Annotated in this window: 55 protein-coding genes and 2 riboswitches (2 of these 57 cut by a window edge); of the genes, 43 read left to right on the forward strand and 12 right to left on the reverse strand. The window is 63.0% G+C overall.

Going from position 1 to position 55739, the window contains the following annotated elements; all coding sequences use genetic code 11:
* The 9 genes from HCN50_RS11530 to HCN50_RS11570 form a co-directional block, all read left to right on the forward strand.
* Positions 1 to 262: the 3' portion of a YebC/PmpR family DNA-binding transcriptional regulator gene (locus HCN50_RS11530; protein ID WP_171709752.1), read on the forward strand. Its footprint begins 485 nt before the window's first position; the window shows 262 of its 747 coding nt (coding positions 486-747); its start codon lies off the left edge, out of view; the stop codon is at positions 260 to 262.
* 202 nt (positions 263 to 464) lie between these two features.
* A complete protein-coding gene (gene ruvC / locus HCN50_RS11535; protein WP_171709753.1) occupies positions 465 to 992 on the forward strand; it encodes a crossover junction endodeoxyribonuclease RuvC in 528 nt (175 codons plus the stop codon).
* Entirely contained in the window at positions 989 to 1606 is a 618-nt protein-coding gene (ruvA, locus tag HCN50_RS11540) for a Holliday junction branch migration protein RuvA (RefSeq protein ID WP_171709754.1), read from the forward strand. Before ruvC ends, ruvA begins: the two co-directional genes overlap by 4 nt.
* 41 nt (positions 1607 to 1647) lie before the next feature.
* Positions 1648 to 2067, forward strand: coding sequence for a cytidine deaminase (locus tag HCN50_RS11545; protein WP_171709755.1), 420 nt, complete (start codon positions 1648 to 1650; stop codon positions 2065 to 2067).
* Positions 2064 to 3107 carry a Holliday junction branch migration DNA helicase RuvB gene (ruvB, locus tag HCN50_RS11550; protein ID WP_171709756.1) on the forward strand — a complete coding sequence of 348 codons (1044 nt, stop codon included), beginning with the start codon at positions 2064 to 2066 and terminating at the stop codon, positions 3105 to 3107. Before HCN50_RS11545 ends, ruvB begins: the two co-directional genes overlap by 4 nt.
* A gap of 194 nt (positions 3108 to 3301) precedes the next feature.
* Entirely contained in the window at positions 3302 to 4213 is a 912-nt protein-coding gene (locus HCN50_RS11555; protein WP_171709757.1) for a metallophosphoesterase, read from the forward strand.
* Positions 4214 to 4335: 122 nt separating this feature from the next.
* Entirely contained in the window at positions 4336 to 4743 is a 408-nt protein-coding gene (gene ybgC / locus HCN50_RS11560) for a tol-pal system-associated acyl-CoA thioesterase (RefSeq protein ID WP_171709992.1), read from the forward strand.
* A gap of 66 nt (positions 4744 to 4809) precedes the next feature.
* Positions 4810 to 5277, forward strand: coding sequence for a nuclear transport factor 2 family protein (locus HCN50_RS11565; protein ID WP_171709758.1), 468 nt, complete (start codon positions 4810 to 4812; stop codon positions 5275 to 5277).
* 4 nt (positions 5278 to 5281) lie between these two features.
* Positions 5282 to 5848, forward strand: a complete 567-nt coding sequence (locus HCN50_RS11570) for a TetR/AcrR family transcriptional regulator (protein ID WP_171709759.1) — start codon at positions 5282 to 5284, stop codon at positions 5846 to 5848.
* A 79-nt stretch (positions 5849 to 5927) separates the two neighbouring features.
* Here the strand turns inward: HCN50_RS11570 and HCN50_RS11575 are convergent, their stop codons facing one another.
* Positions 5928 to 6572: a glutathione binding-like protein gene (locus HCN50_RS11575; RefSeq protein WP_171709760.1), complete on the reverse strand. Its 645-nt coding sequence runs from the start codon at positions 6570 to 6572 to the stop codon at positions 5928 to 5930.
* Positions 6573 to 6680: 108 nt separating this feature from the next.
* On the opposite strand from HCN50_RS11575, the gene HCN50_RS11580 reads away from it, so the two are divergent.
* A complete protein-coding gene (locus HCN50_RS11580) occupies positions 6681 to 7328 on the forward strand; it encodes a TetR/AcrR family transcriptional regulator (protein ID WP_171709761.1) in 648 nt (215 codons plus the stop codon).
* Positions 7329 to 7448: 120 nt separating this feature from the next.
* Here the strand turns inward: HCN50_RS11580 and HCN50_RS11585 are convergent, their stop codons facing one another.
* The gene (locus tag HCN50_RS11585; protein ID WP_171709762.1) at positions 7449 to 8414 is read right to left on the reverse strand and encodes a 2-hydroxyacid dehydrogenase; all 966 of its coding nucleotides are present in this window, start codon (positions 8412 to 8414) and stop codon (positions 7449 to 7451) included.
* Between the two features lie 304 nt (positions 8415 to 8718).
* On the opposite strand from HCN50_RS11585, the gene HCN50_RS11590 reads away from it, so the two are divergent.
* The 5 genes from HCN50_RS11590 (at position 8719) to HCN50_RS11610 (ending at position 12389) form a co-directional block, all read left to right on the forward strand.
* Entirely contained in the window at positions 8719 to 9087 is a 369-nt protein-coding gene (locus tag HCN50_RS11590) for a YciI family protein (RefSeq protein WP_171709763.1), read from the forward strand.
* The gene (locus HCN50_RS11595; RefSeq protein ID WP_171709764.1) at positions 9084 to 10355 is read left to right on the forward strand and encodes an RNA polymerase sigma factor; all 1272 of its coding nucleotides are present in this window, start codon (positions 9084 to 9086) and stop codon (positions 10353 to 10355) included. Before HCN50_RS11590 ends, HCN50_RS11595 begins: the two co-directional genes overlap by 4 nt.
* A 446-nt stretch (positions 10356 to 10801) precedes the next feature.
* A complete protein-coding gene (locus HCN50_RS11600) occupies positions 10802 to 11215 on the forward strand; it encodes a DoxX family protein (protein ID WP_171709765.1) in 414 nt (137 codons plus the stop codon).
* A 38-nt stretch (positions 11216 to 11253) separates the two neighbouring features.
* Positions 11254 to 11790, forward strand: a complete 537-nt coding sequence (locus HCN50_RS11605; protein ID WP_171709766.1) for an SRPBCC family protein — start codon at positions 11254 to 11256, stop codon at positions 11788 to 11790.
* Positions 11791 to 11975: 185 nt separating this feature from the next.
* Positions 11976 to 12389, forward strand: coding sequence for a VOC family protein (locus HCN50_RS11610; RefSeq protein WP_171709767.1), 414 nt, complete (start codon positions 11976 to 11978; stop codon positions 12387 to 12389).
* 151 nt (positions 12390 to 12540) lie between these two features.
* On the opposite strand, the gene HCN50_RS11615 is transcribed toward HCN50_RS11610, so the two are convergent.
* From HCN50_RS11615 to HCN50_RS11630, 4 genes are all read right to left on the reverse strand, one after another.
* The gene (locus tag HCN50_RS11615) at positions 12541 to 12972 is read right to left on the reverse strand and encodes a hypothetical protein (protein WP_235976936.1); all 432 of its coding nucleotides are present in this window, start codon (positions 12970 to 12972) and stop codon (positions 12541 to 12543) included.
* A gap of 633 nt (positions 12973 to 13605) precedes the next feature.
* On the reverse strand, positions 13606 to 14394 hold the full coding sequence (locus tag HCN50_RS11620; RefSeq protein WP_171709769.1) for an SDR family NAD(P)-dependent oxidoreductase: 789 nt from the start codon (positions 14392 to 14394) through the stop codon (positions 13606 to 13608).
* Between the two features lie 164 nt (positions 14395 to 14558).
* Entirely contained in the window at positions 14559 to 16232 is a 1674-nt protein-coding gene (locus HCN50_RS11625) for a methyl-accepting chemotaxis protein (protein WP_376700277.1), read from the reverse strand.
* Positions 16233 to 16483: 251 nt separating this feature from the next.
* Entirely contained in the window at positions 16484 to 16981 is a 498-nt protein-coding gene (locus HCN50_RS11630) for a winged helix-turn-helix transcriptional regulator (RefSeq protein ID WP_171709771.1), read from the reverse strand.
* Positions 16982 to 17094: 113 nt separating this feature from the next.
* Between HCN50_RS11630 and HCN50_RS11635 the strand changes: the two genes are divergently transcribed.
* The 8 genes from HCN50_RS11635 to HCN50_RS11670 all read left to right on the forward strand — a co-directional run bounded on the left by HCN50_RS11635 (position 17095) and on the right by HCN50_RS11670 (position 21794).
* Positions 17095 to 17646 carry a dihydrofolate reductase family protein gene (locus HCN50_RS11635; RefSeq protein WP_171709772.1) on the forward strand — a complete coding sequence of 184 codons (552 nt, stop codon included), beginning with the start codon at positions 17095 to 17097 and terminating at the stop codon, positions 17644 to 17646.
* Between the two features lie 58 nt (positions 17647 to 17704).
* Positions 17705 to 18358, forward strand: a complete 654-nt coding sequence (locus HCN50_RS11640; RefSeq protein ID WP_171709773.1) for a glutathione S-transferase family protein — start codon at positions 17705 to 17707, stop codon at positions 18356 to 18358.
* Between the two features lie 13 nt (positions 18359 to 18371).
* Complete coding sequence (locus HCN50_RS11645) at positions 18372 to 18794, forward strand: nuclear transport factor 2 family protein (protein ID WP_311967975.1); 423 nt, start codon at positions 18372 to 18374, stop codon at positions 18792 to 18794.
* A gap of 135 nt (positions 18795 to 18929) precedes the next feature.
* On the forward strand, positions 18930 to 19346 hold the full coding sequence (locus HCN50_RS11650; protein WP_171709774.1) for a YciI family protein: 417 nt from the start codon (positions 18930 to 18932) through the stop codon (positions 19344 to 19346).
* Between the two features lie 164 nt (positions 19347 to 19510).
* Positions 19511 to 19936 (forward strand): YciI family protein, encoded by a 426-nt coding sequence (locus HCN50_RS11655; protein WP_171709993.1) that lies wholly within the window; start codon positions 19511 to 19513, stop codon positions 19934 to 19936.
* 87 nt (positions 19937 to 20023) lie between these two features.
* Positions 20024 to 20389 carry a hypothetical protein gene (locus tag HCN50_RS11660; RefSeq protein WP_171709775.1) on the forward strand — a complete coding sequence of 122 codons (366 nt, stop codon included), beginning with the start codon at positions 20024 to 20026 and terminating at the stop codon, positions 20387 to 20389.
* A gap of 97 nt (positions 20390 to 20486) precedes the next feature.
* Positions 20487 to 21200: a TetR/AcrR family transcriptional regulator gene (locus HCN50_RS11665; RefSeq protein WP_171709776.1), complete on the forward strand. Its 714-nt coding sequence runs from the start codon at positions 20487 to 20489 to the stop codon at positions 21198 to 21200.
* A gap of 108 nt (positions 21201 to 21308) precedes the next feature.
* A complete protein-coding gene (locus HCN50_RS11670) occupies positions 21309 to 21794 on the forward strand; it encodes a DUF2852 domain-containing protein (RefSeq protein ID WP_171709777.1) in 486 nt (161 codons plus the stop codon).
* A gap of 7 nt (positions 21795 to 21801) precedes the next feature.
* On the opposite strand, the gene HCN50_RS11675 is transcribed toward HCN50_RS11670, so the two are convergent.
* Complete coding sequence (locus HCN50_RS11675; protein WP_171709778.1) at positions 21802 to 22170, reverse strand: hypothetical protein; 369 nt, start codon at positions 22168 to 22170, stop codon at positions 21802 to 21804.
* A gap of 265 nt (positions 22171 to 22435) precedes the next feature.
* Here HCN50_RS11675 and HCN50_RS11680 point away from each other — a divergent pair, with 265 nt between their 5' ends.
* The 6 genes from HCN50_RS11680 to HCN50_RS11700 all read left to right on the forward strand — a co-directional run bounded on the left by HCN50_RS11680 (position 22436) and on the right by HCN50_RS11700 (position 29843).
* A complete protein-coding gene (locus tag HCN50_RS11680; RefSeq protein WP_171709779.1) occupies positions 22436 to 24091 on the forward strand; it encodes an efflux RND transporter periplasmic adaptor subunit in 1656 nt (551 codons plus the stop codon).
* Positions 24092 to 24105: 14 nt separating this feature from the next.
* Positions 24106 to 27234 (forward strand): efflux RND transporter permease subunit, encoded by a 3129-nt coding sequence (locus tag HCN50_RS11685; RefSeq protein ID WP_171709780.1) that lies wholly within the window; start codon positions 24106 to 24108, stop codon positions 27232 to 27234.
* Between the two features lie 27 nt (positions 27235 to 27261).
* On the forward strand, positions 27262 to 27636 hold the full coding sequence (locus tag HCN50_RS11690) for a hypothetical protein (protein WP_171709781.1): 375 nt from the start codon (positions 27262 to 27264) through the stop codon (positions 27634 to 27636).
* 30 nt (positions 27637 to 27666) lie between these two features.
* Positions 27667 to 27798, forward strand: coding sequence for a hypothetical protein (locus tag HCN50_RS34235; protein ID WP_283812067.1), 132 nt, complete (start codon positions 27667 to 27669; stop codon positions 27796 to 27798).
* Between the two features lie 47 nt (positions 27799 to 27845).
* Entirely contained in the window at positions 27846 to 28232 is a 387-nt protein-coding gene (locus HCN50_RS34770) for a twin-arginine translocation signal domain-containing protein (RefSeq protein ID WP_171709782.1), read from the forward strand.
* Positions 28233 to 28427: 195 nt separating this feature from the next.
* Positions 28428 to 29843: a PQQ-dependent sugar dehydrogenase gene (locus tag HCN50_RS11700; RefSeq protein ID WP_171709783.1), complete on the forward strand. Its 1416-nt coding sequence runs from the start codon at positions 28428 to 28430 to the stop codon at positions 29841 to 29843.
* A gap of 81 nt (positions 29844 to 29924) precedes the next feature.
* On the opposite strand, the gene HCN50_RS11705 is transcribed toward HCN50_RS11700, so the two are convergent.
* On the reverse strand, positions 29925 to 30818 hold the full coding sequence (locus HCN50_RS11705; protein ID WP_171709784.1) for a ferritin-like domain-containing protein: 894 nt from the start codon (positions 30816 to 30818) through the stop codon (positions 29925 to 29927).
* Between the two features lie 1252 nt (positions 30819 to 32070).
* Here HCN50_RS11705 and tolQ point away from each other — a divergent pair.
* The 7 genes from tolQ to pal all read left to right on the forward strand — a co-directional run bounded on the left by tolQ (position 32071) and on the right by pal (position 39891).
* Complete coding sequence (tolQ, locus tag HCN50_RS11710) at positions 32071 to 32784, forward strand: protein TolQ (RefSeq protein WP_171709785.1); 714 nt, start codon at positions 32071 to 32073, stop codon at positions 32782 to 32784.
* Between the two features lie 36 nt (positions 32785 to 32820).
* Positions 32821 to 33297, forward strand: a complete 477-nt coding sequence (locus HCN50_RS11715) for a biopolymer transporter ExbD (protein WP_171709786.1) — start codon at positions 32821 to 32823, stop codon at positions 33295 to 33297.
* 56 nt (positions 33298 to 33353) lie between these two features.
* A complete protein-coding gene (gene tolA, locus HCN50_RS11720; protein WP_171709787.1) occupies positions 33354 to 34286 on the forward strand; it encodes a cell envelope integrity protein TolA in 933 nt (310 codons plus the stop codon).
* Positions 34287 to 34357: 71 nt separating this feature from the next.
* On the forward strand, positions 34358 to 35689 hold the full coding sequence (gene tolB / locus HCN50_RS11725) for a Tol-Pal system beta propeller repeat protein TolB (protein WP_171709994.1): 1332 nt from the start codon (positions 34358 to 34360) through the stop codon (positions 35687 to 35689).
* A 183-nt stretch (positions 35690 to 35872) separates the two neighbouring features.
* Complete coding sequence (locus tag HCN50_RS11730) at positions 35873 to 38197, forward strand: putative bifunctional diguanylate cyclase/phosphodiesterase (RefSeq protein ID WP_171709788.1); 2325 nt, start codon at positions 35873 to 35875, stop codon at positions 38195 to 38197.
* A gap of 167 nt (positions 38198 to 38364) precedes the next feature.
* Positions 38365 to 39105 (forward strand): N-acyl amino acid synthase FeeM domain-containing protein, encoded by a 741-nt coding sequence (locus HCN50_RS11735; protein WP_171709789.1) that lies wholly within the window; start codon positions 38365 to 38367, stop codon positions 39103 to 39105.
* A gap of 294 nt (positions 39106 to 39399) precedes the next feature.
* Complete coding sequence (gene pal / locus HCN50_RS11740) at positions 39400 to 39891, forward strand: peptidoglycan-associated lipoprotein Pal (RefSeq protein ID WP_171709790.1); 492 nt, start codon at positions 39400 to 39402, stop codon at positions 39889 to 39891.
* 119 nt (positions 39892 to 40010) lie between these two features.
* Here the strand turns inward: pal and HCN50_RS11745 are convergent, their stop codons facing one another.
* Positions 40011 to 40334 (reverse strand): alpha/beta fold hydrolase, encoded by a 324-nt coding sequence (locus HCN50_RS11745; protein ID WP_376700278.1) that lies wholly within the window; start codon positions 40332 to 40334, stop codon positions 40011 to 40013.
* 50 nt (positions 40335 to 40384) lie between these two features.
* Between HCN50_RS11745 and ybgF the strand changes: the two genes are divergently transcribed.
* The 3 genes from ybgF (at position 40385) to ftsH (ending at position 44790) form a co-directional block, all read left to right on the forward strand.
* Complete coding sequence (gene ybgF / locus HCN50_RS11750) at positions 40385 to 41521, forward strand: tol-pal system protein YbgF (protein WP_171709792.1); 1137 nt, start codon at positions 40385 to 40387, stop codon at positions 41519 to 41521.
* Between the two features lie 50 nt (positions 41522 to 41571).
* The gene (tilS, locus tag HCN50_RS11755; protein WP_171709793.1) at positions 41572 to 42606 is read left to right on the forward strand and encodes a tRNA lysidine(34) synthetase TilS; all 1035 of its coding nucleotides are present in this window, start codon (positions 41572 to 41574) and stop codon (positions 42604 to 42606) included.
* Positions 42607 to 42867: 261 nt separating this feature from the next.
* Positions 42868 to 44790 (forward strand): ATP-dependent zinc metalloprotease FtsH, encoded by a 1923-nt coding sequence (gene ftsH, locus HCN50_RS11760; protein ID WP_171709794.1) that lies wholly within the window; start codon positions 42868 to 42870, stop codon positions 44788 to 44790.
* Positions 44791 to 44846: 56 nt separating this feature from the next.
* On the opposite strand, the gene HCN50_RS11765 is transcribed toward ftsH, so the two are convergent.
* Both HCN50_RS11765 and metE read right to left on the reverse strand, forming a co-directional pair.
* Positions 44847 to 45047, reverse strand: a complete 201-nt coding sequence (locus tag HCN50_RS11765) for a hypothetical protein (RefSeq protein ID WP_171709795.1) — start codon at positions 45045 to 45047, stop codon at positions 44847 to 44849.
* Positions 45048 to 45196: 149 nt separating this feature from the next.
* Complete coding sequence (gene metE / locus HCN50_RS11770) at positions 45197 to 47551, reverse strand: 5-methyltetrahydropteroyltriglutamate--homocysteine S-methyltransferase (protein ID WP_171709796.1); 2355 nt, start codon at positions 47549 to 47551, stop codon at positions 45197 to 45199.
* A gap of 108 nt (positions 47552 to 47659) precedes the next feature.
* Positions 47660 to 47873: riboswitch (cobalamin riboswitch) on the reverse strand.
* 133 nt (positions 47874 to 48006) lie between these two features.
* A riboswitch (cobalamin riboswitch) is annotated at positions 48007 to 48224 on the forward strand.
* 115 nt (positions 48225 to 48339) lie between these two features.
* On the opposite strand from metE, the gene HCN50_RS11775 reads away from it, so the two are divergent.
* The 3 genes from HCN50_RS11775 to HCN50_RS11785 all read left to right on the forward strand — a co-directional run bounded on the left by HCN50_RS11775 (position 48340) and on the right by HCN50_RS11785 (position 53886).
* Positions 48340 to 51249, forward strand: a complete 2910-nt coding sequence (locus HCN50_RS11775; RefSeq protein WP_171709797.1) for a ribonucleoside-diphosphate reductase subunit alpha — start codon at positions 48340 to 48342, stop codon at positions 51247 to 51249.
* A 26-nt stretch (positions 51250 to 51275) separates the two neighbouring features.
* Positions 51276 to 52406: a ribonucleotide-diphosphate reductase subunit beta gene (locus HCN50_RS11780; RefSeq protein ID WP_171709798.1), complete on the forward strand. Its 1131-nt coding sequence runs from the start codon at positions 51276 to 51278 to the stop codon at positions 52404 to 52406.
* 256 nt (positions 52407 to 52662) lie between these two features.
* Positions 52663 to 53886 carry a glycosyltransferase family 87 protein gene (locus tag HCN50_RS11785; protein ID WP_171709799.1) on the forward strand — a complete coding sequence of 408 codons (1224 nt, stop codon included), beginning with the start codon at positions 52663 to 52665 and terminating at the stop codon, positions 53884 to 53886.
* A gap of 56 nt (positions 53887 to 53942) precedes the next feature.
* On the opposite strand, the gene HCN50_RS11790 is transcribed toward HCN50_RS11785, so the two are convergent.
* Positions 53943 to 54779 (reverse strand): sialate O-acetylesterase, encoded by an 837-nt coding sequence (locus HCN50_RS11790; protein WP_171709800.1) that lies wholly within the window; start codon positions 54777 to 54779, stop codon positions 53943 to 53945.
* A 323-nt stretch (positions 54780 to 55102) separates the two neighbouring features.
* Here HCN50_RS11790 and HCN50_RS11795 point away from each other — a divergent pair, with 323 nt between their 5' ends.
* Positions 55103 to 55739 carry the 5' portion of a TetR/AcrR family transcriptional regulator gene (locus HCN50_RS11795; protein ID WP_171709801.1) on the forward strand. 38 nt of this gene lie beyond the right edge of the window, so 637 of the gene's 675 nt are visible here — the first part of the coding sequence; it begins with the start codon at positions 55103 to 55105; its stop codon lies off the right edge, out of view.

Genomic DNA, 55739 nt, shown 5'->3' on the forward strand with positions numbered 1-55739 from the left:
CGTCGTATCCAGCGAAAACGGTCATGAGATCTACGCCTCGCAGGACACCTTCCGCGAGGTTGCGAAAGCGCTGGAAGCCAAGTTCGGCGAAGCCCGCAAGGCGGCGCTGACCTGGAAGCCGCAGAACACGGTCGCGGTCGATGACGAGACCGGCGAGAAGCTGCTCAAGCTGATGGATCTCCTGAACGAGCACGACGACGTCCAGAACGTTTACGCCAATTTCGAGATATCCGACGCGCTGATGGCGAAGATGGGCGGATAGGCGTTCTCGTGTCCCGGACGCGGTGTAGCGCGCAAGCGCTGCGCCGCAGAGCCGGGACCCATGTGGCCAGATACCGTGCCGATGGATGGCCCCGGCTCGGCGTCGCGTCATTTCGTGCCGCGCCGCGTCCGGGACACGTATCTCCGGGGATTGCCGTTCTCTTTATGTTTCGTTCATCCGGCTCTGGCGTTATCACTACGGCATGACATCCCCACCGATTCGCCATCCCGTCCGGATCATCGGCATCGACCCTGGCCTGCGCCGCACCGGCTGGGGCGTGATCGAGACCGAAGGCAACCGCCTTGTCTTCATCGGCTGCGGCTCGGTGGAGCCGCCGGGCGATGTGCCGTTGGCCAGCCGGCTGCTCGCTATCCACGAAGGGCTTGCCGCCGTGCTCGGCGATTTCCGCCCCGCAGAGGCCGCGGTCGAGCAGACGTTTGTGAACAAGGACGGCGTCGCCACCCTGAAGCTCGGCCAGGCCCGCGGCGTTGCCATGCTGGCGCCCGCGATGTTCGGTATTTCGGTTGCTGAATATGCGCCCAATCAGGTGAAGAAGACGGTGGTCGGCGCCGGCCACGCCGACAAGAACCAGGTTTCGGTGATGCTGAAGATCTTGCTGCCGAAAGCCGAGCCGAAATCCGCCGATGCGGCGGATGCACTGGCGATCGCCATCACGCACGCCCATCACCGCCAGGGCGTGGCGCTACGGATGAAGGTGGCGAGCTTATGATCGGTAAACTCAAAGGCCTGATCGATTCCTACGGCGAGGATTTTATCATCCTCGATGTCGGCGGCGTCGGCTATCAGGTGCATTGCTCGTCGCGCACGCTGCAGGCGCTGCCGTCGCCCGGCGAGGCCGCGGTGCTGTCGATCGAGACCTATGTGCGCGAGGACCAGATCAAGCTGTTCGGCTTTCGCACCGATACCGAGCGCGAATGGTTTCGCTTACTGCAGACCGTGCAGGGCGTCGGTGCGAAAGTGGCGCTGGCGGTGCTCGGCACCTTGCCGCCGGCCGAGCTCGCCAATGCGATTGCGCTGCGCGACAAGGCTGCGGTGTCGCGCACGCCCGGCGTCGGCCCGAAAGTCGCCGAGCGCATCGTCTCCGAACTGAAGGACAAGGCGCCGGCCTTCGCCAATGTCGATCCTGCCGTGGTGCACCTCGCCGGTGCGGTCGACGATCAACGCGCGCCGCGTCCGGTCACCGACGCCATCTCCGCGCTGGTCAACCTCGGCTACGGCCAGCCGCAGGCGGCGGCCGCGATTGCATCCGCCTCGCGTAGCGCGGGCGAGAATGCCGAGACGGCCCAGTTGATCCGGCTGGGCCTGAAGGAACTGGCGAAATAGACTATGTTCGCCGCTGACCAACGAAGGAATCCGTTTCCGCCATGTTGAGCGAAAAAGACAAAGAACTGATCGCCGCCGCGATTGACGCGATCAGGCCGCGTTATCGCAACAAATGGCAGGAGGTCGGCGCTGCCATGCGTACCCGCGACGGCCGCATCGTCACGGGCGTGAATATCGATGCCTATATCGGCCGGATCGCCGTCTGCGCGGAGGCGATCGCCATTGGGCGCGCCATCACCGAAACCGGCGATCGCGGCATCGAGACCATCGTCGCCGTGCGTCATCCCAAGCCGGACGAGCCCGGCAATATCGCCGTGGTATCCCCCTGCGGCATCTGTCGCGAACTGATCCACGATTACGATGCGAAGGCGCGGGTCATCGTTCCCGACAATGGCCGCGAGCCGCAGGTCGTCACCATCGGCGAGCTTTTGCCCAACAAGTACCGTAGGGGTAACGGGTGAACACGCCCTCCCGCATCGTTACCCCCGAGCGCCGCAGCGACGATGTCGGCGACACCGCGCTGCGTCCGCAACTGCTGTCCGAATTCGTCGGGCAGGCGCAGGCGCGCAAGAATCTCACGATCTTCATCGAGGCCGCGCGCAAGCGGGGCGAGGCGCTGGATCACGTGCTGTTCGTCGGCCCGCCCGGCCTCGGCAAGACCACGCTGGCGCAGATCGTCGCGCGCGAGCTCGGGGTCGGCTTTCGCGCCACCTCCGGTCCCGTGATTGCTAAGGCCGGCGATCTCGCCGCGCTGCTGACCAACCTCGAAGAGCGCGACGTTCTGTTCATCGATGAAATCCATCGCCTCAGCCCGGCGGTCGAGGAAGTGCTGTATCCCGCGATGGAGGATTTTCAGCTTGACCTCATCATCGGCGAGGGACCGGCGGCGCGCTCGGTCAAGATCGATCTGGCAAAGTTCACTCTCGTCGGCGCCACGACGCGCGCAGGGCTCCTGACCAATCCGCTGCGCGACCGTTTCGGCATTCCGATCCGCCTGAACTTTTACACCGAGGAAGAGCTTGAGAAGATCGTCGCCCGCGGCGCCCGCGTGCTCAACATCGGCATGACGCCGGATGGCGCCAACGAGATCGCCCGTCGCGCCCGCGGCACGCCGCGGATCGCCGGCCGCCTGCTGCGCCGCGTACGCGACTTTGCTTCCGCAGCCGACGCCAGCTCGGTCGATCGCGGCATCGCCGACCACGCGCTGAGCGCGCTGGAAGTCGACGCCGCCGGTTTGGACGCCATGGACCGGCGCTACCTCACGACGATCGCGCTGAACTATGGCGGCGGCCCGGTCGGCGTCGAAACCATGGCCGCGGCGCTGTCGGAGCCGCGCGACGCCATCGAGGACATCATCGAGCCCTATCTGATCCAGTGCGGCTATTTGCAACGCACCCCGCGCGGCCGTCTGCTCACCTCGCACGCCTTCCGCCATCTCGGCCTCGCCGAACCCACGCGCGACCCCGCGCAGTTCGGCCTGTTCGGCAACGGCGACGACTAGCGGCCTCGAACCTGATTACTGTAACGGTGCACTAAGGGCGAAACAGCCGGCGTTGAGCAAGGCACGGCGGAATGCGCTGATGGGGCAGAATCGGTGGCAAGAAGTTGCTGGAGCCCTGCTGACGTTCTGCACAAACCCACCGCAATTCGGGCTCAATCCGCCACCATGTTTGCGACGCATCACGATTGGATCACATGTTAACACGCCGTCATTTTTTGAAGTCCATGGGTGGCCTGGGCGCGCTTGGCGTCTCGACCACCGCTTACGGATTCAGTGCGCCGGTCGTCCGCCTTCACGTCGCGCGGTATGACCTTTCACCCCCGCAATGGCCAGCCGGTCTCAAGCTCAGGATCGCCGCCATCGCCGATCTCCACGCCTGCGATCCCTGGATGTCGCTCGATCACATCCAGGAAATCGTCGAGCGCACCAATGCGCTCAAGCCCGACATCGTTGTCATGCTCGGCGACTACGTGACCGGGCATCGCAAGGTGACGCGCATCATTCCGGACGCCGAATGGGCCGCCGTGCTGGCCGGCCTGAAGGCGCCGCTCGGCGTGCATGCCGTGCTTGGCAATCACGACTGGTGGGAAGACAAGGCCGTGCAGCGGGAAGGGCAGGGGCTGCCGAGCGCGGGCCGCGCGCTTGAGGCTGTCGGCATTCCCGTTTACGAGAATGACGCGAAGAAGCTCTACAAGAACGGCCATTCGTTCTGGCTGGCCGGCCTCGGCGACCAGCTCGCTTATATGCCGGCGCGCCGCTTCCGACAGCTCAGGCGGATCGGCGTCGACGATCTCGGCGCGACGCTGGCGAAGGTGACCGACGATGCGCCGGTCATTCTGATGGCGCATGAGCCTGACATCGCGCGCCGCGTACCCTCGCGCATCGCGCTGCAGCTCTCCGGCCATACCCATGGCGGCCAGGTGCGGATGCTGGGCTGGTCGCCGATCTCGCCGTCCGGCCAGCAACTCGCCTACGGCCATGTCAAGATGAACTGCGACGTCGTCGTCTCCGGCGGCCTTGGCTGCAGCATCATGCCGTTCCGCCTCGGCGTGCCGCCGGAAATCGTGCTGGTGACGCTTGGGGCAGGGCGGCCGGCGGTGGCGTAGCGTTCGTCGCAGCGCTTGCGCGCCGCGCTGATTTTGCGCAAAAGCGGGCTTTCCAGCGCGATCAGGAACCGCAAGTGGCATTACCCAATCTCGACGGCGAGATCCGCGACGGCCGGCATCACATGCAAGTCCGGGTCTATTACGAGGACACCGATTTTTCCGGCATCGTCTATCACGCCAACTATCTGCGCTTCATGGAGCGTGGACGCACCAACCATCTGCGACTGATGGGCGCCTCGCAGCATGCGCTGTTCGAACAGGCGCAGGAGGAGACGCCGGGCTTTGCCTTCGTGGTGCGCTCGATGCAGCTCGACTTCCTGCGCCCCGCACGCATGGACGACGTGCTCGATGTCGTGACGTGGCCTATCGCCGTGAAGGGCGCCTCGATTACGCTGGCGCAGGAGGTGCGGCGGGGCGATGAGGTGCTGGTCAAGGCCGAGGTCCGCGTCGCCTTCATCTGCGGCGGCAGGGCCCAGCCGATCCCGAAATCGCTGCGACGATTGATGAAGGCCGATCTGGCGCCGGACTAAATCTTCCGATTGACTCTCTGTACCGATCGGTACAATCTCCGGGCGTCACCACCTCGGAGAAATGTCATGTCGCGTCCGCCGCTACCGCCGTTCACCCGCGAAACCGCCGCCCAAAAGGCGCGCATGGCCGAAGATGCCTGGAATTCGCGCGATCCGGTGCGGGTATCGCTCGCCTATACCGAGGACAGCCGCTGGCGTAACCGTTCCGAGTTCTTTCAGGGCCGCGCGGCGATCGTTGAATTCCTCACCCGCAAATGGGCGAAGGAGCACGATTACCGACTGATCAAGGATCTCTGGGCGTTCGACCAGAATCGGATCGCGGTGCGCTTTCAGTATGAATGGCACGACGATGCCGGGCAGTGGCATCGCTCCTACGGCAACGAGCAGTGGGAATTCGACGCGCACGGGTTGATGCGCCGGCGCGAGGCCAGCATCAACGATATCGCCATCAAGGAGAGCGAGCGCCGTTTTCTCTGGCCGGCGCCAGGACCGCGCCCGGTCGATGTTGCAGGCCTCGGTGACAACCCGCTGTGATCAGATGCTGAAGAGGGGCGTCGAGCGCAAGGAAATAGTGCGGGCACTCGGCGAGGTGTTTCGCGCGCATGGCTATGAGGGCGCCTCGCTGACGCTGATCACGGAAGCGACCGGGCTCGGCAAGGGCAGCCTTTACCATCTGTTTCCCGGCGGCAAGGAGCAGATGGCCAGCGAAGTGCTCGCGGAAATCGACGCCTGGTTCGAGCTCAACATTTATTCGCCCTTGCGCGAGGCGTCCGATTCCGCGCGCGCGATCGCGGCGATGATCGCGGGCGTCGATGAGTATTTCCATTCCGGCGATCGCATCTGCCTGGTCGGCCTGGTTGCGCTCGGAGCGTCGCGCGACACGTTTGCGGCGAGCGTCGACGGGTATTTTGCGCGCTGGCAGGTGGCGTTGGCCGCCGTGTTGCGGCGATCGGGATTGAGCAAGGGCCAGGCCCAGCGGCGCGCCGAAGATGCGCTGCTCACCATTCAGGGCGCGCTGGTGCTGGCACGGGCGCGGAGCGATGCCGGGATTTTTCGCCGGGCAATGAGCGATCTGACGAAGCGGCTGCTAGCGCCCGCGGAGTGAGTGCCAGTTTACGCGGTCTGGGTCCCGGCTCTGCGGTGCAGCGTTGTGCGCTGCACCGCGTCCGGGACACGAAGGCGCCTTACGCCGCGGCCTTGTGGCGGGCGAGTTCGGCCTTATACAGTTCATACTCCTCGGCGACCGCCTTCGCGATGCTCGGGCGGGCGCGCAGGCGTTCGTAATAGGCCTTCACGACCGGCCATTTCGCCAGCTCGACCGGCGGCGTCGCCATCGTCCAGTTGATGATGGTGACGAGATAGGCGTCCGCTACGCTGAAGTGATCGAGCAGGAATTCGCGGCCTTTCAGGTAGTTCTCGAGATAGTCTAGTCGCGACAGATTCTTGGTCAGCGCGTAGGTCTTCGCGTCCTGCGGCGCCGTCTTGTCGAGCAGCGGCACGAACAGCGCCTTGTGCAGCTCGGTGCCGATGAAGCAGAGCCATTGATGCAGGCGGCTGCGCTCCTCAGCCGAGTTGGCCGACATGCCGGCCTTCGGAAAACGGTCGGCGACATATTGCAGGATCGCCGCATTCTCGGTCAGCACCGTGCCGTCGTCGGTGCGCAGCGTCGGTACCAACCCGAGCGGGTTGACGTTGCGAAAATCCGAGCCGTCGTTCTGCACGACTTTGCTCTTGGGATCGACCTCGAGATAATTGGCCTCGGCGCCGGCTTCATACAGTGCGATCCGGGTCGCCAGCGAGCAGGCGAGCGGCGAAAAATACAGGTCCATGGTTTGCCTCCTTGGCGGTTGATCGACCGGCGCTGCGCGCAAGGCTGGCGCGGTTGATTTTTATACCGTCTCGCATAATATAAATCCGGTCAAGGAATTTTTTGCGAAATGGTACAAAAAAGTAAAAGGCCGCCGGTCACCAAGATCGACGCTCCGGTGCCGCCCAAGCGCCGCGGCCGCCCGCGCGCCTATGAGCCGGACGTAGCGCTCGGCAAGGCGCTTGAGCTGTTTCGCAAGGACGGATTTGCGGCGACGTCGCTCGACGATCTCTCCGCCGCCACCGGCATGAACCGGCCGAGCCTCTATGGCGCGTTCGGCGACAAGCGCGAACTCTTCATCAAGAGCTACCGGCGCTATCGCGACGATGCGCGGGCCGCGATGGCGGACGTTTTCAGGAACGAACTGCCGATCCGAAAGCGCCTCGAGCGCATCTATGCGGTGGCACTCGACATTTACCTCGAATCCGGTCCGCGCGGCTGCTTCACGGTGATGACCGCAGCCTCGGAAGCGGTGCACGATCCGGATATCCGCGCCATGGTGCTGGAAGGTTTTGGCGAACTCGACAAGGCTTTCGCCGCCTGCTTCCGGCTCGCAAAGCAGAAGGGCGAGCTATCCGGGAGCGCGGATCCAACCGTGCTGGCGCAATTGGCCTCCGCCACCATCCACACCATCGCCATCCGCTCCCGCGCCCAGGTGCCGCGCAAGGAGTTGGAGGCGATTGTGAACGGTGCGATCGATGTGATGCTGCGGGCCTAGCCCTGCGCGATCTGCCGCACCTGCCGCCGTCATTGCGAGGAGCGACAGCGACGAAGCAATCCATCCATCCGCGCGTGCAGAAAGATGGATTGCTTCGCTTCGCTCGCAACGACGGTGAAACTAGTATCCCCGCTTCCGGTCCACCACATTGTCCAGCGCGCCGCCGGCCTCGAACCGCGCAATCTGCTCGGCGACATATTTCGATATCTCGTCGGGATCGGTATCGGCGGCATTGTGCGGCGTCAGCACTACCTTTGGATGGGTCCAGAACCGGCTGTCGACGGGTAGCGGCTCGGTGGCATAGACATCGAGTGAGGCGCCACCGAGCGTGCCATCGTCGAGGCATTGCAGAATATCGGCCTCGTTCTGCAGGCCTCCGCGCCCGGCGTTGATCAGGATGGGTGCGCCGAGCGGGCTATTTCGGTCAAGTTTCTCGAAAAGACGCCGATTCAGAATCTGTTGCGTGTTCAGCGTAAGCGGAAGGAGGCAGACCAGAATGTTGACGCGAGCCAAAAAAACATCGAGTTGCAACTTGCCGTGAAAGCATGTGACGCCCTCGATCTGCTTGGGGCTGTTGCTCCAGCCCGCGACACGAAAGCCGAGCCGCCTGAGTGCGTCAGCCGCATCAGCACCGAGCGTGCCAAGCCCCATGATACCGACCGTAACAGCGTTCGCCGCCCATTGCGGTTTCGGCGCCCAGCGCTTTTCGCGCTGCGACTGCCGCAAATAAGGCTCCTGCCGGTGGTGCATCAAGACATGCAGCACGACGTATTCCGTCATTCGCCCCGTGAGGTCGCCGACCGCGACGCGCACCAGCGGCACGTCGGGCAACGAGCGATCGGCCATCAGCGCGTCGACACCGGCGCCGAGATTGAAGATCACACGCAAATTAGGGAAGGCGGCGAGCTCGCCCGGATGCGGCTTCCACACCGCCGCGTAATGCACCTCCGCCGGATCGAATGACGCATCCGGCAACAGCAGCACGGGGCGCCCCTCGCAAACCCCGTCGAACCGGTCCTTCCAGCGCTGCGGCGACCAGTTTTCGGTCCCGCCATGCACCAGCAGCGCGAGCGCCCCCTTTGTCATTGCCAGTTCCTTTCGCGTCGCCAACCCGGCGTGACCCGCCTCACAGCGCGGCCCGATCCGTTTCTCTAGCCTTCGGGCCAGCCAGGGTCGAGGCCGTCAGATGAAAACGCTCAGATGCATCATTCTCATTCTCGGTGTGTGCAGCCTTTGTTCCAAGGCGGCGATTCACGCCTACCGGCACTTCAATCCGCCACCGCCTCCGATCATCGGTCCCTGACAAGGGAACATCCAAAATTTCTTCGACGCACCTGTCGGCAGCGGGCATAATCGTTCGTCATCATGACAACGGAGATGCCAAGCTGCCATGCTCTACGCCATTCTTTGCTATCACGACGAGGATCTCGTCGGCTCCTGGACCAAGGAGCAGGACGCCGCGGTCATGAAGAAACTGGCCGTCGTGCAGGATAAATTGACCAAGCAGGGCCGGCTTGGTCCGGTCGCCCGGCTGTTGCCGACGACGGCGGCGACCACGCTGCGCAAGGACGATCCGCCACTGGTGCTCGACGGTCCCTTTGCCGAAACCAAGGAGCAGTTGCTCGGCTTCTACGTCATCGACTGCAAGAACCTCGACGAAGCGCTCGAGGTCGCGCGCGAGCTTGGCGCAGCCAATCCCGGCGGCGCCTATGAGATCCGCCCCGTCGGACACTTCACGCCGGGGAGTGCACAGCCATGACCGATACCGCCTGGATCGATGCCGCGCTGACCTCGGCTCGCCCCCAGGCGGTCGGCGCGCTGTTGCGCTATTTCCGCAATCTCGATACCGCCGAGGAGGCGTTTCAGAACGCCTGCCTTCGGGCGCTGAAGAGCTGGCCGCAGAACGGCCCGCCGCGCGATCCGGCCGCGTGGCTGATCATGGTTGGGCGCAATGTCGCGATCGACGACATCCGGCGCAGCAAGAAGCAGGAGGCGTTGCCCGAGGACGAGGCGATCTCCGATCTCGAGGACGCCGAGGAGGAGGTTGCCGAGCGGCTCGACGGCTCGCACTACCGCGATGACATTTTGCGGCTGTTGTTCATCTGCTGCCATCCGGACCTGCCGGCGACGCAGCAGATCGCGTTGGCGCTGCGCATCGTCTCGGGGCTTTCCGTCAAGCAGATCGCGCGCGCCTTCCTGGTCTCGGAAGCTGCAATGGAGCAGCGCATCACCCGGGCGAAGGCGCGGGTAGCCGACGCCAACGTGCCGTTCGAAACCCCGGGCGCAGTGGAGCGCTCCGAACGCCTCGCCTCCGTCGCCGCCATGATCTACCTGATCTTCAACGAGGGCTATTCGGCGTCCGGCGACACCGCCGAGATCCGTGCGCCGCTGTGCGAGGAGGCCATCCGCCTGGCGCGGCTATTGCTGCGGCTGTTCCAGAGCGAGCCCGAGATCATGGGGCTGACCGCGCTGTTGCTGCTGCAGCACGCACGGGCCGATGCGCGGTTCGATGCCGATGGCGCCGTGATCCTGCTCGACGACCAGGACCGCTCGAAATGGAACAAGGCGCTGATCGCCGAGGGGCTGGCGCTGATCGACAAGGCAATGCGCCATCGCCGCAGCGGGCCCTACCAGGTGCAGGCCGCGATCGCCGCCCTGCATGCCCGCGCCGAGAAGCCTGAAGATACCGACTGGACCCAGATCGACCTGCTCTATGGCGCGCTCGAGATCATGCAGCCGTCGCCGGTAGTGACGCTGAATCGGGCGGTTGCCGTCTCCAAGGTGAAGGGACCGCAGGCCGCGCTCGACATGATCGAGCCGTTGGCGGCGCGGCTGTCGAACTATTTCCATTTCTTCGGCGTGCGCGGCGCGTTCCTGATGCAGCTCGGCCGCAACGACGAAGCCCGCACCGCCTTCGACCGCGCCATCGCGCTCGCCAACACCTCGGCCGAAGCCGCCCATATCCGCATGCACCTCGACCGCCTACAGCGCGACAGCCAGCCCCGCGGCAAGAAAGCGGGGAAGTAGGTGCTTCTTATCCTCACCTGGAGGGCTCTCCAGGGGAGGTAAGCGAGCGTCGGCGAAGTGATCCACGACCAGACCGGCCTCGGCGAGCGCGAAAGCCGGCGGCGATCTACGAGCGCTACAAGACACAGTTGTAGGAAAAATCTGTCGCGGCAGCGATCACCCTCCCCTGGAGGGGAAGGGTTGACGCTCATGAAATGAGCGGCGGGGTGCGGTGGGTCCCTCCACACCCGGCAGTGTCCGAATGGAGAGATCACCCCACCCCGTCTCATGTTTCGCAGCGCTCAACATGAGCCGACCCTCCCCCTCCAGGGGAGGGTGACACACCGAGCAATGATCCGTCAGGGCATGCCGGCGTCGTTGTCGAAAAATTTCACTCTCCCTGTCGGTTTTACGCACCTTCGTTCGTCTTGAATCCGAACAGCCACTCAAGACAACGGGGATCCATCATGACTGTCATCGCCGAGACTCTTCCGGCCTCAACGCACGCGCGTTGGGTCGGCCGCATCCTCTCCGGTCTCGTCATCGTTTTCCTGATGTTCGACGGCGCCATCAAGCTGGTGCCGTGGCCGATCGTCACCGAAACCATGGACCGGATGGGCTATGGCTCAAGCGATGCGCTGATGCGCGGCCTTGGCGCCATCAGCATCGTCTGCACCGTGCTCTACGCGATCCCGCCGACCTCGATTCTCGGCGCCATCCTGCTCACCGGCTATCTCGGCGGCGCAATCGCCTCGCATGTCCGGATCGGCAGCCCCTTGTTCACGCACACGCTGTTCGGGCTTTATCTCGGCCTGATGCTGTGGGGCGGGCTGTGGCTGCGCGACAGGAATCTGCAAGGCTTGATCCCGTTTCGCCGCTGATGTGCTTCAACGGTCGTTTCACGAATAGGAAGACAATCATGTTCGAAGTCATTGTCATCATCGCTGTGATCTTGGCAATTGCGGTCGCCGCAGTCCTCGTCCTCGCCGCGACCAAGCCGAACACGTTGCGGGTGCAGCGCGAGGTCAGCATCAAGGCGCCGGCGGAAGCGATCTTTCCGCTGATATCAGACTTTCACCAGTGGCTGTCCTGGTCGCCCTACGAGGAGAAGGACCCGGCGATGAAACGCACCTACGGCGGTGCGGAGCGCGGCAAGGGCGCTACCTATGCCTGGGACGGCGACAAGAATGTCGGTTCCGGCCGTATGGAAATTGTCGAGGCGGCATCGCCCTCGCGGGTCGTCATCAAGCTTGATTTCTTCAAGCCGTTCGAAGGCCATAACACCGCCGAATTCACAATGCTGCCGCAGGGAGATGGCACCCATGTCACATGGCTGATGCATGGTCCGGCGAACTTCCTGTCCAGGCTGATCCAGGTGTTCATCAATCTGGACAACATGATCGGCCGGGACTTCGAAGCTGGTCTCGCCAAGCTGAAGAAGCTCACCGAGAAATGAACGCGACTATCGTGTCCCGGACGCGGTGCAGCGTGCAACGCTGCTCGGCAGAGCCCGGACCCACTATGAACCCCGGAACAGCAGCGCATCACCATAGCGCGTCGAAGACGCGCGTGAACGCGCTTTCGGTGCTGCGCTGCATTCGGGAACGCTACCGGCACTAAGTGATAACCAAGGAGCCAACGATGCAGGTCAATCCCTATCTGTTCTACAACGGCAATTGCGAGGAAGCGCTGAACTATTATCAGAAGGCATTGGGCGCCCAAATCGAGGCGAAGATGCCCTATGGCGACGGGCCCGCCGACATGCCGGTTCCGGCAGACTGGAAGACAAAGATCATGCACGCCCGCATCACCATCGACGGTGAGGTGCTGATGGCCTCGGACGCCACGCCGGGCGATTACAAAGCACCGCAGGGTATTTACGTCGCACTCGCCGTCGACGATCCCGCGGAGGCCGAACGTCGGTTCAAGGCGCTTGCCGAGGGCGGCACGGTGCGGATGCCGTTCGGCCAGACCTTCTTCTCCAACGGCTTTGGCATATGCGTCGACAAGTTCGGCATTCCCTGGATGGTGAACAGTCCGAAGGAAGGGATGTAGTTCGAGGTCTGGTAGGATGGGCCAATCAAAGCCACCGGGAAGCGCGAACGCGCGCCCGATAACAGGCTCCGCGTGCCCACCATTCGCGCGCCAAGGAAGATGGTGGGCACGGCGCAAGTGCGCTTTGCCCACTACATGCTACTGCAAGATCTCATCTGCACCTTGGATAGATCGCGGCGAGTTCGCGTCCGCGCAGCAGCAACAGCCGCGACGTCAGGCCGCCGTGGCGGCTGATCCAGTCCCGCACCGGCGCGGGGTAGGCCGCCTGCACCGCGCGCGAGGCTTCCGGCTCGGCATAGATCCGGCCACGGCCGTCGATCGAGCGCGCGGCGTGAAATCCCAGCACCGCGCGGCGCGTCACGCAGATCCGCTCCTCCGGAATCGTCATCAACAGCAGCGTGCAGGCGGACAGGCAGGGCCCGTCGATCACCACCCGCTCGCCGGACTGGCGTACCTGGTCGAACAGTTCGAGAAACGATCCGACCTGTCCGCCCGGGCTTGCAAGAATGCGGATTTCCGCCCGCACGGGAACGATTGCCGCGACCAGCGCGGCGGTGGCAACGACCAGCTTGATGACCGCCATTCGCATGTGCGGCTCCTCCGTCAGCACTGCCCTCACGGCCAGTTACGCTGAGATATGTGGCAAGGTTTCGTCAAGCGCCCGCGCCGGGCACGCCGGCCCGGTAACGCCGGCCCTAGTGAACGATGACGTGAGGATGCTGGCCGCTCAATGCGGCACATCGCACGTCGCCACGCGGTTGATATCGGCCAGGCAGTTTCGCAGCTCCGAGCGGCCGCGCCCGCTCATCGCCCGCTTGCGGGGAAAGGTTGAGGGTGGGGTCTCTCGGCGATCTCATTTGCGGAGAGAGGCCCTCATCTCCCAAACCTCACCCCGTGAAGAACGGGGAGAGCGAATGCAACTTAACGGCGTCCCGCACTTATCAAGACAGAATGATTTTGGAGTGGTCCCCGGAACGGACAACATGGCAGTTCGTTGATGGCGAATGGATCACTTATTTCTCAGCACGATCTGCGCCGGCATTTTATTGCTCGTGACCGCATTCGCGTTGGCAACACCGAGCATGAGAACCGATGTTCCACCGGAGAAGACCGTGTTGCTCCGTATTGCGGCGCGATAGCTACCCCGAGCCAGCCAGCAATGAGGCCGCCAGTTAGGCTGCAGTTCTGATCCGCACGCCAAGCAGCATAGCGCTTTTTAGCTGTTCCGCCGCTGGCCCCGCAGCGTCGGCAGCCCGATGCCGGCGGCATCAAAACCGCCGTCGACGGCGAGGATCTGGCCAGTGATGTAGCTTGCGCGATCACTGCACAGGAAGAAGATCGCTTCCGCCAGTTCCTCTTCGAGGCCGTAGCGGTTGAGCGGGATGGCGTCGTGGTAGTCGGCGCGGATTTCCGGCGTATGTACTTGCTTCGCCATTGCGGTCTCGACTGGGCCGGGCGCCACGGCGTTGACGCGAATGCCGAGCGAAGCCAGTTCGACCGCGAGCTGCTTTGTGAGATGCGCCAGCCCAGCTTTGCTGGTGCCGTAGGCCGAGCGCAATGTGGAAGCCCGCACCGCCGAGATCGACGTGATGTTGACGATCGCGCCGCCGCCATGCTCGCGCATCAAGGGCGCCGCTGCCTTGGTGCAGAGGAACGGCCCGGTGAGGTTGACCGCCAATATGCGGCTCCAGTCTTCATTGGCCGTATCCAGCAGCGGCGCGAACACCGCGATGCCGGCATTGTTGACCAGCGCGTCGAGCCGGCCGAAATGCCGGCTCATCGTCGTCATCGCGGTTGCCACGGCACCGGCATCGGAAACGTCGCAATGCAGCGCCAGCGTATTGTCGGGATCAGCGAGGCCGGCGACCGCGCCGCGCAGCAATTCGGCCTCGATGTCGAGCAGCGCCACCTTCCAGCCCTCGGCGAGAAAGCGTTTGGCCGTCGCCAGCCCGATGCCGCGCGCGGCACCGGTGACGAGAGCGGTTTTCTGAGGCGGGGAGGGCATCGGCGGATCCATTGGCGGGAGAGGAGATTTTCCGCTTCTAATAACCCAGGCCTTCATGCGTGTCGCGGCAGTGATGCAAAATTCGGCCGTGCCGGGCCGATATGCAAAATCCGATACAGGTGGTCGGCCCGTATCGGATCGATCCGCTGATGATCTCTTGATCGCTAGCGCTGCGCAATCGCCTTTGCCTCGGCGGCCGCGCGCTGCATGCTGGAGGACATTTCGCTGGTGACGGTGCTCTGCTCCTCGACCGCTGCCGCGGTTGCGGTGACATATGCGCTGACGCCCTGGATCGCCTGCTTGATGCTGTTGAGCGCGCCGACGACGTCGCCGGAGATGCCGTTGAGATTACCGATCTCCTGGCCGATCTTGTCGGTCGCCTGCTTGGCCTGGGTGGCGAGGTTCTTGACCTCGGAAGCCACCACGGCAAAGCCGCGTCCGGCCTCGCCGGCGCGCGCCGATTCGATCGTCGCATTCAGCGCCAAGAGGTTGATCTGGCCGGTGATGTTGCCGATCAGTTCGACGATGCCGCTCATGGCCTGCGCCGCTTCGTTCAGGCGCTGCGCCTGGGCGTCGGCTGCCTCCACCCGTTCGACCGCGGTCGAAGCCGTCTCGCGCGATTTGGTCATGGCCTCGGAGATTTCCCGAACCGAGGCGTTCAGTTCCTCCGCGCCGGCGGCGACTGATTCCATCATGCCGCGCACACGCTCATTGCCGAGACGGACCAGCACCTGCGCGGTGGTGTCGGTGGCGTATTTCACCACCTTGAACGGCTTGCCGTTGAGATCGAGGATCGGATTGTAGGACGCCTGGATCCAGATCTCCTTGCCATTCTTGCCGATCCGCTTGTATTCGGCGGCCTGATATTCGCCGCGGTTGAGCGCCGCCCAGAATTCGCGATAGGCCGCGCTGTCCCGCTCGGCCTGCTCGACGAACATGCTGTGATGCCGGCCGCGGATCTCGTCGAGCGAGTAGCCGACCGTCTTGAGGAAATTCTGGTTGGCGCCGATGATGGTGCCGTCCATCTTGAACTCGATGACCGCCTGCGACTTGCCGATGGCGGCGATCTGGCCGGTGAGATCGGCGGTCGAAAGCTTCTGTTTGGTGACGTCGGTTGCGAACTTCACCACCCGGAACGGCTTGCCCTGCTCGTCGAGCAACGGATTGTAGGAGGCGAGGATCCAGACCTCACTGCCGCCCTTGCCGACCCGCTTGTATTCGGCCGACTGATATTCACCGCGCTTGAGGCGGGTCCAGAACTCGCGATAGGCCGCGCTGTCGCGCTCGCTCTGCTCGATGAACATACTGTGATGCTTGCCCTGGATTTCGGCGAGCGTGTAGCCCATCGTCTTCAGGAAATTTTCATTGGCGGTGATGATGGTGCCGTCCATCTCGAAGGCGATGACGGCCTGAGCGCGGTTGATCGCGGCGATCTGGCCGGCATCCTCCATGCTCTTGATCTTGCGCGCGGTGATGTCGGTCGCGAACTTCACGACCTTGCAAGGCTTGCCGCCGGCGTCGAGCACGGGGTTGTAGGTCGCCTGAATCCAGACCTCGCGGCCGCCCTTGCCGATCCGCTTGTATTCGGCGGACTGGTATTCGCCGCGCTTCAGCGCCGCCCAGAAGTCACGATACGCTGTGCTGTCGCGTTCCGCGGGGGCCACGAACATGCTGTGATGCTTGCCCTGGATTTCGCGCAGCGAGTAGCCGAGGGTTTTGAGGAAATTGTCGTTGGCAGTGACGATGGTGCCGTCGAGGTTAAACTCGATGACGGCCTGCGAGCGGTTGAGCGCGTCGGCAAGTGCCTTGTCGGCCGAATTTTTGAGAAACTGAAACAAGGAAAGTCCCATCCAAATGGCGGTGAGTGGTGAGGCCGTCGACCAACGCTACCCGAGCCTCGTTGCTAGCTTCAGATTTGAACAGAAGGCAAAGGAATGCGTTAACGCTGTTCTCCGTAAGATGACGGATTACATCGCAACGTAATGCTGATCTTAAGGATGTTCCGGAACACGACGCGCGCTGCACGTGTGCGCCGCCTGCGCTGGAATTTGTCGCGGTGACGAGCTCGTGATTCCGGGGCGGCCTGCCGTCACTTCCGGTTGACGACACTCTCATACGCCGCCTGCAATCGTTCACCGACTGACGGCCCGGTTCGCCGGCGCCGTTTCGCGCCGAGATGGCTCTCGCGCAACTCGTCCATGAATTCGGCCCACATCTTTGGCCCGCCCTCGCTGAGCAGCCGTGCGCGGATGCCGAGTTCCTCGCTGACCGGGAGATACCGGTAACCCCAGGCCGCCATCTGCGCCAGAACGGGGAGCAGCTCGATGCCCTGTTCGGTCAGCGAATAGATTCCCTTCTGCTTGTGCGTGGGATCGTCCTCGCGGGTGATGATGCCCTGCTCGAGTAGGGTCTTCAGCCGGTCGGCGAGAATGTTGGAGGAGATGCCTTCCTCCGATTTGGTCAACAGCTCGCGAAAATGCCGCCGGTTTCCGAACATCATGTCGCGAATGATCAGAAGACTCCATTTGTCGCCGAGTACCTCCAACGAGAGATTGATCGGGCAGCCGGAACGCTGGGCGTCGGTCATGTGCGGTCTCCGGCCGGCAGCATGGCGCCGGCAAAAAAACTGCTTGCAATATCGCACCAGTTGGCTCAGACTGCAACTAGTTGCAATTCACAATCAGTTAGAGGAGCCGTGCGATGGCCAAGTTGATTATGTGGAACCTGATGACCCTGGATGGCTTCGTCGAAGGTCCGAACCGGGACATTTCCTGGCATTCCGACGTCTGGGGCGAGGAACTCGAACAGCTGTCGATCAAGCAACTGAACGAGGCCGGCGGTTTGCTGTTCGGCCGTATCACCTACGAATTGATGGCGGGCCACTGGCCGAGCGCGACCGGCGCGGTCGCCGATTTCATGAACGCCGCGCCGAAATACGTCTTCTCGCGCACGGTGAAGAAATCCGACTGGAACAACACACGGATGTTCAGTGCCGATGTGCCCGAGACCGTCGGCCGGCTGAAGCGCGACAGCGCCAAGGATCTTTTCCTGTTCGGTAGTGCCGATCTCGCAGGCGGCCTGATCCCGCACGGATTGATCGATGAATTCCGCATCGCCGTAAACCCGATCATCCTTGGCGGAGGAACGCCACTGTTCAAGCCAGGCGAGAAGATCAAACTCAGGCTCATCGACAGCCGGCCTTTATCGACCGGTGTCGTGATCCTGCGCTACGCGCCGGCGGCGGCAAGCTAAGATCGATCGAAATGACGGCGCGCTCGAATGCGCGCCGTCCTGTTACAGGGAGCTGTCCATGTCGCTTACGTTTCATTTTCATCCATTGGCCTCATACTGCTGGAAGCCGTTGATCGCGCTCTACGAGAATGGCGTCCCGTTCACGCCGAATCTGGTCGATCTCGGCAATCCGGCCGAGCGCGCCGCGCTGGTGAAGCTGTGGGGGATCGGCAAGTTTCCGGTGCTGCAGGATGATGGCAAGGACGAGATCGTTCCGGAGTCCAGCATCATCGTCGAATATCTCGACCGCCACTATGGTGACGCTGCACGACTCATCCCTAGTGATCCAGACGGGGCGTGGCGGACTCGGCTGCGCGATCGCTTCTATGACCTCTACGTGCATCTGCCGATGCAGAAGATCATGCTCGACCGGTTGCGGCCGGAAGGAAAACGGGATCCGCACGGCGTCGAGGAGGCGAGGGTGCAGTTGCGAACCTCCTACGCCATGATCGAACGGCAGATGGCGGGCGGCGGCTGGGCGATGGGCGAGGATTTTACGCTCGCCGACTGCGCTGCGGCACCGTCGCTGTTCTACGGCAACATGGCGGAGCCGTTCGGCGACGATCACGAAAATCTTGCCGCCTATCTGGAGCGATTGAAGGCGCGACCTTCCTTCGCGCGCGTGCTGAAGGAGGCCGAGCCCTATTTTCAGATGGTGCCCAAGGAAACTTGAGAAGGAGCGTCGAATGGAGGAAGCCAACAGGGCAGAGACGATCCGCCGGATCTTTGCAGCCTATCTGGCCAACGATCGCAAATTCGTCGAGAGCGCGTTCAGCGACGATTTCCGCTTCATCAGCCCCTACGACAACGCCATCAACAAGCTGACATATTTCGAGCGCTGCTGGAAAGGCAGCGATTGGATCGATCGGCACGAGCTGGAAAAGATCGTCGTCGACGGCGATCAAGCCTTTGTGACCTATCGTTGCGTAGCCAAAGGCGGCAGGGCGTTTCGCAATACCGAGTTTTTCGTTTTCGATGGCGACAAAGTGAAGCGCACGACGTCTATTTCGGCGCGACATACCAGAACGGCGTATTTGTCAGGCATCCGGATAGAGACCGCGGATGTAGTCTCATCCCCTCATGGTGAGGAACGCGGTTTCGCGCGATGAGGTCAGGGTATGCAGCGGAAAACTACCCCAAAATTAATTTCCGCTGACATGTCGGCTGCGTAAAAGCCCGCTCGTCTTGTTGACGAAGGCCGGCGCGACCGCAGCCGTCCCTACACGATCTAACGGAGAAGAACGATGCGATTCATGGTGATTGTGAAGGCGAGCAAGGATACGGAGGCCGGCGTGATGCCGAGCACCGAATTGCTGACCGCGATGGGCAAGTTCAATGAGGAGATGGCCAAGGCCGGTATCATGGAAGCGGGCGAGGGCCTGCATCCGACCTCGAAGGGCGCGCGGATCAAGTATGGCAGCGGGCAGGGCAGCGTCACCCGCGGTCCGTTCGCGCTGTCTGGCGATCTGGTTGCCGGCTTCTGGCTGATCAACACCAAATCGCTGGATGAGGCGATCGAATGGATGAAGCGCGCGCCCTTCCTCGAGGGCGACGAGATCGAAATCCGCCAGGTGTTTGCCGCGGAAGATTTCGGCGAAGCGCTCACCCCCGAACTGCGCGAGCAGGAAGAGCGGCTGCGGGCCCAGGCGGGGAAGAAGTGACGGCTCGCCGTCGTTCCGGGGCAGCCCGCAGGGCTGAACTATGATGTGCAATTGCACATCAGAGAATCCAGAGATTGTAGCGGAGATTCTCAGGTGCGCAATTGCGCACCGTAGTTCGCTGCGCGATGCCCCGGAATGACAACAACCCGAACAAGGACCCCACCATGCGCTTCATGATGCTGATGATCCCCCTGGGCTATGAGACCGCGCCGCCCGACGTCCAGCTCGACCCCGAACGGGTCAGGGCGATGATGAAGTACAACGAGGCGCTGAAGGAGGCCGGCGTCCTGATCGCGCTCGACGGGCTGCATCCGCCCTCGATGGGCGCGCGGGTTTCTTTTGCCACCGGCAAGCCCGTCGTCACCGACGGCCCCTTCACCGAAGCCAAGGAAGTGCTCGGCGGCTACTGGATGATCGACGTGAAATCGCGCGAGGAAGCGATCGCGTGGGCGAAGAAGTGCCCCGCCTCCGAGAACGAGATCATCGAGATCCGGCAGGTCCAGGAGATCGGCGATTTTTCGGAAGAAGTGCAGAAGGCTGCGAAAGGGTTTGAGGAGTTGCAGAAGGGTAATGCGCACAAGGCGCGGTGAGTTTGAAGCCCCCCTCGAGGCGCTGCACCGGGGCATCACACAGCGCAAAACCGATCGCCGATCCATCTACAAGAAAGGAGAAGCCTCATGAGCACCAACGACACGTTCCTCGCAGTCTTCCTCGGCAGCAAGACCAGCGCGAAAATGGCGGCCTGGAATGCGCTGCCTGAGGCGGAGCGGCGCGCCAGGGAGCAGCAGGGAATTGCTGCGTGGAAGGCGTGGGTCGAACAGCACCAGGCGGCGATCACCGCCATGGGTGGCCCGCTCGGCAAGACCAAGAAGGTCGATTCAAACGGTATTGCCGACATTGCCAACGAGATGGGCGCCTTCACGGTAGTGCGCGCCGGCTCGCACGAGGAAGCCGCAAAACTGTTCGAGAACCACCCGCATTTTACGATCTTTCCCGGTGAGCGCGTGGAGATCATGCCGGTCCTCCCGATCCCGGGTGGTTAAGAATCGTCCGGAATTTGCGCGGCACCGCAGGTCGTTAATCTTGATGAATGCTCGGTGCTAGTGACCTTTGCAGCCGGCTCATGTAAAAGCTATTCACATGAGCTGGCAAAAGGACCGCCGCGCCGAGCGCGGCTATCATCACGGCAATCTCAAGGAGGCGCTGCTGCAGGCGGCGCTCGATCTGATCTCGCAGAAGGGGCCGGCGGGCTTCACCTTTGCGGACGCCGCCCGCATGGCGGGCGTCAGCCCTGCCGCACCCTATCGCCATTTTCGCGACCGCGATGAATTGCTGTCCTCGATCGCCCAGCGTGGCTTCGAGCAGTTCGAGGCGCTGCTGACACAGGCCTGGGATGACGGCCGTCCGGATACGGTCACCGCGTTCGAGCGGGTCGGCAAGGCCTATCTGGCTTTCGCCCGCAACGAGCCGGCGTTCTATTCGGCGATGTTCGAATCCGGCCTGCCAGTCGATGCGAATCCGACGCTAATGGCCGCCAGCGAGCGCGCTTTTGCCATCATCCGCGCCGCGGCGGAGCGGCTCGCGGCGATGGCGCCGCCCGGCATGCCGCGGCCGCCGGCCATGATGATGGCGCTGCACATCTGGTCGATGTCCCACGGCGTGGCGTCGCTGTTCGGCCGCGGCGATGCGGCGCGCCGCAAACTGCCGATGTCGCCGGAGGAGCTCTTGGAAGCCGAAGTGCTGATCTATCTGCGCGGCCTCGGCTTCCCGACCGACCGCCGGCCATCGGACCAGAAGCCGCCGGGCCCGCCGCCGGTGCCGCCTTCCGGCGGTCCCTGGGGAACCCCAAAATAATTTTTCGAGGGGCGCGGCGAGCCGCCGCTTGACAAAAACGCGGGATGGTTTAGGTATGTAAATGTTATTTACATTCACAACGGCGTGATCGCCGTCATGGAGAGGGAAATGGCCTACACCGCAGATGTCAATCGATGGCGCGGCCCGACTGAACAGACCTATCGCCCCACTATGCTTGAGAGCCCCTGGCACCCCGGCTGGATCGCGGTGACCATTCTCGGCTTCATCATCTGGTGGCCGATCGGTCTTGCCCTTCTCTTTTTCACACTAGGGAGCAGAAAAATGGGTTGCTGGAGCGACGGAGACCGCTGGCAGAACAAGATGGAGCGGATGCAGTACAAGATGGACCGGATGCGCGACCGCATGGAGCGCCGCGGTTTTGGCGGCTTCGGCTTCGGCCCGCCGTCCAGCGGCAACCGCGCCTTCGACGAGTACCGCATGGAGACCCTCCGCCGGCTCGAGGAAGAGCAGGTCGAATTCAGGAATTTCCTCGATCGCCTGCGTCACGCCAAGGACAAGGAAGAGTTCGACGCGTTCATGGCGCAGCACAAGCAGCGTCCGACCCCGCCGAACGACCAGCCGCAACAGGGCTAAGCTCGGCTTAGAGATACGCATTCAGCCGCAGGCGTGATGCCCCCATGGCGCCTGACGGCGGATACAGCCGCCCATCTGCGAGAAGCGGGTGGGCGGTTTGTTCTGTATGGACGGCAACCTTGAAACGCTGTAACTGCGGCGGCGTTCGTCCTATAATCGGCAGATGATGTTCCTTGGGATGATACAGCGAATGGTCGGAATGGCGGTGGTCCTGGCCGTGCTTTCGTTCATCCCGTCTGCAGCCAAGGCCCATTCGGGTCATCAACATCATGCCGCGCACCACGCGGGCATTGCATCCCCTGCGATGGCAAGCACCCACTACCAGGCCGTTCTCTCCGCCGCGGTGGAGGCGGAGCTTGATCAGGATCGAAATCAAGCGTCTCCGGAAAGGCCGTGCATGGGCGGATGCTGCTGCTCGGCGTTCGGCTCGTGTTGCCCCTCGGGACTTCCCAGTGCCTCGCTATTCCTTCCTTATCTGCAGACTGTCTCGCGCCTGAGTTTTCCGCCGTCGCAAGCGGGGGTACGCCGCTCCCCCGAATCTTTCGAGCGTCCTCCCAGAACGTCCCTCTGAGTGCTGAATCCGCGTGAGCGCGCCCGCATGGCGCTTCTCGCGGCACGAATCTCGAGTGAGGACGACTGCCATGTTTCGAAAGTTTCGGCGCATCTCGTGCGCCATCGCCTTTGCATTTGTTGCGACCTGCGCGACGCTGACGGTTGCACCGGCCCATGAAGGCCATGACCACGCCGATGAACCGCAGGCGGGCGTCAGCGCTGCGCCGCGCGGCGAAGCCATCTCCGCAGACTTTGAGCTGGTTGCCGTCGCTCGCGGCGACGCCGTCGATATCTATGTCGACCGTTTTGCGACCAATGAGCCCGTCACCGGCGCCGGCCTGATCGTTGAGACGCCTGCCGGGCCTGCCACGCCGATCGAGCAGCCGGATGGCGCCTATCGGCTGGCGGCGCCCTGGCTCGCCAAGGGCGGCCGAACCGATCTTGTCGTTTCGATCACGGCGAAGGACCTGACCGACATCCTGCCGGTAAGCATTGAAACGCCACCGCAGACATCGGCTTCGCCGGTTGCGCATGCGGGATGGTCAGCCGACCTGCGCACGGTTCTGTTCGTTGTCGCAGGCTTCGTTGCAGGTGTTCTTGTCGCGCTGGTTGCGCTGCGCCGCCGCCGCGCGGCCCTGGTCGCGCTGGCTTGCATGGCACTCGCCGGCAGCGTGCAGCATGGCAGGGCGCATGAAGGCCACGGTCATGAGGAGGAAAAGGGGCAGGTCGCGATCAGGGCAAATTCGGAGGAACGTGCCCAACGTCTTTCGGATGGCACGGTGTTCGTACCGAAGTCGGTCCAGCGCATCTTTGCCCTACGTTCGCTGCTGACGGAGACGGCGCGTCATCCCAAGGTCGCCGAGCTTCCCGGCCGTATCATTCCGGACCCCGCCGCCAGCGGCTACGTGCAGTCCGCTGTCGGTGGCCGGCTGTCGGCGTCGCCGGGCGGCTTTCCCAGGCTCGGCACCCGCGTGAAGCAGGGCGAGATTCTGGGCTACGTCACGCCGCCCCTGCAGGCCATCGATCTGTCCGACATGCGCCAGCGGCAGGGTGAACTGGATCAACAAATCTCGATCGTCGAGCGGCGCGTGGCGCGCTACGAGCAGCTCGCGGCAGGCGGGGCCGTTTCCCGCACGCAGCTCGAAGAGGCCCGCCTTGAGCTCGAAGGCTTGCGCGACCGCCGCGCCTCGATCGAGAAGGCCCGGCGCGAACCCGAAGCGCTGGTCGCGCCGGTGGCCGGCGTGATCGCGGAAGGCACCGCAGTCGCCGGACAGATCGTGCAGCCGAGTTCGATCGTCTTCAACATCGTCGATCCGTCGCGCCTGTGGGTCGAAGCATTGAGCTTTGAGACCATCGAAGGCGCAACGAGCGCGCGCGCCACGACCTATTCCGGCCGGAGCCTCGACCTCGAATATCGCGGCGCCGGCTTTGCCGATCGCAGCCAGTCGGTACCGGTGCATTTTTCCATCGTCGGCGATACCGCCGGCCTGAGGGCAGGGCAGTTCCTGACCGTCCTCGTCCCGACGCGGGAAGAGAAAGAAGGAATCGCGGTCCCGCGCACAAGCCTTGTCCGCGGCTCGAACGGCCAGGACTTCGTCTATGAGCATGTCGGACCCGAGCGGTTCGCGCCGCGGAGCGTGCGCGCGGAGCCGCTCGACGGCGCGAACGTGCTGATCATGTCCGGCGTCGCCGCCGGCAAGCGAATCGTCTCGCAAGGAGCCGAGCTCCTTGAACACGTACGCTGAAGGGAGGCGTCTCGATGTTTTCGCTTCTCGTCGCCGCCTCGCTCCGCAACCGGCTTTTCGTGCTCGCGTTGGCCGGCCTGCTCGTGATTCTCGGCGCCCACACCGCCCGACAACTCCCCGTGGACGTATTTCCTGATCTTAATCGCCCGACGGTCACGATCATCACGGAGTCCGAAGGCTACGCGCCGCCCGAGGTCGAGCAGCTCATCACATTTCCGATCGAAACCCAGATGAACGGCGTTCCCGGCGTCAGCCGTGTTCGTTCGGTTTCGGGAATCGGGCTTTCGATCGTCTACGTCGAGTTCGACTGGGGAACGGATATCTACCGCAACCGGCAGCTCGTGGCCGAGCGTCTCGCCCGAGTTCAAAGCCAGCTTCCCCTCAATGTCACCTCGCAGATCGCCCCGATCAGCTCGATCATGGGGCAGATCCTTCTCGTGGCCGTGACCTCGAAGACGGCATCGCCGATGGAAGTGCGCGAGGTCGCCGACTTCACGATCCGTCCGCGCCTGCTCGCCATCCCCGGCGTCGCACAGGTGATCCCGATCGGCGGAGAGGTCAGGCAATACCGGATTGCGCCGCAGCCTTCCGCGTTGCGCGCGCTTTCGGTGAGTTATGAACAGCTTGAGCTTGCACTTGCCCAGTTCGGAACCAATACCGGAGGCGGCTTCACCGACCAGAACACCCGCGAGTACCTGATCCGGAATATCGGACGGACGACGAGCCTGGAGGATCTGCGAAGCATCGTCGTGGCCACCATCGACGGCAGGCCGGTCTACATGCGTCAGGTCGCGGATGTCGACTTCGCCCCGAAGATAAAGCGCGGCGATGCCGGCTATATGAGCAAGCCCGCCGTCATTGTCTCGGTCGAAAAGCAACCCGGCGTCGATACCGTGCGGTTGACGGGCCAGATCGAGCAGGCGCTTGCCGAGCTCGCGCCGTCGCTTCCGTTCGGCATCAAGGCCGATGAGGTCGTGTTTCGCCAGGCGGATTTCATCGAGAACTCGCTCCACAATGTCGGCCGGGTTCTGATCGAGGCGGCGATCGTCGTCTCGGTGATCCTGTTCGCATTCCTTCTCAATTGGCGCACCACGGCCATCTCGCTCACGGCGATCCCCGTGTCGATCCTGACCACGGCGATCGTTTTCAAGCTGCTTGGTCTGTCGATCAATACGATGACGCTCGGCGGGCTTGCGATTGCCATCGGCGAGCTGGTCGACGATGCGGTGGTCGATGTCGAAAACATCTTCCGGCGGCTGCGGGAAAACAGGGAGCTGGGCAATCCGCGGAGCGTGTTCGACGTCGTCGTTACCGCCTCGAGCGAGGTCCGTTCCGGCATCGTCTATGCGACGTCGATCATCGTGCTGGTGTTCGTGCCGCTGTTCGCGCTCTCCGGCGTCGAAGGGCGCCTGTTCGCGCCGCTCGGCCAGGCCTACATCATTTCCATTCTCGCAAGCCTGGTGGTCTCGATCACGCTCACGCCGGTCATGGCCTATTACCTGCTGCCGGGCGCAAAACGCATGGCGGAGGGCGAAGGCTGGCTGGTGCGACAGCTCAAGCGCATCAACCGCGCCGCCCTTGATGCGGCTTTCGTCCGTGGCAAGCTTCTGCTGGCGCTGACCTTGATCACGGTGGGGGCGGCGGGTTGGGGTGCATTCCAGCTCAAGCGGGCCTTTCTCCCCGCATTCAACGAAGGCACGTTCACCATCAACCTCGCCTTCAATCCCGGCGTTTCGCTGGCAGAATCCAACCGCGTCGGCGCGATCGCCGAACGGCTGCTGCTGGACGTTCCGGAGGTGATCAGCGTCGGCCGGAGGACCGGCCGCGCCGAGCTGGACGAGCATGCGGAAAGTGTGCATTCCTCCGAGCTCGATGTCGCCTTGAAGCATTCGGATCGCGCGAAGGCGGACATCGTTGCCGACATTCGTTCGCGCCTCGCCGTCCTGCCGCTGTCCGTCAACGTCGGACAGCCGATCTCGCACCGGCTCGACCACCTGCTCTCCGGCGTCCGGGCGGAGATCGCCTTGAAACTGTTTGGCGAGGATCTGGACACCCTTCGCGGCACCGCAGAGGAAATCCGCAGCCGGATCGCCGGTCTGCCCGGCATCAAGGACCTGCAGGTCGAAAAGCAGGTGCGAATTCCCCAGCTTGAAATCCGCGTCAACTATACCCGCGCCGCGCTGTACGGGGTTCAGCCGGGCGCGGTCGTCGAGCAATTGTCGCGGCTGTCGAGCGGCCGCGTGATATCGCGCGTCGTCGACGGCTATCGCCGTTTCGACGTTGTCATGCGCCTGCCGGACCGTCTGCGAACCACGGAAAAGCTCGGCGATCTCCTGATCAAGACGCCGACCGGATGGATACCGGCGCGGCAAATAGCCGATATCACCGAGACCGATGGACCAAATCAGATTTTGCGGGAAAACGGACGGCGGCGCATCGTCATATCAGCCAATTCCGACGGCAAGGTCGACATGGCGAGGCTGGCTGAGGGAATTCGCGGCGAGCTGCAGGCGGCGAAACTGCCACCGGGCGTGACCGCAAGCCTCGAGGGTACCTTCCAGGCGCAGGAAGAAGCGAGCCGGACCATCGGCATTCTCGCCCTCATCTCGCTCTCGCTGATCTTCGCGATCCTGTACAGCCGCTATCGGTCCGCGGTGCTGGCGCTGATCATCATGGGCGGCATTCCACTCGCCTTGATCGGCTCGGTTGCCGCGCTGGCCATCACCGATCAGCCGCTCTCGGTTGCGAGCCTGGTCGGGTTTGTCACGCTCACCGGCATCGCCGCGCGCAACGGCATTCTCAAGATCAGCCACTATATCAATCTGGCGCTGCATGATGGCATGGCATTCGGGAAGGAGCTGGTCGTCCGGGGAAGCCTCGAGCGGATGACGCCGGTTTTGATGACGGCGCTGTCGGCGGGGGTGGCGCTGGTGCCGCTCCTGATCGGCGCCGATGAATCGGGCAAGGAGATCCTCCATCCGGTTGCGGTGACGATCTTCGGCGGCCTCGTCAGCGCGACCCTGCTCGACACCGTCGTGACGCCGGTGCTGTTCCTGTGGTTCGGGAAAAAGCCGCTTGCGCGTTTGTTGCAACGGCAGGCCGCCGAAACGGGCAAACGAACCGCTCCGGCCCACTCCTACTGAAGCAACGCGGGAAAAGGAAGAATTCACATGAGACACAAAGGTAATGTCGTTCGTTTTGCGCTTCTGATGGCCTTGATCGCCTCGCCGGCCGCCGCTCACTCATCGAAAGGGCCGCATGGCGGGCGGCTTGCTGAGGCAAAGCCCTACCACGCCGAACTCATCACCAAGGGCGACAGTATTGAAATCTTCATCAGCGACGCCGATGAAAGGCCGATGAATGCCGCCGGCTTCAAGGGCATCGCTATCTTTCAGGTTGGCGGCAAGGCGGAAAGGATCGAGCTACGGCCGGGCGAGTCGGGTGCGCTTGCCGGAAAAGCGCCGTCGCCACTTCCGCAAACCGTCAAAGGCGCTGTCCAGCTCACCGGGCCGGACGGAAAGACGACGAACGCGCGTTTCGACTAACTAACAGCGGAGGTGGGAAGAAGAGGTAGTATGGCTGCCCTGATTTTGTGGGAGGCCGCCATCGCTTGGCGCTCCTCGACCTTAAGCTGCGATCAGTCTGACCTCGCTGAAGGAAAAGTCGGCAATGCGCGGAACAACGTTTCCTTTGGTCAATTGTTTTGATCATCCAGGAGACCGCGAATGGTCCCTCCACAACCAGGAGGACACCCGTGAGCGAGCACTCGAACAAGGAATCCATTTCGCGTCGTAATTTTATTGGAAAGACCCTTTGTGGAGCGGCACTTGCCGGCGCGGCGCTGCCGGCATGGGCGGCGCCACCGATTACACCTCTACCATTACATGATGGGCTGCGGCACGAGATACGCGGCCGGCGAAAAGTCAGCAAAGCATCGGCCCAGTATCGTGATAGTCCAAATGGATCGCAGCGCTGCAGCGGCTGCGTCAATTTCCGCGCGGGGACCTGCGCGATCGTCGAGGGACCCATCAGCCCCGACGGCTGGTGTCGCCATTACCGAGCCGCTGGTAGAGGCCGAGCCCCCGGAGCGCCCGGAGCATCCGGCGGCGGAGGTGCGCGTGGGGGCGGAGGCAGTTACTAGAATTGCCCCCAACGCGAGAGCGGCACCGTAGGCGGTGGCTGCGCAACAGGCTGTGCCGCGACCATGGCGGCGTAGCAATGAATGTCTGGGCGGCAGCAAGACGACTGGGACAGACCACTGATCGGCCTGAAGGCGGCCCTGCACTCAAGTGTCTTGAATTTGAAAAGCCTGACTCGACTTCCAGGGAGGATCGCAATGAAAATCCCTTCTTCCCGCCTCGTGACCCTTTCGGCAGGTCTCGTGGCGATTGGCTTCGCGCTTGCACCAGCCTGGGCTCAGCGTAAAAACGCGCCCGCCGCTCAGCCCACGGCAGAAATGCCGGCGGACCCGGCGCTGTTGCCTGACCAGGAACTCGGACGCCGGTTCACGGTCAAGGCGGAGGACCTGCCGCCCCCGAAGACCGGCCCGGTCGTCACCAGTCGCTCCCTTGTCATTCCCCACCAAAGCCAAACTCCCCGCGTCCCTGACGGCTTCATCGCGACCGCTTTCATGACCGGCCTCGAGCATCCGAGGCGTTTGCTTGTGCTGCCGAACGGCGACGTGCTCCTGGCCGAACAGAAGGCAGGCTATCTCACATTGCTGCGCGATGAGGACGGGGACGGCAAGGCTGACTGGATTCAGCGCCACGCGGAGGGATTCAACCAACCTTACGGACTCGCTTGGCGGGACGATCACGTCCTGGTCGCGGATCAGGACGGGATCTGGAAGGTACCCCACCGGCTTGGCGCATTGCGTCCAGGCCGCGGTGGCGAGCAACCGAAGGCTGCCGATGTGCCGCCGGATCAGCGCAAACCTTCGCCCGCCGTGGTCGGCGAGGAAATGATCACCAGGAAGGGCGTATTCGGCATCGTTCAAGGCCATACGAGCCGACACCTCGCGATTGACGCCAAGACTGGCGAACTTTTCGTCGGCGTCGGCTCGTCCGGCAACATCGGTGTTGAACCGGAAGTCAAGGCGACTATCCAGCGCTTCGATCCCAACGGCACGAACCAAGTCACATTCGCTTCGGGATTGCGCAATCCGACGGCGCTCGCCTTCGAACCTGGAACGGGCGATCTCTATGCGGTGGTTCAGGAGCGCGACGGTCTCGGCGACCGGCTTCCGCCCGATTATCTGACGCGTGTCGAGAAGGGCGCCTTCTACGGCTGGCCTTACGCATATATCGGTCAGCACCCGCAGCCCGGTTTCGCCAATTTGAAACCAGACAAGGTCAAGGCTTCAATCAAGCCCGACCTTCTGTTCGAAGCGCATTCCTCGGCGATGGATCTGGCGTTCTACAATGGCGAACAGTTTCCGCTCGAATTCCGCGGCGGTGCCTTTGTTGCCCTCAAAGGGTCGTGGAATCGATCCGAACCGACCGGTTACAAGATCGTGTTCGTGCCGTTCAAGGATGGCCGTCCGCAAGGCTGGTACCAGAATTTCGCCGTCGGCTTCTGGGTCTCCGGCAAGCATCGGGCGGAGATCTGGGGCCGACCTGCCGCGCTTGCGATTGCCAAGGACGGTTCGTTGCTCGTTGCGGACGATACCGGCGGCACGGTCTGGCGTATTGCTTACACAGGGCCTCAGAACCCCACGGGCAAGCCCGATGGCAATACGGAGGCGCCACGCTAGCTTGAATGCCCGTCCGAACAGCCAGCGTGGCGGATGCCGGCACGGTTACAACCTGGATTCGTGCGGCAGAGTGAGTTGCAGTCAGGTGCTCCTGAGCTCTCCGTTCATTCCGTTCGGGTAGAACCCGCCTTTGCTGACGCCCGCCTTGTCGGTCAGATAGACGATGCGCAGCACCGCCTGCGGCGTGCGATGGAAGACGATCGCGTCCGGGGTCGAAGGCACGAAATTGGCTTTGCCGTCGACCCTGATCCCCTGGTCTTCTTTTTCGGGGGTCCCGTCGATTTTATCCCGCGCATCCGAAATTGCATTGGCGGCGTCCCATGCCTTCTCGCCCATCATGTAGAGCTGGGAGCGCGCCATTCCCATGTGGTAGGCCTCAACGGCAAGAATTCCGGCCGCCGCCTCCACGAATTCCTTTTTCTTAAGCAGGGGAGCCGCGCCCGCATAGGCGGTCACGCCGACGTCTTCGAACAGCATGCCGCCAAGCAGGACGGACATATCGTCGGCAAAGGGGTCGAAATCGGCAGGCAATCCGGCTGCCTCAGCAGCCGCCTTGAAACCGGCGTCGAAGTCGATCGCAGGCCGTGAAATGGCGCTTCGGCCAAGCGTCTTGCGGTAGAAGCGAACGTGAGCCAGTTCGTTCTCGGCTGTCTCTTCAATGAACTCTCGGATCGCTTTCTCCTTGAATTGGGCCTCGTGACCGCCCACAACCCTGCCGGCATCCATACCGGCATCGCTATCGCTAATGCCCTTGCCGGTGGTTGCGCGCAGATAGAACTCGGCTTCCATGTATTCGAGGTTCAGCGCGAAGGTGAAAATATCCTCGTCGTCGATCGCTGCTCCCTTCTTGCCGATCCCGACGCCGGTGGTCTCGCGTTTCTGCTGGGCATAGGCGGGTGGAATGAGCAGTCCCGCGAGTCCTGCGACGGATAGGCCGGCGATCGATTGCCGGCGGGAAATGCGCAATGCATTCATGGCGTAACCTCCTCCGTTCTGGATTGAGGGCCGCGCCACTCACTGTTCAGCTCTTGAGGGCGCTCATGGCGCGACCTCGGTGCCAGCTCCTGCTGGAGCGGTACAACGTCAGGCCACGGATCACGTTCCAAGCGAAGCGGAAACCACGCAGCACGACGTCGTGAGGCCGCCGCTCAGGCGACCGCAAGGCGAATTGCCTCACCGCGTGCATAAGCGAAATTTCAGTGCATGGCCGCGACAAATCAACGACGGGAGCAAATCACTTCTGATTTTCAGAAATCGTGTCAAGCCCACAAATCAAAAATATTCCGCTTTCGTTCGCACCCAAATCAGTCGCATAACTCCGCCGGTCTCACCGCAGATGAGGGGCGCTCGCGAACGTCACGAACGCGCGGTGAGATGCGATGGACGCGGATGGCGCGAGAGACGTTGCGCGCGGTAAGCGTACGGCGAAGTCGTGTGGTTCGGACGCCGCGGTGCTGGCGTTAAGTCCTTAAGAAGCGAAAGCTGCTCAGGGGCGACGGAGGCAAAAGAGCCGTTCTCCGGGGAGAGCACGAAGTAAGCCGTAAAGCATTGCGCAGGGAAGGCCGGGATGCTCCCGCTGTACCTGTATGCTCGTGTGCATTTTCTTTATGCGCAAGCAGCACACGAGACCGCGGGTGCGGCGCGCACCCGGTCTTCCCTGCGCCCTCTGAACGAGAGGGGGGCAAAGAAGACGCAAAGCTCGGGCAGTTCATGTCGCGAGATCGCCGTCTCATATTCAGTCGTCATCCCCGCGAAGGCATTCCAAAGACGCCAGTGATCGAACCGAGAGGCCGCGGCGTACTGGATCCCCGCCTTCGCGGAGATGACGATGAAGAGAGCCGATGGTCGCTCATCGGCTCGCCAACGCCTCGCCATCCCGAACGGCGAGGCCACCGGACGCCCCCGCAACCTCCGGGAGGGCATGGAACCCGGACCTCGACCCCCGTAACGGCCCGGCCGGGCTGGACTTCCGGCAGGCAAATTCCCTATTGGTAACCTAAAGTTAACCAAGCTTAGCGTCTGGTTAGGGACGGAATGACGCGCTGACAGCCCTCGTTTTGACATGTTGGCAGGGGAAGCAAGGCCCGGCTTTCGGCGGGCCCCCCATGCGACACAAGAGAGGCTTCTCGCGCTGGCGCAAATCGCCGCGCCCGACGCGCGGCTGTGAAACCGGCAGCCATTTGCTCCCGGAGGAATTAGGGACACTTGCGTTGAGAGGATACCGCTCATGAATCCCGCCGACGTGGCTCCGTCAGCCCTGCCGATGGTCTCGGCCGACGTGTCGCTGATCGCGCTGTTCCTGCAGGCGCACTGGGTCGTGAAGACCGTCATGCTGGGATTGCTGGCCTGCTCGGTCTGGGTCTGGGCGATCGCGATCGACAAGATTTTCCTTTATTCGCGCACCAAGCGGTCGATGGACCGCTTCGAACAGGCGTTCTGGTCCGGTCAATCGATTGAGGAGCTCTACCGCGCGTTGTCGGCGAAACCGACGCAATCGATGGCCGCCTGCTTCGTCGCAGCGATGCGCGAATGGAAGCGCTCGTTCGAGAGCCAGTCGCGCTCCTTCGCCGGCCTGCAGATGCGGATCGAGAAGGTGATGAACGTCTCGATTGCGCGCGAGGTCGAGCGGCTGGAGCGGCGGCTGTTGGTGCTGGCAACCGTCGGTTCGGCGGGGCCGTTCGTCGGCCTGTTCGGAACCGTCTGGGGTATCATGTCGAGCTTCCAGTCGATCGCCGCCTCGAAAAATACCTCGCTGGCAGTTGTGGCGCCCGGCATCGCGGAGGCGCTGTTTGCGACCGCTATCGGGCTTATCGCTGCCATCCCCGCGACCATTTTCTACAATAAGTTTACGTCCGAGGTGAACCGGCAGGCGCAGCGGCTGGAAGGCTTCGCCGACGAATTTTCAGCCATCCTGTCGCGCCAGATCGACGAGCGGGCGTAGGACGGCACATGACGAGCGCATCGTGAGATTAAGATCATGGCGATGAACATGGCAGGTTCGGCTGGGGGCGGCGGTGGACGCCGCGGCCGGCGTCGTGCCGCCGTGATGGCGGAGATCAACGTCACGCCGATGGTCGACGTGATGCTGGTGCTGCTCATCATCTTCATGGTGGCGGCGCCGCTGATGACCTCGACCATCGACATCGATCTTCCCGTGGCCGGCGGCGGCAAACAGCTCCAGGCCAACGCGCCGCCGCTGACGCTGTCGGTCAAGCGCACCGGCGGTGCCTGCAATTCGAACATCGAACTCTATCTCGGCGACACGCTGGTCCCGGCCAATGAGCTCCTGCCCAAGATCACGGCGATCAAGGAGACCAGATCGGAGGCCGAGAGGGTGGTATACCTGCGTGGGGACAAGGACGTCTGCTACACGGATATGATGAAATTATTGGGGTATATTCGGCAGGCGGGGTTCAAGGCGAACATTGTGATCGTGCCGGAGCAGGGGTCCTGAGCCATGCAGCACGCGAGGGCTGACTTGGGGGAAAACTTGGGAGCGGGAAAGCGCAAGTGAAGGTCAAGGTCGACAAGACGGTTCTGGCGTCGGTTGCCCTGCACGTGCTCGTGCTGGGGTGGGTGATGCTGTCGTTCTCGACCAAGGCGCTCGAAATGCCGCCCGAAGATTCGGTTGCGGTCGATGTGGTTGACTCCAATCAGCTTGCCAAGGTGATGGCCGGCATGAAGACCGGCAAGAAGGAAAATCCGAAGCCGCTGGTCGAGAAGCTCGCCGAAGCGAAGCCCGTCGATGACGCCGTCGGCAAGATCACCGAGAAAGCGCCTGTTGTGACGGAGACTGCGGCACCGCCGCAGCCGAAGGCCGAGGAAAAGCCGGTCGAGAAGAAGCCCGACCCGCCGAAAGTCGTCGAGAAGCCGAAGGAAGAGCCGAAGCAGGTCGAGAAAAAGCCTGATCCGCCGAAGGTCGATCAGATCGGTGACACCATCAAGAAGGAAGAGAAGAAGCCGCCGCCGAAGCCGGTGCAGGCCGCCAAGCCGCCGGAGCCGCCGAAGCAGCAGCGCATCGTGGAACGGCACTTCGATCAGAGCCAGATCGCGGCGCTGCTCGACAAGCGCGACCCGACGCGCCAGGCCGCGACCGGCGACACGATGAATTCCAATGCCGCGCTCGGCACGGCCAAGGGTGCAGCCGCAGATAATTCCGCCACCTGGGGCTCGATGTTCCAGCGGCAGGTTGAACGCTGCTGGAAGAAGCCCTATGGCGGGATCGAGTCGCAGAAGCCTGAAGTTGCGTTTGCCATTCGTCTGAAGCGCGACGGCACGCTCGAAGGCGCGCCGGTTCCGGAAGGGGTTCCGGCGACACCCTACCTTCGGGTCTACCAGGAAAGCGCGCTGCGGGCGATCATCGAATGCCAGCCGTACAAGCTGCCGGCGGCGTTCTATGACGAATGGAAATATTTCGCGCCGGTGTTCAAGGAAAAAGTCTGATTGCGCTCGCCGGTGGGCGATCACACATGAGCAAGATCGAAGCGATGACTTATAAAGATGGATTGCCGAACATGTCGTTCCGCCCGAGCCGCCGGCAGGTTCTTTCTGGTATGGCTGCGCTTGGCGCATTTGCAGGCGGTCCCAATGCGTTCGCGCAGGCACCAAAGCGGGTGCCAATTCAAGAGGGCGAGTTTACGCCGCTTCCGATCGCGATTACGAATTTCGTGGCGGGCACGCCGGGTGACGCCGAGGTCGGCGTCGGCGTGTCTCAGGTCATCACCAACAACCTCAAGCGCAGCGGGTTGTTCGCGCCGATCGATCAAGCCGCCTTCATCGAGCGCATCACCAATCCCGACAACCCGCCGCAATTTCAGAGCTGGAAGCAGATCAGCGCGCAGGCGCTGGTGCTGGGCCGCATGACCCGTCAAGGCGACGGCCGCCTCAAGGCCGAATTCCGCCTCTGGGACGTCAACACCCAACAGCAGCTCGCCGGCCAGCAATACTTCACTTCGCCGGAATATTGGCGGCGCATCGCCCACATCATCTCCGACCAGATCTACGAGCGCCTGACCGGCGAGAAGGGCTATTTCGACAGCCGCGTCGTGTTCGTCGACGAGACCGGATCGAAGGAGCGCCGCGTCAAGCGGCTGGCGCTGATGGATCAGGACGGCGCCAATGTCCGCTACCTCACCAAGGGTTCCGATCTGGTGCTGACGCCGCGCTTCTCGCCGTCGACGCAAGAGATCACCTACATGGAGTTTGGCCAGGGCGATCCGCGTGTCTATCTGTTCAACGTCGAGACCGGGCAGCGCGAGATCGTCGGCAACTTCCCCGGCATGTCGTTCTCGCCGCGGTTCTCTCCGGACGGCCAGCGCATCATCATGAGCCTGCAGCAGGGCGGCAACTCGAACCTGTTCGTGATGGACCTGCGCTCGAAATCCATGACGCGGCTGACCGATACGCCGGCGATCGACACCTCGCCGTCCTATTCGCCGGACGGCAGCCGGATCTGCTTCGAATCCGACCGCGGCGGCAAGCCGCAGATCTATGTCATGCCGGCCAACGGCGGCGGCGCGCAGCGCATTTCGTTCGGCGACGGCAGCTACTCGACGCCGGTCTGGTCGCCACGCGGCGACTACATCGCCTTCACCAAGCAGGGCGGCGGCGTGTTCGCGATCGGCATCATGAAGACCGACGGTTCGGGCGAACGGATCCTCACCTCGGGCTTCCACAACGAAGGTCCGACCTTTTCGCCGAACGGGCGGGTGGTGATGTTCTTCCGCGATCCCGGCGGCAGCGGCGGGCCGTCGTTGTATACGGTCGATATCTCTGGTCGTAACGAATTGCGGGTACCAACGCCCGGTTTCGCCTCCGATCCGGCTTGGTCGCCATTGTTGTCTTGATGGAACCCGTCTGCCCGGACCACCTTGGCGTTAATGGCAAACATTGCCTAGGCCGATGATTTTTCAGGAGAATTTTGTCGCGGGCTGGTGAAAGGCAACGTGTTGGTAACGATGTTCCCTCAGAAAGACTTCATCTCCAGAGGGTAACACTACGCCTCCGACAGGACGCCAGTACATTTCCACATGCAGCTCGCAAATCAGAGCGGAGAGCCGGATCAACAAACGTCGCCGTATCTTCGCGCGGCGTTGATCGATTCGCTCTTTGAGACTTCCGCTCCGATGCTGACGGGCCTCGTCTTCGGAGCCGGCGCGGCAGCCATGACCGCGCTGAAGACGGGAGAAACCCTCATCTGGGCGTGTGTCGCGCTTCTCGTCTTCGCAGGCGTCGTCCGCGCGATTGTCCTGCAGCGCTACCACGCGCGCAAATCGATCCCGACCGTTGAGGAAGCTGCGCTGTGGAAGAAGCGCCATCTGATGGGGGCGATGATCCAGGCGGCTGCACTCGGCATATGGTGCTCCGCCACGCTGTTGGTCAGTGACGATGCGCTCGCCCATATGATCTGCTTGTCCGTCACCACCGGGATCCTGGCGTTAGGTGCGGGCAGGGCCTATGGACGGCAGTGGATATTCCAGTTGCAGGCTGCACTCATCTTTGGTCCAACTGTAATCGCGCTGGCGTTACGTGGTACGCCCTATTACATGGCCATGTCAGTCGTGTGCGCCGCATTTCTCGTGGCTGTTCTGCAAATTTCGGCCAACTTGCACAGAATATTCATGCAGGCGCTTGTGGCACGGGAGCGCGAGGCGGCGCTGGCCGGCCAGTTCGATGCCGCGCTGAACAACATGCCACATGGGCTGTGCATGTTTCGCGCCGATGGCCGGCTTGCGGTGATGAATCATCGTTTCGCCGAGATCATGAACTTGTCCGATAAATTCTTGCAAGGCGGTGCCAGCGACATCGTCTCCGCCTGCGTCGCCTCCGGCGCGATCTCGGCGGCGAGCGCCAGCCTCATCCTGCAAGAAGTCGACGATTCCCGGGCCACCGAAATCATCACGGCCGATCCGGACTTCAGCAAGAACCGATCGCTGTCCTGGACGTTCCAGCCGATGGCCGACGGCGGCACCGTCATGCTGGTGGAGGACATCACCGAGCGCAAGGACGCGGAAGCCCGGATCAGCCATCTGGCCCGCTACGACGAACTGACCGAACTCCCCAACCGGGTCAACTTCCGCGACGAGATCGGACATCTTCTGGCGGGCCATCAGGGCGCCGAACAGTTGTCAGCGCTGCTGTTCATCGACCTCGACCAGTTCAAACAGGTCAACGACACGCTCGGTCATCCCTGCGGCGACCAGTTGCTGTGCGCCGTGGCTGGTCGCTTGCGTGAAATGCTGCGGCCCGAGGATTTCGTGGCTCGCTTCGGTGGCGACGAGTTTGTTGTATTCCAGCAGAACATCCAGTCCGCCGATGACGCCGCTGGTCTGGCGCGGCGCATCGTCGATCGGCTGAGCGAGCGCTACAAGATCGACAACCATCTGGTCGAGATCGGCGCCAGCGTCGGCATCGCCATGACCTCGCGCGGCGTCAGCGCCGACACCCTGTTGAAAAATGCCGATATGGCGCTGTACCGCGCCAAGGCCGACGGCCGCGGCACCTTCTGCTTCTTCCGCGAGGAGATGGCGCAAATCGTCGAATCCCGCCGCATCCTCGAACTGGACCTGCGCAAGGCGCTGGCGAACGAGGAGTTCGAGCTGTTCTTCCAGCCGCTGGTCAATCTCAAATCCGGCCGGATATCGACCTGCGAGGCGCTGATACGCTGGAATCATCCAGTTCGCGGCACAGTGTCGCCGACCGACATCATTCCGATCGCCGAGGACATGGGCCTGATCGTCGATCTCGGCCGCTGGATCTTGCGCAAGGCCTGCATGGAATGCATGAAGTGGCCCGAAGGCGTCAGCGTCGCCGTCAACTTCTCGCCGCAGCAGTTCCATCAGCGCGATGTGCTCAGCGAAGTCCGCTATGCGCTCGAGGTTTCCGGTCTGCCCGCAAACCGGCTCGAAATCGAGATCACCGAATCCTCGCTGCTGCGTAACACGCAGTTGACCCACGACGTGCTGTCGCAATTGCATTCGCTCGGCGTGCGGATCTCGCTCGACGATTTCGGCACCGGCTATTCGAGCCTCAGCTATCTGCACAACTTCCCATTGCAGAAGGTGAAGATCGACCGCTCCTTCCTGGAAGGGATCGATAGCGACCGTCCGCTGACGCTCCTGCGCGGCGTGGCGCGGCTTTCAGCCGATCTTGGAATGTCGGTCGTGGTTGAGGGCATCGAGACCAACGAGCAACTCGAATTGATCAGCGCCGACGGAGCGGTAACGGAAGCGCAGGGCTATCTGTTCAGCCCGCCGGTCCCGGCCGTGCGCGTCCGGCAGTTGCTCAATGCGTCGCATGGTCGCCGCATGCCTGACGATCAGTTGGTCATTGTCCCTTCGCGATCGATCGCCTGACCTCAGCCTGATCAATCCCAGTGTGTTCGTGCTATCGACACAGCTACCCCGGGTTTTTGCGGGCTGCAAGGTTAACCCTAACGTGTCTAAGCCTTTGCATTTTTGTTAAGGAGCCGTTAATCTTTTAGTACTCGTGGAAGTTGTTGTCGAAGGTCAGGAGTTATCAGATGAAGCCCAGCGCCGAACCGCGCACTTCGCTCTTTGTGCCGGAGTCGGGGTTATCTGATCGCGTCGATTACCGACTCATGGAAACTCCAGAGGAAAAGGATTGCATCTATTTGATGCGTTACAAAGCCTATCTGCATGGCGGAGTAACCGCGCCGTCGGAGTCTCGGCGCGTCAGCGATCATTACGACGATGCGCCCAACGCCTGGATATTCGGAATCTATGTTGACGGAGAACTTTGTAGTTCTATCCGCCTCAACGTCGTAACGTCAGAATGCCGGATTTCCGGTTCAGCCGATTTGTTCGGCGACGTTCTTCACCCGCGCCTCGATCAAGGCGAAGTTTTCATCGATCCGCTTCGTTTGGCTGCGGACCCCGAAAAAGCGAGGCGGTTTCCTGACCTTCCCTATCTGACGGTGCGGCTGGCCTATCTGGCATGTGAGCATTTCAATGCCGATACCGGCCTCGCGCTCGTTCGTGCCGAGCACCAGGCGTTCTATCGCCGGGTATTCATGTCCGAGGTCATCGCCGAACCGCGTTCGTTTCCGGGCTTCCTGCCAAAAGTGTCGTTGCTGGCGTCCGACTACCGGACCGTGCGGGAAAAGGTCATGACCCGTTTTCCCATCATGCGTTCAACATCGGTCGAGCGCCGGATGCTGTTTCAGCGCGCCGGCGAGCGCCGTTTCTCGCCGCGTGGGGTCGTCACATCCTTCGAGCAGGCCTCGATCGTTCCGACTTCCTGAACCGGCCGGACAACGACGGACCAGACGATCCAGGCCCATAGGCCCTATCCGAATCCGCTGCTCGTCATGCCACCCGTTGCCCGAACGCCGCAAATCCGGTGATTTCGGCCCATGCGCACTTGCCTTCACCCTCGCGCCACATTTACAAACCATTAACTATCGCAGTCGCTTTTCACGGTTTGTCGGCATTTGATCGGGTCTGGCAAGGTTCCATCAAGGTTGACGGAACGTTCGTTTAACCATCGAGCTGTAGACCGGATAACAGTCGAAAAACGTGAGCGTGGAGGCTCCGGAATGAAATACCAGATGCGTATCCTCCAGGGATGGAAGCTGGCGGCTGTGGTCGCTGTGGCGCTGTCGATGGGCGCCTGCGCCAAGAACAACGTCGGCGCTGATGGAGCGATGGCGAGTGCGGCCACCCCGGGCAGCCAGCAGGATTTCGTGGTCAATGTCGGCGACCGCGTGTTCTTCGAGAGCGACCAGACAGATCTGAGCCCGCAGGCGATCGCAACGCTCGACAAGCAGGCGCAGTGGCTGCAGACCTACAACCGCTATTCGTTCACCATCGAAGGCCATGCCGACGAGCGCGGTACCCGCGAATACAACATCGCGCTCGGTGCACGCCGCGCCCAGTCGGTGCGCAGCTATCTCGCCTCGCGCGGCATCGATCCGAACCGCATGCGCACCATCTCCTACGGCAAGGAGCGTCCGGTCGCGGTCTGTAACGACATCTCCTGCTGGTCGCAGAACCGCCGCGCCGTCACGGTGCTGAATGCCGGCGCCTGAGCTGAGAGCTTCCGCAAGCTTTCAAAACCGGCGCCTTTAGGCGCCGGTTTCGTTTGGCATTACGCTGTCGGGCCAAGTGGATGCCGGCTCAGGCTAAGGAAATGCACCAAGAAGTTGATCTAGCCTCTCAGGATAAAATTCCGGATGAGTGCCAACGCTCGTTCCGGCGCATCGGGCACCACGCCATGCCCGCAATCCGCGAATCTTTCGAACTGCACGAGATGCGGCGGTAGCGCGGCGGCGATGTCCGCCTGGCTCTCGATCGGATGCATTGGATCGCCCTCACCGCCGAGCACTAGCGTCGGGCAGCGGATGCAGGGCCCCCTCGATTTGTGAACGGCCCGCCCGGCCATGCGGCTTGTCTTGAAGGAGATACTAAACCATACCGGGATCCAGTGAGCCGATTCGGAAACGCCAGTCACAATTCCGGCGTACTCCCCCACTCAATGTGTTCTGCTTTCGTTTGACACGTGATTTCCGTCGTCAGGGCAAAATGTCATCCAGAATCCTCAATGCAGCGGGCGCCGCGGCGATAGCCGCGATGCTGGCTTTGTCCGTGCAGCCCGCATCTGCACAAATCACGTTTCCATGGGAACGCGAACGCGCTCCGCAGGGCTACCCGCAGGGACAGCCACAGTCCGATGATGCCGACGCGGAAATGCGGATCCAGCGGCTGGAAAACCAGCTCCGGCAGCTGACCGGCCAGAACGAGGAGCTGCAGTACCGCAACCGGCAGCTTGAGGAGCGGCTGCGCCAGCTCGGCGCTGCGCCGCCGGCGCCGGGCGGCGGCCAGCCCCCCGTGGCGCAACCCAGCGTGGCCGCGGCGCCGCCTGCGGCTCAACCCGGCCCGGCGGCAGATTCGCAGCACGGCTATCCGCAGCAGGGCTATCGCCAGCCGCAGGGCTACCCGCAGGCGCAGCCCGGCTATGACCGGCAGCCGCAGATCGCGTCGCCCGCGCCCATCGTGCAGGAACCGGCGGCCGGCGGCCGGCGGCGCGGCGATGCCTTCGACCCGAACCAGAATCCAAACGCCCCCGGCGCGCCGCGCGCGCTCGGCGGTGGTCAGTTGCCGATCTCGAGCGAAGCGGCAGTTGGCGTCCCCGGTGGGCGCGGGCCTGGCGAGCCGCTCAATCTCGGCGGCCCGCGCGATGCCGGCGGCGCCTTGCCGCCGCCCGCTGCAGCGGCACCGCCACAACGCGGCCCCGGGCCCGGCGCCAGCGCCGCGCTCACCACGCTGCCGCCCTCGGCGACCTCAAAGGACGAGTTCGATCTCGGCATCGGCTACATGCAGCGCAAGGACTATGCGCTGGCCGAAGAGACCATGAAGAACTTTGCACAGAAATACCCGAGCGATCCGCTGGTTGGAGATGCGCAATACTGGCTCGGCGAAAGCTACTTCCAGCGCCAGCAATACCGCGATGCCGCCGAGGCGTTCCTCGGCGTGACCAGCAAGCACGACAAATCGGCCAAGGCGCCCGATGCGCTGCTGCGGCTCGGCCAATCGCTGGCGGCGCTGAAGGAAAAGGAAGCCGCCTGCGCGGCGCTCGGCGAAGTCACGCGGAAATATCCGCGCGCATCTGCGGGCGTCAAAGCCGCCGTGGACCGTGAGCAAAAGCGGGTTAAGTGCTAAAGCGGAAGCCGGTCGAGGCCGCCATCGGCCTCGGATAGACTGGCGATGCCATGCCTGACGACGACCACGCGCCGATCTCGGTGCAGCAAGCGAAAGAGCTGTTCGCGAAGTGGAAAGCCGCGCCCGCGCTGGTGCTGGCGGTATCCGGCGGGCCCGATTCCCTTGCCCTGATGTGGCTCGCCGCCCGCTGGCGCCGTGCGCTCTCGCGCGGGCCGCGCTTGATTGCCGTCACCGTCGACCACGGTTTGCGACCTGAGGCTGCGCGCGAGGCGCGCGAGGTCAAGCGTCTCGCACGCGCGATCGATGTGCGCCATCGCACGCTGCGCTGGACCGGACCTAAGCCGAAGACCGGCTTGCCGGCTGCGGCCCGCGCGGCGCGCTACCGCTTGCTGGCGAAAGCCGCCCGAGCGAGCGGCGCAACCCATATCCTCACTGCGCATACCCGTGACGACCAGGCCGAGACGCTGTTGATGCGGATGCTGCGCGGCAGCGGCATCGCCGGTCTAGCGGCGATGTCGCGCGAGATCGAGCGCGACGGCGTATGGCTGGCACGGCCGTTGCTGGACATCCCGAAATCGCGACTCGTTGCGACGCTGGACAAGGCGAAGATTGCCTTTGCCGACGATCCCACCAATCGCGACATGAGCTTCACGCGGCCGCGACTGCGCGCCTTGATGCCGGCGCTGGCCGAGGAGGGCGGCGACAGCCGAAACCTGGCGCGGCTGGCAGCGAGGCTGGCGCGGGCGAATGCCGCGATTGAAGTACTGGCCGACGGCGCCGAGCGCTATCTCGCCTTGAGCGATCCCGATGATGCCGCGCGCTTCGGGTTCGATGCGCAGGCCTTTGCCGGTCTGCCCGAAGAAATCCGGCTTCGGCTGCTCAAGCGCGCGATCGACCGGTCCGGTCACGAAGGGCCGGCGGAACTCGGCAAGCTCGAGGCGCTGCTGACGGTACTGGACAATGCCATCGCAAACGGCCACAAGCACACAAAGCTGAAACAAACGCTTGCCGGGGCGGCGATCAGCCTGATCAGAGGCCGAATTCATATCGATCCGGCGCCGCCGCGCCGGGGCAGGCGGCCGTGAGAAGCGTTCCCGTGTGGCAATATCCGCGATATTGGGACGAAGAGCCTTAACCACCCCGGAAAAACCTCGGCTTTTGCGCCATTTTTTGAACGGGAATCGCGTTAAGATGCGTTAAATAGTCCCGTGTGGTTCCCTTGGCATTGACCCGGGCGCCACCTAGATTGGATGCAGTGGACCGGGGAATCTCGCCTCCCAAGGAATATTCAAGGGCTACTGCCAAGGACATAGGGCCGCGATCCGCGCGACCACGAAGGAAGATCAATGAACGCCAATCTGCGCAACTTCGCCCTCTGGGTCATCATTGTTTTGCTGCTATTGGCATTGTTCACGCTTTTCCAGAATCCGGGTCAGCGCGCATCCTCGCAGGACATCTCGTTCTCACAGCTCCTGAGTGAGGTCGACCAGGGCCGTGTTCGCGACGTCGTGATTCAGGGGCCGGAAATCCACGGCACCTTCACCAACGGCTCCTCGTTCCAGACCTATTCGCCGAACGACCCGACGCTGGTCAAGCGCCTCTATGACGGCAAGGTCTCGATCACCGCAAAGCCTCCCGGCGACAACGTGCCGTGGTTCGTGTCGCTGCTCGTCTCCTGGCTGCCCTTCATCGCCCTGATCGGCGTCTGGATCTTCCTGTCGCGGCAGATGCAGGGCGGCGCCGGCAAGGCGATGGGCTTTGGCAAGTCGCGGGCCAAGATGCTGACGGAGGCCCATGGCCGCGTCACCTTCGAGGACGTCGCGGGCGTCGATGAGGCCAAGCAGGACCTGCAGGAGATCGTCGAATTCCTGCGCGATCCCGGCAAATTCCAGCGCCTCGGCGGCCGGATTCCGCGCGGCGTGCTGTTGGTCGGCCCTCCTGGCACGGGTAAGACGCTGATCGCGCGCGCGGTCGCGGGCGAAGCCAACGTGCCGTTTTTCACGATCTCCGGTTCGGACTTCGTCGAAATGTTCGTCGGCGTCGGCGCTTCGCGCGTCCGCGACATGTTCGAGCAGGCCAAGAAGAACGCGCCCTGCATCATCTTCATCGACGAAATCGATGCGGTCGGTCGTCATCGCGGCGCCGGCCTCGGCGGCGGCAATGACGAGCGCGAGCAGACGCTCAACCAGTTGCTGGTCGAGATGGACGGCTTTGAAGCCAATGAGGGCGTGATCCTGATCGCGGCGACCAACCGGCCCGACGTGCTCGATCCCGCGCTGCTGCGTCCCGGCCGTTTCGACCGCCAGGTGGTGGTGCCCAATCCGGACGTCGTCGGCCGCGAGCAGATCCTCAAGGTGCATGTCCGGAAAGTTCCGCTGGCGCCGGATATCAACCTCAAGACCATCGCGCGCGGCACCCCGGGCTTCTCTGGCGCCGACCTGATGAACCTCGTCAACGAGGCCGCGCTGACCGCTGCCCGCCGCAACAAGCGCATGGTGACGCAGGCCGAGTTCGAAGAAGCCAAGGACAAGGTGATGATGGGCGCCGAGCGCAAGTCGCTCGTCATGACCGAGGAAGAGAAGCTGTTGACGGCCTATCACGAGGGCGGTCACGCCATCGTCGGCCTGAACGTCGTCGCGACCGATCCGATCCACAAGGCGACCATCATTCCGCGCGGCCGCGCGCTCGGCATGGTCATGCAACTGCCCGAGCGCGACAAGCTGTCGATGTCGCTCGAGCAGATGACCTCGCGGCTCGCCATCATGATGGGCGGCCGCGTCGCGGAAGAGCTGATCTTCGGCCGCGAGAAGGTCACCTCGGGCGCTGCTTCCGACATCGAGCAGGCAACGCGCCTGGCGCGCATGATGGTGACGCGCTGGGGCCTGTCAGAAGAGCTCGGCACCGTGTCCTACGGCGAAAACCAGGACGAGGTGTTTCTGGGCATGTCGGTGTCGCGCACCCAGAACGCGTCGGAAGCGACGGTCCAGAAGATCGACAAGGAGATCAAGCGGCTGGTCGAAGAAGGTTACAACGAGGCCACGCGCATCCTGACCGAGAAGCGTGAGGACCTCGAGACGCTGGCCAAGGGGCTGCTCGAGTTCGAAACGCTGACCGGCGACGAGATCATCGACCTGTTGAAGGGCAAGAAGCCCAACCGCGAGTCGGTGCTGGAGCCGAGCACGCCGCGCGCCTCCGCCGTGCCGCCGGCTGGCAAGCCGCGCCCGCGTCCCGATCCGGACCCCGGCCTGGAGCCGCAGCCGCAGGCGTAAGCGGATCGCATCTCGAACACGAAACGCGGCGGAAACGCCGCGTTTTTTATGAGCCGTCATGGCGCCGTGGCTGGTGCCCCGAGATGTACAGCCAGGATGTGTTCCGGCGTCTCGATCACCTCGATGGTCTGCCCATCGCCACCAACGAAGGCGAGCACGGTGCGCTCGCCATCGCGCCACATGCTGCCGACGAGCGCAATGTTGATGTGGGTAGATTGCCCCGTCTCAAATCGCGTGCATTGAATCCAGAAGCGCATTGCGGTCTCCTTCGATCTGCCGTGGTAATCATAAAGCCGTGGGGCCGACAAAGCGAAGCGTGCCCACCATTCACGTCGGCGATCTCGATAGGTGGTGGGCACGGTGCGAAGTGCGCCTTTGCCCGCCCCTACGCCGCAGCGAATTCGCGCTATACGGACGCCCGCAACTCGCGAGCGGCGGCGACCATGTTGGCGAGCGCGGGGCGCACCTCTTCCCATTTACGCGTTTTCAGTCCGCAATCCGGATTGATCCAGATCTGGGCGTCGGCAAGCCGCTCGCGGGCGAGCTTGAGCAGGCTGGTCATCTCGCCGATCTCGGGCACACGCGGCGAATGGATATCGTAGACGCCGGGGCCGATTTCGTTCGGATAACGGTAATCCCTGAACGCGTCGAGCAGCTCCATCTTCGAGCGTGAGGTCTCGATCGAGATCACGTCGGCATCCATCGCTCCGATCGCGCCGATGATGTCGTTGAACTCCGAGTAGCACATGTGGGTATGGATCTGGGTCTCGTCGCGCACGCCGGACGAACAGAGGCGGAAGGCATCGACCGCCCACTCCAGATAGGCCCTCCATTCGGATTTGCGTAGCGGCAGGCCCTCGCGCAGCGCCGCCTCGTCAATCTGGATCATGCCGGCGCCGGCGGCTTCGAGGTCGACGACCTCGTCGCGGATGGCGAGCGCGAGCTGCTGGCAGGCGCGGCTCCGCGGAATGTCATCGCGGACGAACGACCAGTTCAGGATGGTGACGGGTCCCGTCAGCATCGCCTTCACCGGCTTTTTGGTCAGCGACTGGGCGTATTGCCACCACTCGACCGTCATCGGCTTCGGGCGCGAGACGTCGCCGAACAGGATCGGCGGGCGGACGTAGCGCGATCCATAGGATTGCACCCAGCCATGCGTGGTGAAGGCGAAGCCCGCGAGCTGTTCGCCAAAATACTGCACCATGTCGTTGCGCTCGAACTCGCCGTGCACCAGCACGTCGAGGCCGATATTCTCCTGCCAGCGTACGGTGCGGGCGGTCTGGTTCTGCAAATAGAGCTTGTAGGCCTCGTCTGTCAGCGCGCCCCTGGTGTGCGCGGCGCGGGCATTCCTGATATCGGCGGTTTGCGGGAACGAGCCGATGGTCGTGGTCGGGAAGGGCGGCAGGTTGAAACGGGCGCGCTGAACGGTCGCGCGCTCGGCAAATATGCTGGCGCGGAAGCGCATCGGCTCAGTGATGCCGGCGACGCGCGCCGCTACCCTTGCATCGTGAATGCGCGGCGAAGACTTGCGCGCGGCAGCAGCCCGATCGGAGGCCGTCAGGCTGGCTTCGACGACGCTACGGCCACTGGCGAGCGCGGTCCCGAGCGTGGCCAATTCCTCGAGCTTCTGCACCGAAAATGCCAGCCAACTCCTGACTTCGGGATTGAGCCCGGTCTCAAGCGCCAGATCGATCGGGACATGCAGCAGAGAGCAGGAAGGCGCGATCTGCACGCGGTCGTTGCCTAGCTTCGCAATCACGGGTTCGAGCCGGTCGAGGATCCGGCCCAAATCCGCGCGCCAGATGTTGCGGCCGTCGATGATGCCAAGCGACAGCACGCGATCCCCTGGAAAATCCGCGAGGCCGTCGATTTGCTCCGGCGCACGCACCAGATCGAGATGCAGGCCGGCAACCGGCAATGCGCGCGCGGTCTCACAATTGCCGCCGAGGCTGCCGAAATAGGTCGCCAGCATGAGCTTGAGCTGCGGCACGGCGCGCGCAATCTCCACATAGGCGTAGTGCAGCGCCTGCTGCGCGACGATATCGAGATCGAGCACGAGACATGGCTCGTCGATCTGCACCCATTCGGCGCCCCGGTAAGCCAGTTCGCGCAGCACCTCGATATAGACCGGCAGCAAGCGATCGAGCAGGGTCAGCGGATTGAAACCGGCGTCCTTGCTCTTGGCGAGTTTGAGAAAGGTGACCGGACCGAGCAGCACGGGGCGGGTCTGATAACCCAGCGCTTTCGCTTCCTCATATTCCTCGATCGGCTTGCGCGAGGCGAGCATGAATTTTTGATCCCTCGCCAGTTCGGGCACCATGTAGTGATAGTTGGTGTCGAACCATTTGGTCATTTCCAGCGCCGGCACGCCATGCCCGGTCTCATGTCCGTGATGGGCGTGGCCGCAGGCCGGCTCATGCGCTTTGTCTGGCGCGCCGCGGGCCATCGCGAAATAAGTCTCAAGCGGCACCGGGCCGCCATTCCAGCCATAGATGTCCGGAATTGCGCCGACCATCACTGAGGTGTCGAGCACCTGATCGTAGAACGAGAAATCATTCGACGGAATCACGCTGACGCCGAGCTTTTTCTGCCGCGCCCAGTTCGCGGCGCGAAGGCCGACGCCGGTTTCGATCAGCGCGTTCTCGTCTGACGCGCCCGACCAGAAGCTTTCCAACGCGAACTTCAGCTCGCGGCGTGGGCCGATGCGCGGCGTGCCGAGGGAAGCGACGGGAAGTGAAGTGGAGACTGTGGAAGTAGACATTGGCTTAACCCCATAAAGTTGGGGGCAAAGGCCGAAGTGACACGTCTGGATTCCGCTACGGCAGCGCGCGCGGAATCGCAACCGCACCACCGGGACACCCCGCCCGAGGACGTGTATGTTGTCGAGGCAGGTCTCCTGGCTCGCGGGTCCATGCTGCTGTCCGGCCTTCCCGAAACCTCATGAGGTCTCAGTGACTTTGTTGGACAGCGGCTCGCCGCTTACAGTTGCGGGGGCAGCTCCGGCTTTGGCCTTGCGGCCGCACCGGCTTCCCTCTTAGCTTCGGAAGAACGTCTCCCGAAGAACCACGACGGGTCCACTTATCGGCAACGCGGCAGGCGCGTCAACTCGGCGACATTCGCCGACGCGTTGTCATCGTTGTTCACAGCCGCCGGGTTCCGTCACCGAAATTCTTGCACATCGCCCGCTCTCCCCATTGACAGCCGGATGCGAATAACACGAGATATAGTCGTCACGGTCCATCATGGCCCAAGTCATGGTGGCTAAGAGGGAAGCCGGTGATCGCACGTAAACGCGCGAGATTCCGGCGCTGCCCCCGCAACTGTAAGCAGTGAGTTGTTCCCGAACTGACGTCACTGATGCGGCATCGCATTGGGAAGACAGGGAATAACGGCGACCTGCGAGCCAGGAGACCTGCCGCGACAGCGAAAAACGTCCACGGGCGGGGTGTCCCGGCGGCGCTTGCAGACTCATGCCGGCGTTTCTCGCCCGCGCATTTGCAGCAGCGTCCTCTCCGACATCCAGCCCCAACAACATCACGGGGTCTCTTGATGTCACTCTCTCTCGATCGCGAAGCAAGCCTAGCTCCAGTCATTCACCTGCGCCCCGAGCAGCTCGCCGCGCCGGAAGCGCAGCCGCCGATGCAGGTGATCCGCCGCAACGGCACGGTTTCGAAATTCGACGCCAGCAAGATTTCGGTCGCGATGACCAAGGCGTTCCTCGCGGTCGAGGGGCATGGCGCCGCCGCTTCCCGCCGCGTGCATGAAATCGTCGAGCAACTGACCGCGGAGGTCGTCGGCGCGTTATCGCGCCGGATGAGCGAGGGCCGCACCTTCCATATCGAGGACGTGCAGGACCAGGTCGAACTGGCCTTGATGCGCAGCGAGCATCACAAGGTCGCGCGTGCCTACGTGCTGTATCGTGAGGAGCGCACGCGACAACGCGCCGGGCAGGAGGCGGCCAAGGCCGCGCGGTCGCCCGCCCAGCCTTCGCTGCGTGTCACGCTGGCAAGCGGCGCGCGGGTCCCGCTCGATATGGCGCGGCTGACGTTGATCATCGAAGAGGCCTGCGCCGGCCTCGAGGGTGTCGCTGCCGCTGCCGTGCTCACGGAAACGCAGCGCAATCTCTACGACGGGATCGGCGAAGGCGAGCTGGCGCTGGCGTCGGTGATGGCCGCGCGCACGCTGGTGGAGCAGGAGCCGAACTATGCTTACGTCAGCGCGCGGCTGTTGCTGGACAAGCTGCGCACCGAGGTGCTGTCCTATGTCGAGGGATCGCCGGCCAGCGCTTCGCAGGCCGACATGACCGTGCGATATCCCGAGTACTTCCCGGCCTACGTCAAGACCGGCATCAAGGCCGAACTGCTCGACCCTGATCTCGCGCGCTTTGACCTGAAAAAGCTCGCCGCGGCGTTGAAGCCGGAGCGCGACCTGGCGTTCCAGTTTTTAGGACTGCAGACGCTGTATGACCGTTATTTCCTGCATGTAGCCGGCAACCGCATCGAGCTGCCGCAGGCGTTCTTTATGCGGGTCGCGATGGGTCTGGCGCTGCGCGAGATCGACCGCGAGGCGCGCGCCATCGAGTTTTACGATCTCCTGTCGTCGTTCGATTTCATGGCGTCGACGCCAACGCTGTTCAATTCGGGAACGCTGCGGCCGCAATTGTCGTCGTGTTTCCTGACTACCATCGCCGATGATCTCGACGGCATCTTCAAATCGGTCAAGGACAACGCACTGCTGGCCAAATATTCCGGTGGGCTCGGCAATGACTGGACCCGTGTGCGTGGGCTCGGCGCACACATCAAAGGCACCAATGGCGAGAGCCAGGGCGTGGTGCCGTTCCTGAAAGTCGCCAACGACACCGCGATCGCCGTCAACCAGGGCGGCAAGCGGAAGGGCGCGGTCTGCGCCTATCTTGAAACCTGGCACATCGACATCGAGGAGTTCCTCGATCTGCGCAAGAACACCGGCGACGACCGTCGGCGCACCCATGACATGAACACCGCGAACTGGGTGCCGGATCTGTTCATGCAGCGCGTCGAGGCCGATGGCGAATGGACGCTGTTCTCGCCGGACGAGACACCCGATCTGCACGAGCTCTACGGCAAAGCGTTCGCCGAGCGTTACGCACTTTATGAAGCGAAGGCCGCGCGCGGCGAAATCCGCGTGTTCAAACAGGTTCGCGCCACCGATCTCTGGCGCCGGATGCTGACCATGTTGTTCGAAACCGGCCATCCCTGGATCACATTCAAGGACCCCTGCAATCTGCGCTCGCCGCAGCGCCACGCCGGCGTGATTCATTCCTCGAACCTCTGCACCGAAATCACGCTCAATACCTCGGACGATGAGACTGCGGTCTGCAATCTCGGCTCGATCAACCTGCTCAACCATGTGCGGGAGGGGCGGCTGGATGAACATCGGCTGAAGCGCAGCGTGACGATTGCCATGCGGATGCTCGACAACGTCATCGACATCAATTTCTACACCATTCCCGAAGCGCGGCGCTCGAACCTGCGACACCGCCCGGTCGGTCTCGGCCTGATGGGATTCCAGGATACGCTGCAGGCGTTACGGATCGCGATGGCTTCCGACGCGGCGGTGACTTTCGCGGACATCAGCATGGAGATGATTTCCTACTTCGCCATCTCGGCCTCGGTCGATCTGGCGGCCGAGCGCGGACGCTATCCGTCCTTCGAGGGCTCGCTGTGGAGCCAGGGCATTTTGCCGATCGACTCGATCGAACAGCTCGCGGACGCCCGCGACGGCCTTTCCATGGATCGCGGCATGACGCTCGACTGGGATGCCTTGCGCGAGCGCGTCAGAGGGACCGGCATGCGCAATTCGAACGTGATGGCGATCGCACCGACCGCGACGATCTCGAACATCTGCGGCGTCGCGCAATCGATCGAGCCCGCCTACCAGAACCTCTACGTCAAATCCAACATGTCCGGCGACTTCACCGTGGTGAACGAGTTCCTGGTGCGCGACCTCAAGGCGCGCGGGCTGTGGGACGAGGTGATGGTCAACGACCTCAAATATTTCGACGGCAGCCTGGGGGCGATCGATCGCATCCCACAGGACCTCAAGGCGCTCTATGCCACCGCCTTCGAGATCGACAGCGCCTGGCTGATCGAGGCGGCATCGCGGCGGCAGAAATGGATCGATCAGTCGCAGTCGCTCAATCTCTATATCGCCAATCCCTCCGGTAAAAAGCTCGATGCGCTCTATCGGCTGGCCTGGGCGCGTGGCCTGAAGACGACTTATTACCTGCGCTCGCGCAGCGCGACGCATGTCGAAAAATCGACGCTCCGCGGCACTGATGGCAAGCTCAACGCCGTTGCGGCTGCGCCGGTCCTGTCGGCGTCCGCGGCGATCATCGTGCCGTCAGAGGTCACGGCGCCCGATCTGTCCCGCGCGGTGGCGTGCTCCATCGACAACCCCGAATGCGAAGCCTGCCAGTGAGCAGACAAGAAAAGAAGGAGACGACAATGCTCGACTGGTCAGAGCCTTCCGCGCCCCAGCGCCGGATGTCGCCTTTTGTGGCGGCGCATGCTGCCGCTGCGCCCGATCAATCCGGTCTCGGCGCGATCGACCGAAGCGGCGGGAGGGTATCCGTGGACGACAAGCGGATGATCAACTGCCGCGCCGACGTCAATCAGCTCCTGCCACTGAAATACAAATGGGCCTGGGAGAAATATCTCGCCGGCTGCAACAATCACTGGATGCCGACCGAAGTCTCGATGCAGGCCGACATCGCGCTGTGGAAGTCGCGCGACGGCCTCACCGACGACGAGCGCCGCGCCATCAAGCGCAATCTCGGCTTCTTCGCGGCTTCCGAAAGCCTGGTTGCCAACAACATCGTGCTGGCGATCTATCGCCATCTGACCAATCCGGAATGCCGGCAATATCTGTTGCGGCAATCCTTCGAGGAAGCGGTACACACCCATACCTTCCAGTACATCGTCGAAAGCCTGGGACTAGATGAAGGCGAACTGTTCAACATGTATCGCGAGGTGCCGTCCATTACCGACAAGGCGGCCTGGGCGCTGAAGCATACCCAGAATCTCGACGATCCCAATTTCAGGACCGGGACGCCCGAAGCCGACCAGGCGTTCCTGCGTGATCTCGTTGCGTTCTACGTCATCTTCGAGGGCATGTGGTTCTATACGGGCTTCGCGCAAATCCTCTCGCTTGGCCGCCGTAACAAGATGGTCGGCATCGCCGAGCAGTACCAGTACATCCTGCGCGACGAATCGATCCACCTGAATTTCGGCATCGACGTCATCAACCAGATCAAGATCGAGAACCCGCATCTATGGACGAAAGCCTTCCAGGACGAAATTCGCACCATGGTGCGTGAGGCGGCGGAGCTCGAGGCGGCCTATGGTCGGGACACCATGCCGCGCGGCTTCCTGGGACTGAACGCAAGTCTATGCGAGAGTTACATGCACTTCATCGCCAACCGCCGCTGCGCGCAGCTCGGGCTGCCGCCGGTGTTCACGGAGACCGAGAATCCGTTTCCCTGGATGTCGGAGGCGATGGATCTGAAGAAGGAGAAGAATTTCTTCGAAACGCGGGTGATCGAATATCAGAACGGCGGCGCGCTAAACTGGGAGTAGGAGACGGCCGTACTCTCCGAACACGTCGTCCGCCTTGTACGCAATTGCGCATGTGGCGCGGGGACCATACCGCCTGATCTATCGACAAGACGCGAGGGAGACGTCCTGCCGAGAACTGGCATCGGTAGGTCACTGCTTTCCAATGGACGACGGGAATCTCGCGGCTTGCGCCGCAAAACTTAAGATTTCCTCAATTCAGTCCGGTCTATTGCTGAGGTCTGCGCCTTCGATATTGCGCCCGGGTTAAGGATCTCGCATGGCCGCTTTTCGCTCCACCTTCCAGACCGCTCCGGAGCCAACGACAATTCCCGGGTGGCTCGTCTGGGTCTGCCTGGTGCTGGCGGTTGCGAATCTGAGCCTTTGCGGCGTGGCGTATTTCTCGCACTGGTGGATCTATGATCCAGAGGGCCGCGGCATTCCGACCGATTTCATCAATGTCTGGGCGGCCGGCCGCCTGGTGCTCGATGGTTTCCCGGCGCAGGCCTATGACTGGGACATCCAGAAGCACGTCGAGGTCGCAAAACTCGGTCAGGATTTCGTCGGCTATTTTGCCTGGCATTATCCGCCGCCGTTTCTGTTCGTTGCATCGCTGCTGGCGCAGCTTCCCTATCGGCTCGCCTTCATCGGCTGGGTCGTGGTCAGCTTCGTGCCGTTCCTTGTCGCAATACGTGCGATCGTCGGCCGCGCCTTCGGCTATCTGCTTGCGCTTGCCATTCCGATGGCGTTCATCAACGCGTTGGTCGGACAGAACGGCTTTCTCACCGCGGCACTGATCGGCGGCACGATCTATCTGATCCCTGTCCGTCCGGTTCTCGCAGGTATTTGTCTCGGGCTGTTGACCTACAAGCCGCAATACGGGCTGCTTTTTCCGGTCGTGCTGATCGCAGCCGGCCATTGGCGGGTGTTCGTCAGCGCCGCCGTCACGGCGGTCGCGGTCGCCGTTGCCTCCTGGCTCGCTTTCGGCATCGAAAGCTGGCTGGCGTTCTTCCACTGGATGCCGAAATTCTCGCAGGCGTTCCTGACCGAAGGCAAGGCCACCTGGTGGAAGCTGCAGAGCATCTTCTCGCTGGTGCGCTACTTCGGCGGCAGCGAGCCGCTCGGCTGGGCGTTCCAATGGGTCCTCACCGCTTCGGTTGTCGTGGTGCTGGCGCTGATGTGGCGAAGCCGCGTGCCCTACACGTTGAAGGCTGCCGCGCTTGCTGCCGGCACGCTGCTGACCACGCCCTATCTTTTCATGTACGATATGATGGTGTTGGCAATCGCGATCGCCTTCCTGATCCGCATCGGCTTGAAAAACGGCTTTCGCCGCTACGAGCTTCCGGCGCTGGGCGCCGTCCTGGTCCTCATCCTGTGCTACATGTTCACCGGCATTCCGACGGGACTTGGCGCCACGCTGGGTACGTCTGCGCTGGTTCTACGCCGCGCCGGATCGTGGTGGCGGCACGAGCCGGTACCGGCGTTGGCCACGGCAGGCGCGTGAACGGCGCGACGTGACGTCCGGCGATATCGCGCGTCAAGAGTCAGGATCATCAAGCGCTACTTGATGAATGCAGCCCAGAGCGCGGCGTTGGCAAGCGTGCCGATCTCGTTCATGTGACAACCATTGGAGGCATTGCGGCCGTCATTTCCGATCGTGTCGGTGTCGGGCCCTTGGCGGATGTTGAGTGCATCATCGACAGCCGCGAGTTGACCGGCACGTACCGCAGCCGTGTTCTTCGGCTCGGCGATGTCGCATTTTGTGCTGCGTGACAGATAAAACGGCGCATCGAAGCCAGCGGTTCTAAATCGCTTCACGAGCTGATGTAGCAGCGAGGCATATTGTTCCGCCGATATCGTTGACGTTGCGTCCGTTTCACCTTGCTGAAACAGAAAATGCGTCGGCGTCAGGCCCGCCGCCTTGAGTTTCGAGATGGCGTTCGTGATCGAATCCGCCCGCTCATTGTTCAGAACCGAAAGCGAGGTGCTGGCGATGGCAAGGGGGACGACGATCACGCGATCGTAACGCCCGGCCTGGATCAGGATATCGCCCAGCCGCGTCGCGAAGCTCCCGCCTTCGCCGTCGGCGCCCAGCAGGGGATCGACGGCGGCGAAGCATTTGCCGGTGAGCGGGTCGAAATTGTCGACGGCTTCGCGCGCTGCGTGTCGGGCGCTTCCCCAATTGCCGGCGTTGCTCTGGCCGTGCACGACGATGATTGCCGTGTTGCCGGATGCGGAGGCGCAGGACCGTTCGACGCGCGGCGGCGGCGCAATCGCGGCTGGATCGGCCTGATGGATGCCCGGGATCGGCAGCTTGCCGGCAACGGTACCGATCAAAAGGCCACCAATCAGGAATGCGACAAGGCGCAGCAATGGAAACGGATAAGTCAGCTTCATCGTGAGAGCACGCAGTTCGCCCGATCTGACAAGACGGCTGCATCAGACGGCGTTTATCGGTCCAGGCCGAACGAGACCATCTGAGGCTGCCCAACTTGGCGCATGCTAACCGGGCAGCGTTGAGAGCCTGTTAATGATTTGGCAGAGCCCTGCCGGCAATGCCTCTCCAGATCCGCGTCGCAAAACCGTCTTGTCATCAGTCGTGAATAGTTGTTCACTTCTTGAAAGCAATGAGCGTGCTTGTCGCTCAAGACGTTGAAGGTGCGCGCGTTCTGGCAGGCTCCGCGAGGGCTCAAGGGCGCGCCGGGGACGGAAGACGCGCCATGGTCTATCGGCGAACCCATCAGGTCGTAAAACGGCTGGCCGCGCGGCGTAGCGCCATCCTGGCGGCAGCACGGGATGCTGCAGCCGAGGGGGGCATGGCGGCGGTGCAGATCGCGCCGGTTGCGGTCCGCGCCAATGTGGCGGCCGGCACCGTTTATCGTTACTTCCCCTCCAAGGCCGAGTTGATTTCCGAGCTGATTGCCGAGGTGTCGCGCGACGAGCTGGCGGCGATCCGCCGTGCGGCCGATGCCGCGCCGGGGCCGTCCTCGGCGCTCGCTGCCGCCGTCACCACCGTTGCCGTGCAGGTGCTGTCGCAACGCAAGCTCGCCTGGGGTATTCTGGCCGAACCTGTCGACGTCGATGTCTCGGCGTCGCGGCTTGCCAGCCGCCGCGAAATCTCCGGTGAGATTGCTGCCAGAATCGACGCCGCGGTGCGCGCCGGCCATCTGCCGGCGCAGGATACCGCACTTGCCGCTACCGCACTGCTCGGCGCGCTGCATGAATCGCTGGTTGGTCCCTTGGCACCCGAAAATCTGGATGATCCCGCGAAGCTGCGCGACGCCGTGCAAACGGTCACGCTGCTGGCGTTGCGCGCCGTCGGCGTGATGGATGCCCGCGCCCGCGGCCTCGTGGTGC

Origin of the sequence: Bradyrhizobium archetypum (assembly GCF_013114835.1) — a bacterium.
In the GTDB taxonomy this organism is placed as follows: domain Bacteria; phylum Pseudomonadota; class Alphaproteobacteria; order Rhizobiales; family Xanthobacteraceae; genus Bradyrhizobium; species Bradyrhizobium archetypum.

Excerpts from the sequence above, each read along its gene's own strand:
- ruvA (WP_171709754.1), top strand. The coding sequence starts at position 989 with ATGATCGGTAAACTCAAAGGCCTGATCGATTCCTACGGCGAGGATTTT.
- HCN50_RS11565 (WP_171709758.1), top strand. The coding sequence starts at position 4,810 with ATGTCGCGTCCGCCGCTACCGCCGTTCACCCGCGAAACCGCCGCCCAA.
- ybgF (WP_171709792.1), top strand. The coding sequence starts at position 40,385 with ATGTCATCCAGAATCCTCAATGCAGCGGGCGCCGCGGCGATAGCCGCG.
- HCN50_RS11785 (WP_171709799.1), top strand. The coding sequence starts at position 52,663 with ATGGCCGCTTTTCGCTCCACCTTCCAGACCGCTCCGGAGCCAACGACA.
- HCN50_RS11635 (WP_171709772.1), top strand. The coding sequence starts at position 17,095 with ATGGCCAAGTTGATTATGTGGAACCTGATGACCCTGGATGGCTTCGTC.
- HCN50_RS11715 (WP_171709786.1), top strand. The coding sequence starts at position 32,821 with ATGGCGATGAACATGGCAGGTTCGGCTGGGGGCGGCGGTGGACGCCGC.
- HCN50_RS11775 (WP_171709797.1), top strand. The coding sequence starts at position 48,340 with ATGTCACTCTCTCTCGATCGCGAAGCAAGCCTAGCTCCAGTCATTCAC.
- HCN50_RS11690 (WP_171709781.1), top strand. The coding sequence starts at position 27,262 with ATGAGACACAAAGGTAATGTCGTTCGTTTTGCGCTTCTGATGGCCTTG.
- HCN50_RS11670 (WP_171709777.1), top strand. The coding sequence starts at position 21,309 with ATGGCCTACACCGCAGATGTCAATCGATGGCGCGGCCCGACTGAACAG.
- HCN50_RS11705 (WP_171709784.1), bottom strand. The coding sequence starts at position 30,818 with ATGAATGCATTGCGCATTTCCCGCCGGCAATCGATCGCCGGCCTATCC.
- HCN50_RS11595 (WP_171709764.1), top strand. The coding sequence starts at position 9,084 with ATGACCGATACCGCCTGGATCGATGCCGCGCTGACCTCGGCTCGCCCC.
- HCN50_RS11735 (WP_171709789.1), top strand. The coding sequence starts at position 38,365 with ATGAAGCCCAGCGCCGAACCGCGCACTTCGCTCTTTGTGCCGGAGTCG.
- HCN50_RS11610 (WP_171709767.1), top strand. The coding sequence starts at position 11,976 with ATGCAGGTCAATCCCTATCTGTTCTACAACGGCAATTGCGAGGAAGCG.
- HCN50_RS11590 (WP_171709763.1), top strand. The coding sequence starts at position 8,719 with ATGCTCTACGCCATTCTTTGCTATCACGACGAGGATCTCGTCGGCTCC.
- HCN50_RS11620 (WP_171709769.1), bottom strand. The coding sequence starts at position 14,394 with ATGCCCTCCCCGCCTCAGAAAACCGCTCTCGTCACCGGTGCCGCGCGC.
- HCN50_RS11545 (WP_171709755.1), top strand. The coding sequence starts at position 1,648 with ATGTTGAGCGAAAAAGACAAAGAACTGATCGCCGCCGCGATTGACGCG.
- HCN50_RS11605 (WP_171709766.1), top strand. The coding sequence starts at position 11,254 with ATGTTCGAAGTCATTGTCATCATCGCTGTGATCTTGGCAATTGCGGTC.
- HCN50_RS11730 (WP_171709788.1), top strand. The coding sequence starts at position 35,873 with ATGCAGCTCGCAAATCAGAGCGGAGAGCCGGATCAACAAACGTCGCCG.
- HCN50_RS11780 (WP_171709798.1), top strand. The coding sequence starts at position 51,276 with ATGCTCGACTGGTCAGAGCCTTCCGCGCCCCAGCGCCGGATGTCGCCT.
- HCN50_RS11685 (WP_171709780.1), top strand. The coding sequence starts at position 24,106 with ATGTTTTCGCTTCTCGTCGCCGCCTCGCTCCGCAACCGGCTTTTCGTG.
- ybgC (WP_171709992.1), top strand. The coding sequence starts at position 4,336 with ATGCAAGTCCGGGTCTATTACGAGGACACCGATTTTTCCGGCATCGTC.
- ruvC (WP_171709753.1), top strand. The coding sequence starts at position 465 with ATGACATCCCCACCGATTCGCCATCCCGTCCGGATCATCGGCATCGAC.
- HCN50_RS34235 (WP_283812067.1), top strand. The coding sequence starts at position 27,667 with ATGGCTGCCCTGATTTTGTGGGAGGCCGCCATCGCTTGGCGCTCCTCG.
- HCN50_RS11645 (WP_311967975.1), top strand. The coding sequence starts at position 18,372 with ATGGAGGAAGCCAACAGGGCAGAGACGATCCGCCGGATCTTTGCAGCC.
- HCN50_RS11555 (WP_171709757.1), top strand. The coding sequence starts at position 3,302 with ATGTTAACACGCCGTCATTTTTTGAAGTCCATGGGTGGCCTGGGCGCG.
- HCN50_RS11700 (WP_171709783.1), top strand. The coding sequence starts at position 28,428 with ATGAAAATCCCTTCTTCCCGCCTCGTGACCCTTTCGGCAGGTCTCGTG.
- HCN50_RS11660 (WP_171709775.1), top strand. The coding sequence starts at position 20,024 with ATGAGCACCAACGACACGTTCCTCGCAGTCTTCCTCGGCAGCAAGACC.
- HCN50_RS11575 (WP_171709760.1), bottom strand. The coding sequence starts at position 6,572 with ATGGACCTGTATTTTTCGCCGCTCGCCTGCTCGCTGGCGACCCGGATC.
- ftsH (WP_171709794.1), top strand. The coding sequence starts at position 42,868 with ATGAACGCCAATCTGCGCAACTTCGCCCTCTGGGTCATCATTGTTTTG.
- HCN50_RS11615 (WP_235976936.1), bottom strand. The coding sequence starts at position 12,972 with ATGGCGGTCATCAAGCTGGTCGTTGCCACCGCCGCGCTGGTCGCGGCA.
- HCN50_RS11655 (WP_171709993.1), top strand. The coding sequence starts at position 19,511 with ATGCGCTTCATGATGCTGATGATCCCCCTGGGCTATGAGACCGCGCCG.
- HCN50_RS11580 (WP_171709761.1), top strand. The coding sequence starts at position 6,681 with ATGGTACAAAAAAGTAAAAGGCCGCCGGTCACCAAGATCGACGCTCCG.
- HCN50_RS11665 (WP_171709776.1), top strand. The coding sequence starts at position 20,487 with ATGAGCTGGCAAAAGGACCGCCGCGCCGAGCGCGGCTATCATCACGGC.
- metE (WP_171709796.1), bottom strand. The coding sequence starts at position 47,551 with ATGTCTACTTCCACAGTCTCCACTTCACTTCCCGTCGCTTCCCTCGGC.
- HCN50_RS11585 (WP_171709762.1), bottom strand. The coding sequence starts at position 8,414 with ATGACAAAGGGGGCGCTCGCGCTGCTGGTGCATGGCGGGACCGAAAAC.
- tolB (WP_171709994.1), top strand. The coding sequence starts at position 34,358 with ATGTCGTTCCGCCCGAGCCGCCGGCAGGTTCTTTCTGGTATGGCTGCG.
- HCN50_RS11640 (WP_171709773.1), top strand. The coding sequence starts at position 17,705 with ATGTCGCTTACGTTTCATTTTCATCCATTGGCCTCATACTGCTGGAAG.
- tolQ (WP_171709785.1), top strand. The coding sequence starts at position 32,071 with ATGAATCCCGCCGACGTGGCTCCGTCAGCCCTGCCGATGGTCTCGGCC.
- HCN50_RS11790 (WP_171709800.1), bottom strand. The coding sequence starts at position 54,779 with ATGAAGCTGACTTATCCGTTTCCATTGCTGCGCCTTGTCGCATTCCTG.
- HCN50_RS11650 (WP_171709774.1), top strand. The coding sequence starts at position 18,930 with ATGCGATTCATGGTGATTGTGAAGGCGAGCAAGGATACGGAGGCCGGC.
- HCN50_RS11765 (WP_171709795.1), bottom strand. The coding sequence starts at position 45,047 with ATGCGCTTCTGGATTCAATGCACGCGATTTGAGACGGGGCAATCTACC.
- HCN50_RS11680 (WP_171709779.1), top strand. The coding sequence starts at position 22,436 with ATGTTTCGAAAGTTTCGGCGCATCTCGTGCGCCATCGCCTTTGCATTT.
- HCN50_RS11600 (WP_171709765.1), top strand. The coding sequence starts at position 10,802 with ATGACTGTCATCGCCGAGACTCTTCCGGCCTCAACGCACGCGCGTTGG.
- pal (WP_171709790.1), top strand. The coding sequence starts at position 39,400 with ATGAAATACCAGATGCGTATCCTCCAGGGATGGAAGCTGGCGGCTGTG.
- HCN50_RS11570 (WP_171709759.1), top strand. The coding sequence starts at position 5,282 with ATGCTGAAGAGGGGCGTCGAGCGCAAGGAAATAGTGCGGGCACTCGGC.
- tilS (WP_171709793.1), top strand. The coding sequence starts at position 41,572 with ATGCCTGACGACGACCACGCGCCGATCTCGGTGCAGCAAGCGAAAGAG.
- HCN50_RS11630 (WP_171709771.1), bottom strand. The coding sequence starts at position 16,981 with ATGACCGACGCCCAGCGTTCCGGCTGCCCGATCAATCTCTCGTTGGAG.